The sequence below is a fragment of the Pseudobutyrivibrio ruminis genome, assembly GCF_015057245.1.
In the GTDB taxonomy this organism is placed as follows: Bacteria; Bacillota; Clostridia; order Lachnospirales; family Lachnospiraceae; genus Pseudobutyrivibrio; species Pseudobutyrivibrio ruminis_E.
In genome coordinates this window covers 1-57,671 of sequence record NZ_SVET01000015.1, presented here as the reverse complement: position 1 = coordinate 57,671, position 57,671 = coordinate 1, and the positions used below count along the sequence as shown (strand labels likewise).

Annotated in this window: 47 protein-coding genes (1 of these 47 running past the window's edge); 40 read left to right on the top strand and 7 right to left on the bottom strand. The window is 38.8% G+C overall.

Features of this window, described 5'->3' with window-relative positions:
* The 5 genes from E7274_RS11525 to E7274_RS11505 form a co-directional block, all read left to right on the top strand.
* Positions 1 to 398, top strand: the 3' end of a protein-coding gene (locus tag E7274_RS11525) for a sensor histidine kinase (protein WP_304176088.1). It extends 898 nt beyond the left edge of the window; only the last 398 of its 1,296 coding nucleotides appear in the window; the start codon falls outside the window, past its left edge; the stop codon is at positions 396 to 398.
* Entirely contained in the window at positions 395 to 1,105 is a 711-nt protein-coding gene (locus E7274_RS11520; protein ID WP_304176087.1) for a LytR/AlgR family response regulator transcription factor, read from the top strand. Before E7274_RS11525 ends, E7274_RS11520 begins: the two co-directional genes overlap by 4 nt.
* Before the next feature lie 124 nt (positions 1,106 to 1,229).
* Positions 1,230 to 3,638 (top strand): peptidoglycan-binding domain-containing protein, encoded by a 2,409-nt coding sequence (locus E7274_RS11515; RefSeq protein WP_304176085.1) that lies wholly within the window; start codon positions 1,230 to 1,232, stop codon positions 3,636 to 3,638.
* Positions 3,639 to 3,662: 24 nt separating this feature from the next.
* Positions 3,663 to 4,457, top strand: coding sequence for a hypothetical protein (locus E7274_RS11510; RefSeq protein WP_304176083.1), 795 nt, complete (start codon positions 3,663 to 3,665; stop codon positions 4,455 to 4,457).
* An 80-nt stretch (positions 4,458 to 4,537) separates the two neighbouring features.
* A complete protein-coding gene (locus E7274_RS11505) occupies positions 4,538 to 5,830 on the top strand; it encodes a hypothetical protein (protein WP_304176081.1) in 1,293 nt (430 codons plus the stop codon).
* A gap of 349 nt (positions 5,831 to 6,179) precedes the next feature.
* On the opposite strand, the gene E7274_RS11500 is transcribed toward E7274_RS11505, so the two are convergent.
* From E7274_RS11500 to E7274_RS11490, 3 genes are read right to left on the bottom strand one after another with little or no spacing between them, the layout of a single operon-like run.
* A complete protein-coding gene (locus E7274_RS11500; protein ID WP_304176079.1) occupies positions 6,180 to 7,679 on the bottom strand; it encodes a hypothetical protein in 1,500 nt (499 codons plus the stop codon).
* Entirely contained in the window at positions 7,679 to 9,142 is a 1,464-nt protein-coding gene (locus E7274_RS11495; RefSeq protein WP_304176077.1) for a flippase, read from the bottom strand. The genes E7274_RS11500 and E7274_RS11495 overlap by 1 nt, the downstream gene beginning before the upstream one ends.
* 56 nt (positions 9,143 to 9,198) lie before the next feature.
* Positions 9,199 to 10,131, bottom strand: coding sequence for a glycosyltransferase family 2 protein (locus E7274_RS11490; RefSeq protein ID WP_304176075.1), 933 nt, complete (start codon positions 10,129 to 10,131; stop codon positions 9,199 to 9,201).
* Between the two features lie 118 nt (positions 10,132 to 10,249).
* Here E7274_RS11490 and E7274_RS11485 point away from each other — a divergent pair, with 118 nt between their 5' ends.
* The 9 genes from E7274_RS11485 (at position 10,250) to E7274_RS11445 (ending at position 23,169) form a co-directional block, all read left to right on the top strand.
* Positions 10,250 to 11,233 (top strand): glycosyltransferase, encoded by a 984-nt coding sequence (locus E7274_RS11485; protein WP_304176073.1) that lies wholly within the window; start codon positions 10,250 to 10,252, stop codon positions 11,231 to 11,233.
* Positions 11,226 to 13,076 (top strand): glycosyltransferase family 2 protein, encoded by a 1,851-nt coding sequence (locus tag E7274_RS11480; RefSeq protein ID WP_304176071.1) that lies wholly within the window; start codon positions 11,226 to 11,228, stop codon positions 13,074 to 13,076. The genes E7274_RS11485 and E7274_RS11480 overlap by 8 nt, the downstream gene beginning before the upstream one ends.
* 2 nt (positions 13,077 to 13,078) lie before the next feature.
* Positions 13,079 to 14,059, top strand: a complete 981-nt coding sequence (locus tag E7274_RS11475; protein ID WP_304176070.1) for a glycosyltransferase family 2 protein — start codon at positions 13,079 to 13,081, stop codon at positions 14,057 to 14,059.
* Entirely contained in the window at positions 14,059 to 15,285 is a 1,227-nt protein-coding gene (locus E7274_RS11470) for a UDPGP type 1 family protein (protein ID WP_304176068.1), read from the top strand. The genes E7274_RS11475 and E7274_RS11470 overlap by 1 nt, the downstream gene beginning before the upstream one ends.
* 39 nt (positions 15,286 to 15,324) lie before the next feature.
* Complete coding sequence (locus E7274_RS11465; RefSeq protein WP_304176067.1) at positions 15,325 to 16,746, top strand: sugar transferase; 1,422 nt, start codon at positions 15,325 to 15,327, stop codon at positions 16,744 to 16,746.
* On the top strand, positions 16,746 to 18,092 hold the full coding sequence (locus tag E7274_RS11460) for a glycosyltransferase family 2 protein (RefSeq protein ID WP_304176065.1): 1,347 nt from the start codon (positions 16,746 to 16,748) through the stop codon (positions 18,090 to 18,092). The genes E7274_RS11465 and E7274_RS11460 overlap by 1 nt, the downstream gene beginning before the upstream one ends.
* 127 nt (positions 18,093 to 18,219) lie before the next feature.
* Positions 18,220 to 19,770, top strand: coding sequence for an LCP family protein (locus E7274_RS11455; RefSeq protein WP_304176063.1), 1,551 nt, complete (start codon positions 18,220 to 18,222; stop codon positions 19,768 to 19,770).
* Between the two features lie 129 nt (positions 19,771 to 19,899).
* Positions 19,900 to 21,732 (top strand): glutamine--fructose-6-phosphate transaminase (isomerizing), encoded by a 1,833-nt coding sequence (gene glmS, locus E7274_RS11450; protein ID WP_044935485.1) that lies wholly within the window; start codon positions 19,900 to 19,902, stop codon positions 21,730 to 21,732.
* A 63-nt stretch (positions 21,733 to 21,795) separates the two neighbouring features.
* A complete protein-coding gene (locus E7274_RS11445) occupies positions 21,796 to 23,169 on the top strand; it encodes a S1C family serine protease (protein WP_304176062.1) in 1,374 nt (457 codons plus the stop codon).
* Positions 23,170 to 23,357: 188 nt separating this feature from the next.
* Here the strand turns inward: E7274_RS11445 and E7274_RS11440 are convergent, their stop codons facing one another.
* Positions 23,358 to 24,938, bottom strand: a complete 1,581-nt coding sequence (locus E7274_RS11440) for a DUF5722 domain-containing protein (RefSeq protein ID WP_304176060.1) — start codon at positions 24,936 to 24,938, stop codon at positions 23,358 to 23,360.
* A 355-nt stretch (positions 24,939 to 25,293) separates the two neighbouring features.
* Between E7274_RS11440 and E7274_RS11435 the strand changes: the two genes are divergently transcribed.
* From E7274_RS11435 to E7274_RS11360, 16 genes are all read left to right on the top strand, one after another.
* A complete protein-coding gene (locus E7274_RS11435; protein WP_304176058.1) occupies positions 25,294 to 26,298 on the top strand; it encodes a LacI family DNA-binding transcriptional regulator in 1,005 nt (334 codons plus the stop codon).
* Positions 26,299 to 26,384: 86 nt separating this feature from the next.
* Positions 26,385 to 27,701: an ABC transporter substrate-binding protein gene (locus tag E7274_RS11430; RefSeq protein ID WP_304176056.1), complete on the top strand. Its 1,317-nt coding sequence runs from the start codon at positions 26,385 to 26,387 to the stop codon at positions 27,699 to 27,701.
* Between the two features lie 91 nt (positions 27,702 to 27,792).
* Entirely contained in the window at positions 27,793 to 28,644 is an 852-nt protein-coding gene (locus E7274_RS11425) for a carbohydrate ABC transporter permease (protein WP_304176054.1), read from the top strand.
* Positions 28,644 to 29,486, top strand: coding sequence for a carbohydrate ABC transporter permease (locus E7274_RS11420; protein ID WP_304176052.1), 843 nt, complete (start codon positions 28,644 to 28,646; stop codon positions 29,484 to 29,486). The genes E7274_RS11425 and E7274_RS11420 overlap by 1 nt, the downstream gene beginning before the upstream one ends.
* A 10-nt stretch (positions 29,487 to 29,496) precedes the next feature.
* Positions 29,497 to 31,023: a 4-alpha-glucanotransferase gene (gene malQ / locus E7274_RS11415; RefSeq protein ID WP_304176050.1), complete on the top strand. Its 1,527-nt coding sequence runs from the start codon at positions 29,497 to 29,499 to the stop codon at positions 31,021 to 31,023.
* Positions 31,024 to 31,130: 107 nt separating this feature from the next.
* Complete coding sequence (gene tig, locus E7274_RS11410; RefSeq protein WP_304176048.1) at positions 31,131 to 32,357, top strand: trigger factor; 1,227 nt, start codon at positions 31,131 to 31,133, stop codon at positions 32,355 to 32,357.
* A gap of 88 nt (positions 32,358 to 32,445) precedes the next feature.
* Positions 32,446 to 32,589, top strand: coding sequence for a six-cysteine ranthipeptide SCIFF (gene scfA / locus E7274_RS11405; protein ID WP_033151787.1), 144 nt, complete (start codon positions 32,446 to 32,448; stop codon positions 32,587 to 32,589).
* Between the two features lie 99 nt (positions 32,590 to 32,688).
* The gene (gene scfB, locus E7274_RS11400) at positions 32,689 to 34,071 is read left to right on the top strand and encodes a thioether cross-link-forming SCIFF peptide maturase (protein WP_304176097.1); all 1,383 of its coding nucleotides are present in this window, start codon (positions 32,689 to 32,691) and stop codon (positions 34,069 to 34,071) included.
* Between the two features lie 19 nt (positions 34,072 to 34,090).
* Positions 34,091 to 36,379, top strand: coding sequence for a protein translocase subunit SecD (secD, locus tag E7274_RS11395; protein WP_304176046.1), 2,289 nt, complete (start codon positions 34,091 to 34,093; stop codon positions 36,377 to 36,379).
* Between the two features lie 54 nt (positions 36,380 to 36,433).
* The gene (gene serS / locus E7274_RS11390) at positions 36,434 to 37,723 is read left to right on the top strand and encodes a serine--tRNA ligase (RefSeq protein WP_304176044.1); all 1,290 of its coding nucleotides are present in this window, start codon (positions 36,434 to 36,436) and stop codon (positions 37,721 to 37,723) included.
* Between the two features lie 320 nt (positions 37,724 to 38,043).
* On the top strand, positions 38,044 to 39,876 hold the full coding sequence (gene typA, locus E7274_RS11385; RefSeq protein WP_304176042.1) for a translational GTPase TypA: 1,833 nt from the start codon (positions 38,044 to 38,046) through the stop codon (positions 39,874 to 39,876).
* 7 nt (positions 39,877 to 39,883) lie between these two features.
* Entirely contained in the window at positions 39,884 to 40,363 is a 480-nt protein-coding gene (locus E7274_RS11380; RefSeq protein ID WP_044935514.1) for a cob(I)yrinic acid a,c-diamide adenosyltransferase, read from the top strand.
* Between the two features lie 51 nt (positions 40,364 to 40,414).
* Positions 40,415 to 41,197 carry a GGDEF domain-containing protein gene (locus tag E7274_RS11375; RefSeq protein WP_304176040.1) on the top strand — a complete coding sequence of 261 codons (783 nt, stop codon included), beginning with the start codon at positions 40,415 to 40,417 and terminating at the stop codon, positions 41,195 to 41,197.
* A gap of 9 nt (positions 41,198 to 41,206) precedes the next feature.
* A complete protein-coding gene (gene dapB / locus E7274_RS11370; protein ID WP_090394942.1) occupies positions 41,207 to 41,968 on the top strand; it encodes a 4-hydroxy-tetrahydrodipicolinate reductase in 762 nt (253 codons plus the stop codon).
* 24 nt (positions 41,969 to 41,992) lie between these two features.
* On the top strand, positions 41,993 to 42,649 hold the full coding sequence (locus E7274_RS11365) for an alpha/beta fold hydrolase (RefSeq protein WP_304176037.1): 657 nt from the start codon (positions 41,993 to 41,995) through the stop codon (positions 42,647 to 42,649).
* A 111-nt stretch (positions 42,650 to 42,760) separates the two neighbouring features.
* The gene (locus tag E7274_RS11360) at positions 42,761 to 44,383 is read left to right on the top strand and encodes a GGDEF domain-containing protein (RefSeq protein ID WP_304176036.1); all 1,623 of its coding nucleotides are present in this window, start codon (positions 42,761 to 42,763) and stop codon (positions 44,381 to 44,383) included.
* Positions 44,384 to 44,436: 53 nt separating this feature from the next.
* Here E7274_RS11360 and E7274_RS11355 read toward each other — a convergent pair whose 3' ends face one another.
* Positions 44,437 to 44,697, bottom strand: a complete 261-nt coding sequence (locus E7274_RS11355; protein ID WP_304176034.1) for a GNAT family acetyltransferase — start codon at positions 44,695 to 44,697, stop codon at positions 44,437 to 44,439.
* 89 nt (positions 44,698 to 44,786) lie between these two features.
* On the opposite strand from E7274_RS11355, the gene E7274_RS11350 reads away from it, so the two are divergent.
* The 8 genes from E7274_RS11350 (at position 44,787) to E7274_RS11315 (ending at position 53,586) form a co-directional block, all read left to right on the top strand.
* The gene (locus E7274_RS11350; protein ID WP_304176032.1) at positions 44,787 to 45,797 is read left to right on the top strand and encodes a phosphatidylinositol-specific phospholipase C; all 1,011 of its coding nucleotides are present in this window, start codon (positions 44,787 to 44,789) and stop codon (positions 45,795 to 45,797) included.
* 32 nt (positions 45,798 to 45,829) lie between these two features.
* Complete coding sequence (locus tag E7274_RS11345) at positions 45,830 to 46,078, top strand: hypothetical protein (RefSeq protein ID WP_304176030.1); 249 nt, start codon at positions 45,830 to 45,832, stop codon at positions 46,076 to 46,078.
* A gap of 2 nt (positions 46,079 to 46,080) precedes the next feature.
* Entirely contained in the window at positions 46,081 to 48,075 is a 1,995-nt protein-coding gene (locus tag E7274_RS11340; RefSeq protein ID WP_304176028.1) for a methyl-accepting chemotaxis protein, read from the top strand.
* Positions 48,076 to 48,088: 13 nt separating this feature from the next.
* A complete protein-coding gene (locus tag E7274_RS11335; protein ID WP_304176026.1) occupies positions 48,089 to 49,090 on the top strand; it encodes a substrate-binding domain-containing protein in 1,002 nt (333 codons plus the stop codon).
* A 135-nt stretch (positions 49,091 to 49,225) separates the two neighbouring features.
* The gene (locus E7274_RS11330) at positions 49,226 to 50,053 is read left to right on the top strand and encodes a DUF5067 domain-containing protein (protein WP_304176024.1); all 828 of its coding nucleotides are present in this window, start codon (positions 49,226 to 49,228) and stop codon (positions 50,051 to 50,053) included.
* Between the two features lie 11 nt (positions 50,054 to 50,064).
* Positions 50,065 to 50,718: a DUF5067 domain-containing protein gene (locus E7274_RS11325; protein WP_304176022.1), complete on the top strand. Its 654-nt coding sequence runs from the start codon at positions 50,065 to 50,067 to the stop codon at positions 50,716 to 50,718.
* A gap of 183 nt (positions 50,719 to 50,901) precedes the next feature.
* The gene (locus tag E7274_RS11320) at positions 50,902 to 51,804 is read left to right on the top strand and encodes an adenylylsulfate kinase (RefSeq protein ID WP_304176020.1); all 903 of its coding nucleotides are present in this window, start codon (positions 50,902 to 50,904) and stop codon (positions 51,802 to 51,804) included.
* Positions 51,805 to 51,903: 99 nt separating this feature from the next.
* Complete coding sequence (locus E7274_RS11315) at positions 51,904 to 53,586, top strand: alpha-amylase family glycosyl hydrolase (RefSeq protein ID WP_334298922.1); 1,683 nt, start codon at positions 51,904 to 51,906, stop codon at positions 53,584 to 53,586.
* A gap of 35 nt (positions 53,587 to 53,621) precedes the next feature.
* Here the strand turns inward: E7274_RS11315 and E7274_RS11310 are convergent, their stop codons facing one another.
* A complete protein-coding gene (locus tag E7274_RS11310) occupies positions 53,622 to 54,071 on the bottom strand; it encodes a CYTH domain-containing protein (protein ID WP_304176018.1) in 450 nt (149 codons plus the stop codon).
* A gap of 149 nt (positions 54,072 to 54,220) precedes the next feature.
* Between E7274_RS11310 and E7274_RS11305 the strand changes: the two genes are divergently transcribed.
* Positions 54,221 to 55,876 carry an ABC transporter substrate binding protein gene (locus tag E7274_RS11305; RefSeq protein ID WP_304176016.1) on the top strand — a complete coding sequence of 552 codons (1,656 nt, stop codon included), beginning with the start codon at positions 54,221 to 54,223 and terminating at the stop codon, positions 55,874 to 55,876.
* On the opposite strand, the gene E7274_RS11300 is transcribed toward E7274_RS11305, so the two are convergent.
* The gene (locus E7274_RS11300) at positions 55,866 to 57,011 is read right to left on the bottom strand and encodes a substrate-binding domain-containing protein (protein WP_304176014.1); all 1,146 of its coding nucleotides are present in this window, start codon (positions 57,009 to 57,011) and stop codon (positions 55,866 to 55,868) included. The genes E7274_RS11305 and E7274_RS11300 overlap by 11 nt on opposite strands.
* A gap of 193 nt (positions 57,012 to 57,204) precedes the next feature.
* Here E7274_RS11300 and efp point away from each other — a divergent pair.
* On the top strand, positions 57,205 to 57,671 hold a 467-nt coding region (efp, locus tag E7274_RS11295), incomplete at its 3' end, for an elongation factor P (protein WP_304176012.1).

Sequence of the window (57,671 nt, the reverse complement as noted above, 5' to 3'; positions counted from 1 at the left end):
TATGTGAAGCGGGGAATGTTGCATTTGAAATTTCAGGAAAACTGAAGCGTCCGCTTGAAATAGATTTGATGGATATTACTGCGCTTTTTGGTAATGCCCTACAAAATGCCTATGAAGCTGCGCTTAAGGTGAGTATAAAGCATGTTCAGATTGAAATGGTTGATCACGAGGAGGAAGTATTTTTTGCCATTGCCAATACGTGTGATGGAAAAAATCTTCCGGATTATCATGATTCAGTAACGAGCAAAGCAGACAAATATAATCATGGTTTTGGACTAAAAAGCATGATAAATGTTATAAACAAATATAAAGGTGAATGTTATTTTTCTATGGATAAAAAAGAAGATATTGAGGTATTTAGAATAGATTTTTCTATTCCAAGGGGAAGTCAGATATGAAAATTGCAATAGTGGATGATGAGCCTGTTTGGCTGGATAAAATCAGAGAGTATATTGAGGGATATTTTGCATTAATTGGTGAGTCAGATTATGAAATAAATGTCTTTTCAAGTGGAACGGATTTCATACAGTGTGTCAATGAGATTGATTTGCTTTTTCTAGATGTTGAATTAAGTGATGGTGAAAATGGTTTTGATATAGCTGAACAGCTTCAGTTGTTAGACAGTAATTGCAAGATTTGTTTTCTGACTTCACACATCGAATATGCCAGATTGGGTTATAGAGTAAGTGCGTACAGATATATTGACAAGTTACATTTAGATGAGATTGATGAAGCCATAGGTAACTATCTATCTTCAGTGGCGAAAGCTGAATATATTGAGTGCAGGGATGAAAATGATTTGGTTCAGACAATAAATATTGGCGAGGTACTTTATGTAGAAACTGTTCAACATAAGCTTTGTTTTAATTTTGCAGGAGGAAAAAACTACTTTAGTGATGGAAACCTGAAATCTCTCGCTGAAAAGTACGAAAAACTTGACTTGATTCAAATTCAGCGTTCCTATGTGGTGAACATGAAGTACATCAGGTGTCATGATAGTAGGAATGTAACTATGATAGATGGCACAAAGCTTCCAATCAGCAGAGATAGAGTGCAGGACTTTAAATTAAAATATTTTAACTGGAGGCGGAAAGCCAATATGTAATTTGTGTAGTTTAGGCAAATTTTGTGTAGTTCAGGCAAAAATCCATATTTTTTTGTTTCTTTGTGATATAACAGTTTGGTCGACAAGGGGTCGAAAGTTTTTATGTCAGGGAGGACAAAAAATTATGCCAGTTAAATGGAGAACATGGGAACATTTTACAAAAGAGCCAATTAATCCTCGTGCAAGTCATGTGATGACAAATAATAGTGAAGTTGTTACTGCCATTAAAGACTTAGAGGATGACAGTTCTAGGACAGAACCTAATTTTGGTGAGGCAGCAACTCTTGAACTGAGTGGTAATTATTTTAGAGAAAAATCTGCTACAAGTTCATCTATGTTATTGGAAAGTAAAGTTGCATCTAGAACACTTAAGGTAGGTAGCCGCGGAGATGATGTAAAAAGGCTACAGGAGAACCTGAATACATTAGGATATAACACAGGAAAGCCAGATGGAATCTTTGGAAATGGGACAAAGAACGCAGTTATAGCGTTTCAAAAAGCGAAGGGGCTTACTGCTGATGGTATTGTAGGTTCAGGTACACAAAACGCAATAACTAGGGCATTAAATGAAAAAAATGCAGCGGCAAATAGCAACATCCTTAAAGTTGGAAGTAAAGGAGCTAAAGTAGCTCAGCTGCAAAACAACCTTAATTCTTTAGGATATAATGCAGGAAAACCAGACGGCGAATTTGGAAATGGAACAAAAAATGCAGTTGTTTCATTCCAAAAAACATATGGTTTAAGCGCAGATGGTGTTGCAGGAAAAGCAACTCAGGATGCTATAGCTATAACAATTAGTAGAAAAAGTAAGGGGATTTTATCAAAAGGGCAGGTTAGTAATGATGTTAAAAGTTTACAGAACGACTTGAAGACACTAGGTTATCTTGCAGGCATAGCCGATGGTGCGTTTGGCGTTGGTACAGAGTCGGCTGTAAAAGCATTTCAGCAAAAGCATAATTTATCGGTGGATGGTCTTGTTGGCAGCAATACTAGAGCCCAGATTGCTGCTGCGGTTAATGCCAAAACACAACCTAAGGATAATGGCGTTTTAAAACTGGGGAGCAAGGGAAATAATGTTATTATTCTTCAAAACAACCTGAATTCTTTGGGATACAATGCAGGAAAAGCTGATGGACAATTTGGTAGTGGTACACAAGATGCAGTTATTAAATTTCAAAAGACTTATGGATTAACTGCTGATGGCCAAGCAGGAGAGAACACACAAGAGGCAATAAGAAAGGCATTGCACTATAAAAATAATGGAGTGCTTTCTAAAGGTCAAGTGAGCGATGATGTTAAGACGCTACAGAATAATTTAAAAACTTTAGGCTACTTATCAACTAATCCTGACGGAGCTTTTGGAGCTAATACTGAAGCTGCGGTTAAAGCTTTTCAGAAAAACCATGGTTTAAGTGTTGATGGATTAGCTGGAACTGATACAAGAAATAAAATAAATAGCGCTGTTAAAAATAAAACTCAACCAGTGCCTTCTTCTAATAATATTCTAAAAATAGGTAGTACCGGAGAACAAGTTAAGAAGCTTCAAAATGATTTGAAAAATATTGGGTATAGTATTACCGACACAATTGGTTCGTTTGGGGAATCTACTAGCAATGCAGTGAAGATTTTTCAATCAGCTATGGGATTAGATGTAGATGGAAAAGTCGGGACTAACACAAGAAATGCATTATCAAAATCAGTTGCGTATGCTAACCAAGGTAAAATAGCTAGAGGTCATTCTGGAACTAAGGTTGAAAATTTGCAAAATGAGCTAAAGAAAGCAGGTTTTCTTACAACAGCTATAAATAAGGTTTTTGATTCTTTTACTATGACAGCTTGTGCAAAAGGATTAAATGAACTTGAAAAACAGAATAATTCTCCATATGCCGGGGCTACAAAAGCAGTTAATGATATGCTGGCCGATGCTTTAAAGAATGTTGTAATTGAGGAGGATTATGTTCAAAAGAAAACAAATTCAGGGACTCTTAGTGAGAAAGGGTTTGAATTATTGTCCCATATAGAGAATGATACTATAAAAAATATTCAATATAATACGGATGGAACAGTTAAGTCGGTACCGGTTATAAAAGTTAAGGATGATAAAATAACTTTACCATATGGTATCGCTATTGACGCTTCAGAAAAGGCGAAATATGAAGAAAAGTATGGTATTTCATTTGAAGTAGGAACCCAAATAGACAATAAGATTGCATTAGAAATATATAACGACAAAAAAGGATATTATGAAAAATCAGTTAATAATCTACTTAAACGTAATAATTATAATGCGTCTCAGCAAGAATTTGATGCTTTATTTATAGCTACATACCTAAGACCTGCTATAACAAATGAAGGGACAGCGCTTGATAGTTTATTAAAAAAGCAAACGATTAGTAAAGATGAATGGTATAACGCGGTTATTAGTGAATTAAAAAAAGCTAATAATTGGGAAAGCAATAAAGATGGATGGATGAAACGTACAAAAGAAGAGGCAGAACTCTTTGCAGATGGTGACTATAACAAAGATTATTAAAGATAGCAAAGGAAGAACAGGTAGGTGAGTGCCATAAAAAAAATAATAATTCATCTTTTGTTATGTGCGACAGTATTGTGTGGAATTTTGATGTTTTTTGAGATAAGTAGTAATAATAAACAAAACTCAATTCAACATGAACAAAATGTAAACGATATTAAGGGGGAACCTGATAGTGTTTCTGGTAATTTTGAAGGTAAATGGAAATTAACAGACACTCATTCATCAATTTCATCTACAATTACAATTTATAATCAAGATGATAATGGATTTGATTTTGTTGTTGAAGCGAATTACTTTATGCATTCAGATGTTATAGAAGGGGAAGCAGTATTCGAATCTCCTTCTATAGCCAAATATGTGGACAAATATGATGATGAAAGTAGTATTTCTTTTATATTAAATGCAGATGTTATGTATATTGAAAAAGAAGGCTGTCCTATTAGTCCTGGTGTTGATATTGAAGGCGAATATACTTTAAATAAACCCCAGTATGTAAATCCGGATATATTGGAGACATTATTTTCAAAGGATGAGTTGAAATCTATTAAAGGAATGATGCCTGAAGAAAAGTACAGCGAATATTTTGTCTTTTGTTCAAGAAATGGATTATTTGATGAGCAAGAGATAACTATAATAGATGGCATAGAAGCAAAAAATATCTATGTGTTCGTTCCAACTGCAGGCATGGGGTACAATGTATTCATAACAAGTGAAGGGGTAGTTTATCTACAGTTATTTGATGAAGATAATTCGTTTTATACAAATGATGAGAATTGGAAATTAAACGAAATGCCAAGCATATGCAACGCTGAATAGAAAGCTGGAGTATACAATAGACTTGCGTATGAAGAAAAAGCGGAAGCATTAAGGTTATATAAAAACAATGAGAATTAAACATGAAGAAACGTACATATATTTTTATAATTATTATACTGACAATTATTGTATTGCTCTCATTGAAAATTAAGCTAATCATTGAAAGGCATAAGGTTTATAGCGCATATGCAGATTATATAGAGAGTCATTCTTTGTATGAAGGTTTCGAAAAGGGAGAGCTCGAAAACAATGAAACAAGACTTGTTTTTTCCTTAGAATATATAGATGAGGATAATATGCCAGAACTTGTTGTTGGGTGGACAAAAGCATTAAATGAAACACCTGATATCTGTATTTTAAAGTATGTGGATGGTAATGTGAAACAACTTGGGCCATTTGGTCATTATAATTGCATAGATTATATTCCGAATGAAAATATATTATGTGAATGTAATTCTTGGGCAGGTGAGACATCTTATAGGTACTTTAGAATAAACGATAAAGGCGAGAATGAAACACTATGTGAAGCCTATATGCCAATGAATGATGAGCAAGAGATTTATACTATAGAAGAAAAGTACTATGTGAGTGGAAATTCTGTTTCAAAAGAAAAATATAATGCTTACGTTGAAGAAATGTCTTCAAATGGTTTTGTTTCATGGAGTGGTGAACATAATAATTACAGCTTAGATGTTCTTAATAAGTATAATTTGAGTCAACTTAGAAAAGGGAAAATTGAAATCGCCAAAAATGTAAGAGCAGAATCCGAACGAGAAAAAAACTCTTCATGTTATGATTATTATGATATAGATGATTTTGTAATAGATTATTCAATTAAATCAATTGGAGGGTGCGAATATCCAGTATTATCCTCTGACAATGTACGGTATGCTTATGTATTAACAGCAATAAATCAAGATTATTTAGAAATGATAACGGAGGCAAAGAAATCCAACGATACTAATGCAATAACATGCGAAAGTATTGATATTGACGAAATAGACAACCTTGCGTATGTAACAATAAATGAAAGAATAGCTAAGTCATCAAAAACTTTCAGTTTCAATAAGACATACGTTATAGAAAAATACAATAAGGATTTTGCAAATTTGAATGATATTTTTTTATCTAACATTGATTTTTTGGCTAATGCAACAAATCAGATATGTGAGATAGACAATAATTTGGATTGTGAAACTGTCTATGAAGAACTATTCTTAGCTTCGGATAAAAGAAATATTAGTTGGAGTATAGTAAATGGAAAACTGAAAATAGATGTAGACTCAAATGTATTCTCGGATAGTTCTAAAAATATTAATTATAAGGTTAACATTATGGTGGAAGATTATTTAAGTAGTAATAACGAAGATTGACTTCTATATAAAAAGCTCTGGATAATTTATTTGAAAAGCAAGTTATTAGTAAATATAAATTTTATAACGCAGTTATTAGTGAATTAAAAAAGCTGATATTATTTCTGGAAACTTTGAAGGTAAATGGAATTTAACGAACTACCAAGTATAAGTGGCGCTGAAGAATAGGCGGTTCCTAAGTAAATAACGGTGTTAGGAACTCATTTTATTAACTCTTTAAGATGAGGACTACAACTCTAAAGAAAGCTGGTTTTATTAAACACAGCTTTCTTTTATTATGACAGCTTGTACTATTAAATGAGCTTGAAAGAATAGAATAATTCTATATATGCTAGCACTACAAAAAGATCTATGCTGCGTAGTGCAGCAGGAAGAATGGTAGGCTTCCGTAGTACATGAGGAAGGCAAAGGCCAGGGCCAGGGTGTAGATGAGCGTGTTGTACAGGAGGCGGCGTCGGTAGGTTGGGAAGTCGCCGGAAATTGTGGTGACGCCGGTGCTTGGTTCGAATCCGTTGTCTGCGTGCATGCCAAGGAATAGTAGGGCTACGGCCAGTCCAAAGATTGGCATGAATGGCATGTAGTAGCGTGATGCGAAGCCTCCAAGGTAGCCGCGGCTTTGGAATGAGCCGTAGGCGCTTTTAAACTGGTAGAGGAATGTTACTATTAGTGAAATCCATCCTGCGATAACTGGTAGGCTGAGCTTGCCAGCACATTTCTTTACGGCAGGTGTGAATACCAGTGCTGGGATTACCCAGAGGATTTCGTATGGTATGGCTGTGAGGCTGTATATGTAGGTTTTTGTGAAACGGTATACAGATTCGATGCCTGACCATGATAGGAAGAATCTCTCTATGTAGTACGATAAGTATTGGCTGAAGTTGTAGGTACGACGCTCTGACTCAGCAACGTAGTATATCGTATTTTCGAAGTATTCCTTTGAGGAGATAAGCTCCAATGAAGGATGTAATGTGCCATAGCGAGAGTAAATGATTCCGTAGTATGCGATGGCTACGGCGTATATAGGCAATGATATAAAGAAGGCCTTGCAAATAAGTGGTGCGAGGCTTTTTTCTTTTATCATGGTTGCGATAAGTACGATAAGTGCCATTACGATGCAAAGTATGGCTGCAGTAAGCTTTGTCAAAAGTGATGCAGTGATGCCAAGGGCAATTAAAACATAAGTTAGTATGTTGCGCTTGCCTTCACTGAATCTTATCAATCCAAGGATGCAAAGTGCTGCAGTTGTAAGTGTAAGTGCATCATTTGTTACGGCGCAAAGCTCATATGAAAGCATTGGTATTGATGATACAGTCATTGCGTAGACAAGATGAACCCATGGCATATCCTTTGATAATCTGGAGTAGCCGATGTAGAAGAATAACAAAAGTCCAATGATGCTGATGCCTAAGCTGAAGTATCTAAGCTGCATTTTTTGGATGGTAATAACTACATCTGATTCTGTAGGAGAAAAGCCACCAGCAAGACGCATGATGTGATAATAAAGAGGTGGGTGGCAAAGATAGTTAACAAGATCTTCCATGTATGCATAGTTTGGAGTTTCCGACCATTTCATTACAACACTGCTGAAGATGTGCATGTCTTCGAAATGAGGAATTATCTCACCTGTGCTTTCTAGGTAATAAACATATGCAATGTGAGCTGATTCATCTGGTGATGTGCCAGGCACATAGTTGGCGTAAAAGACGCCTGCGCTTGCAGTGAATACTAAACAAAACAGGTATATAAAAGCTATAAATGCCTTTCTGCCTTTTACGTTGATTGCAAAATAAAAGGCAGCGATAGCTAATATAAAAAACACTGCAATTAAAATGTAAGCTACTAATTTCATTATTTCTTAACTCCACTCAATTTACTTGAAATCTTATTAATAACTGATTTTGCATTCTCAATGAAGAATGAATCAGCAAGTATAAGCAAAAGAATAAAATATACTGCGGCTCCTGTGACAATCATGATAAATGTTGCGACGATTGTGTTTGGCAGGAGACGACTTTCTACTATAAGTAATAGTAACATCATAGCTGCGGAGAATAAATACTTTGGTATTGGCGCTATGATGCGCTTGATTTCCAGCTCTTTTCTAATGACAAAAAGCTGGATGATTGCGATTGATGCTTCGGCGATGACAGAAGCGATTGCAGCTCCATAGGAGCTAAGCTTTGGTATTAACATCAGGTTGAAGCAGAAGTTGATAACTGCTCCGTAAAGCACTGTCTTTGTGTATAAGTTTTCCCTTTTTGTAGGAACTAAATATTGGATGCCTGTTACATTGTTGATTGAGATGGCTACTGTGATAGCTGAAACAATCTTTAAAAGCACGATTACTTTTTCATAGCCTGGGCCGTAGAACCAAGGAATGAAATTGTCGGCAATTCCAAATAATCCAAACATAAGAGGCAAGCCTAAAAACCATGCAAATCTGTAGGCCTTGTACATTGCATTTCGGATGGCTTCCTTGTTGCCTTCTTCAAAATATCTGCCAATGCGAGGTACCATAACTGTAGACATTGATGTGACAAGTACCAGCACCATTTTTGTGATTCGCATAGCCTGTTCATAGTAGCCGTTTTCAGTGCTACCGCCATTGATGAGGCGAATCATAATCTTATCTAAATATTGATATATTTGAACTGCAATGGTTGGCAAGAATAATCCAAGAATCACATGAGTGTCAGCAAATGGTGTAAGCTCCGATTTTGAAACCTTTGTGAGATACTTTGGAAGGTATGCCCAAAGTGAAACGTGTCCGGCCATGGTGATGATTGCAGTGGCTGCAGTGTAAAGAGCCAGGTCGTTTTCATCTTTGATAAGGGTAAAAACCATTGCCAGGTTTATTAATCTAAAGATAGCATTACGTCCAACAATTTTGCCAAACTCCTCAAGACCTTGGAAGAACCATGATGTATCACAGGCAACATTGATTATTTCGATGAACTGAATGATGTAAATAATCATCCACTCAGGGCGAAGGGCAAAAACAAAAATGCCGTAGATTAAAAGAAATATGGCAGTGGAAGTACATCTGAAAATTACTGTGTTCCAAAATACCACAGAACGTCTGTGGGCATCAGCCTGCACATATGAAATCTCACGCTGACCATAAGTAGATGTGCCCAAGGTGGCAAAAATAATGAAAAATGCAGCAATAGCAGTTACATAAGAAAATACACCGATGCCATCTACGCCCAGCACTCTGGAAATGTAAGGGGCAGTCAGAAGTGGTGTGATAATAACCAGTAACTGATATGCTACATTATATATATAATTCTTTTTTACGTTTTTTTCTTTCATTAAAATATATTCCTAAAGGTATTTACGATTTCTGTTTTTCTGATGAAAACAAAAATCTATAGTTTTCCAAGTAATAAAATTAGTCGAAGCATAACTTCTCCTGAAAAACTTCTACGAAGATGCTTGTGATAAAAAGTCTTTTTGAAGATTTTTTTTGAATTAAAAACATCCAAAAACCTTTTTGTCTCAGTATCAACCTGACTGTAAAACAATTCAGAAAAGCATTTTAACATCTGCCTTGTTCTAGGACAGAAATCACCATTTAAAACCTTATCCACACGCCATTTAATCTTTTTGATGATGCCAAGATTTGTGGATGATACTGCGTCGCTGTGGCGTCTATATTTGGCTAAAGGCTTTTCACTGTAAATGATTTGTCCATTTAACCCAAGAGCAATCAAAGTGACCCACTTATCATGATAATAAATATCTTTGGAATAATTGTTATCAAATGAAAGCTCAGCAAGCTTTCTGTTTATCATCATTGTGAAACCAGGAAAGACTCCTTCAAAGAAAAGATTCTCGAAGGTGACTCCTGTCATAGGATTAGTTTCGTTGAAAGTGCCGGTCACATTCAACACATCATCACAAATATAGTAATTAGAAGCAAAAAGAATAGGTTTATCTGAGTTTGCCTTTTCAAAATAAGACAAAGCTACTTCCAATTTATCCTCTTCCCAATAATCATCCTGATCGCAAAAAGCAAAATAGGAAGCATCACTATTTGTAAGAGCATATTTGGCGATGGTGCTAAAGCTTTCGCCAAAGCCTAAATTTTTATTTGTATCTTCTGAAACATCGTTGATGATAACAATTCTTGAATCGGTAGAAGCTAAATTATGAATGATGTTTAAAGTGTCATCACTAGAACCGTCATCTCGAATATATAAAACAAAGTCTGAAAAAGTCTGTTTCAGTATGCTTTGTATTTGTTCGGTAATATATTTTTGTCCATTGTATGTGGACAATAAAACTGAAATGGTTGCCATAAAAGCGCGCCTTTCACATGTAATTAAATATAAACTATTCTAAAACAATACCCTAGGCAATGCAAGGAATGTGCAAGTGTGGTATACTTATACAAACTGTGTTGTCAGGAATTATAATATGGAACAATTTAGTCAACTGGATTCCCTCATCAAAGGGAAGAAGGTTCTTTATATAACAACTAAAAATTTAGATTACATCAGAGTTTCCCAAGAGATTAATTATCTATCGCATTTGGCATCTCAAGTGGAGATAATCGGAAGCAAATCTTCTAGCTATCCAAAGCGTCTTGCATTTGTGTTTGCTAGCTTGTTCAAGCAATCCATGAAAGACATTGATATTGTATTTGTGGGATTTGCTCCTCAGCTGGTTATGCCAATTTTTTCTTGGAAGTTTAGAGCAAAGACTGTCATCATCGACTTCTTTATTTCTGTTTATGACACTATGGTGCTTGATAGAAAGAAGTTCAAGGATGGCGGTTTTCTTTCAAAGTTCTGCCATCGCCTGGATGAAGGCACACTTAAAAAGGCAGATTATATAGTGTGCGACACAAAGGCTCACGGTGATTTTTTTGCAGATGAGCTTGGGGCTTGTCAGGAAAAGCTTAGGGTTCTATATCTTGAGGCTGATGCAAGCATCTATTATCCAAGGGATAAAAAGCCATCGGCTTCACAGAAAAAGGTTTTGTATTTTGGATCTATTTTAAATCTTCAGGGAGTGGATGTGATTTTAGATGCATTAAAGCATTTCAAGGATGATACAGATATTTCATTTGAAATAATAGGTCCAGTGCCAGCGGCTATGGACAAACCAATCCAGAATAATATATCTTATATAAACTGGCTCAGCCAGCAGGAGTTGGCAGAGCATATTGCTCAGGCAGATTTATGCCTGGCAGGCCATTTTTCAGGAACTATCGATAAGGCAAAAAGGACAATTCCTGGAAAGGCATACATATATCAGGCAATGGGCAGGCCAATGATTCTTGGAGATGGCCCAGCCAACCACGAGCTGTTCACTGCGGACAGCATCCATATTTTTGTTAAAATGGGAGATTCTACAGCATTAGCTGAAGCAATAAAAGATTTTTTCGATTATGAGTGAAATAAAAGAATACAAGCAACCTACTAATAAAATAGAAAAAGGATTACTTTATCTACAGCATTATGGCTTTAAAAAGACTGTTGCAAAGACAGTCAGAAAGCTTATGAAACACGATCAGGAGCACTACAGCTACAGACAGTTCCTGAAAGAAAATCCAATTACCAAAGAAGAATTAGACAAGCAAAAGCATACTGTTTTTAAATACAATCCAGTTATCAGTATCGTAATTCCGTTATATAACACAAAGGAAGAATTCCTTATTGAATTAATTCAGTCCTTTACAGCTCAGACATATCCACATTGGCAGCTTTGCCTTGGGGATGGCAGTCCAGAAGAAGGGTTAAAGGATATCATTCTAAAGGCTACAGATGGCATTTGGGATGAAAGAATTATCTATAAAAAACTAAGTGACAATACAGGTATTGCAGGCAATACAAACGCAGCAATGGAGCTTGCTACTGGAGACTATATCGGATTTACGGACCACGATGATTTAATCACTCCAGATGCAATGTACTATATTGCAAAAGCTTTAAATGAAGATAACACAATCGAAGCTATTTATTCTGACGAAGATAAAATCGACATGGAGGGCAAGGAATATTTCCTTCCTCATTTCAAGTCGGATTTCAATATTGATTTGCTTTGCTCTCACAACTACATCACACATCTTTTTGTAGTTAGAGCAGACATCGTAAAAGAGAGCGGCGGAATTCTCTCTGAGTTTGACGGCGCACAGGACCACGATTTCGACCTTAGAGTTTTGGAGAAATGTACCAATATATATCACATCCCTAGGGTCCTTTACCATTGGAGATGTCATCCGGATTCTACGGCAGATCATCCAGAGGCAAAAATGTACGCCTATGAAAATGGTCGTCGAGCAGTGGAAAATCACTACAAGCGCTTGGGCATTCCAGCTCGCGTAGAGCTTGATACACACCTTGGATATTACCGTACAATCTATCAGTGGCCAGATTCACCACTTCTTTCTATTGTGATTCCAAACATGAATCACGTAGATGATTTAAAGGCTTGCATCGATAGCATTGTGGAAAAAAACGATTATCCAAATGTGGAGTTTGTAATTGTAGAAAACAATTCCACAGAAGAATCAATAAGAAACTACTATACACAGCTTGTAAATAGATCTGATATAAAAGCAAAGGTTGTTGATTTCACAAAGGACCATCCAGACACAATGGGAGTCTTCAACTATTCAGCCCTTATGAATTATGGAGTTTCCCATTCTGATGGTGAGTACATCCTGATGCTCAACAACGACACTCGCATGATTAATGCTGACAGTATTTCCGAGATGATGGGATTTGTTCGCAGAAGTGATGTAGGTGCTGTAGGCGCAAGACTTTACTTTGGAAACAATACTGTGCAGCACGCAGGTCTTGTGCTTGGCCTTGGTGGAGTTGCCAACTCACAGTTCTTAGGAAGCGGCAGGGAGCAGGTTGGATATTTCTACAGAAGCACCTGCGTCCAGGATTTATCAGCCCTTACAGGAGCGTGCTTGCTTACTAGCAAGTCAGATTTTGAGTCAGTTGGAGGATTTGATGAAAGCCTTGCAGTTGCCTTTAACGACGTAGATTTTTGTCTTAAACTTCGTGCCAAGAATTTACTGTGCGTTTACACTCCATTTTCAGAGTGGTATCATTTAGAGTCGGTGAGCCGAGGACTGGACCTTGAGGATGAGGGAAAAAAGGCTCGTATGGAATCGGAGACAGAGTACTTTATGTCAAAGTGGCAGTCAGTACTTGATAAGGGAGATCCATACTACAACCCAAATCTATCACTCACCAAATTCGACTATTCATTTAGAAGTAAGGAGTAGCTATGAAATTAATCATTCAGATTCCATGCTACAACGAGGCAGAGACGCTTGAAATAGCCTTAAATGATTTGCCTAAGCATATTGATGGAATCGATGAAATAGAATATTTAATTATAAATGACGGAAGCGCAGACAACACTGTTGAGGTCGCAAAAAAGTGGGGCGTACATCACATTGTAAATCTCCGTCGTAACAAAGGTCTTGCTTATGGATTTATGGCAGGTATTGATGCTTGCCTTCGCCATGGGGCAGACATTATCGTAAATACGGATGCAGACAATCAATATGTTGCAGACGATATAGAACTTTTAGTTAGACCTATTTTAGAGGGAAGCTCAGATATTGTTATTGGTGCAAGACCAATCGATGAGACGGAGCATTTCTCACCACTGAAAAAGAAGTTACAACACTTCGGAAGCTGGGTAGTTCAAAAGGCCAGCAACACAGATATCCCTGATGCTCCCAGTGGATTTAGAGCATATTCAAGGGATGCAGCCATGAGGCTCAACGTTACAAACGATTATACATATACACTTGAGACTATTGTGCAAGCGGGGCGCAATAAAATCGCTCAGACCAGTGTTCCAATTCGTACTAATGACGAGCTTAGGCCATCAAGACTGTTCAACAGCATGATGGGCTATGTTAAAAAGTCCATGGTTACAATTCTTAGGGCTTATTTAATGTATCAGCCTTTGAAGACATTCAGTCTTTTGGCTATAATACCATTTATTGTTGGATTAGGGGTTATCATCAGATATTTGGTATATGTCTCAATGGGTAATTCAGCGGGACATGTTCAGTCACTTATACTTGGCTGTACACTTTTAATCATGGGATTCATTTCCCTAATGATTGCGCTCATTGGTGATCTTCTTGCAAAGAATCGTAAGATTTTGGAGGATATTGAGTACCATACAAGAAAGATGGATTACGATGGGGTGAATAATAAAGATGGATATAAAAAGGAGAATAATTTATAATGTTAAATAAGGAAAAAGCACTCGAATTACTGAGGGAGAATAATCAGGAACACATAATGAAATTCTTTGACCAGCTTCCTGAGGAAAACAAGACAGAGTTTCTTAATCAGATTGAAAATATTAATTGGCCAGACTTCAAGCTTATCGGCTCAAACGAAGCTGCATCAAGAGGAGAGTTTAGCGTTCCTCCAGCAGTAAGTATTTCTGAAATTGCAAAGAAGCACGATGAGTTCGAAGCAATCGGATTAGAGGCAATCAAAAAAGGCGAAGTGGCAGCAGTTCTTCTTGCAGGAGGAATGGGCACTCGTCTTGGATTTGATTTACCAAAGGGATGCTTCAATGTTGGCGAAACAAAAGAGCTCTACATTTTCCAGTGCCTTATCAACAACCTTATGGATGTTGTTAATCAGGCAGGTTGTTTTGTCCCTCTTTATATTATGACAAGTGAAAAGAATGATCAGGCTACACGCGAATTCTTCGCAGAGCACGATTATTTTGGATACAATCCTGAGTACGTTAAATACTTCATTCAGGATATGGCTTGTGCTGTTGATTACAATGGCAAGCTCCTTCTTGAGGAGAAGGGACGTCTTGCTACATCACCAAATGGAAATGGTGGTTGGTATGCATCAATGGTAAAAGCAGGCCTTGATAAAGAAATGAAGGCAAAGGGTGTTAAGTGGATTAACATCTTTGCAGTAGATAATGTGTGTCAGCGAATTGCAGATCCAGTATTTGTTGGAGCTACAATTGCAGGCGGATACGAAGCAGGCTCAAAGGTTGTTCGTAAGGTAGATCCACAGGAAAAAATGGGTCTTCTTTGTCTTGAGGACGGTAAGCCATCAATCGTTGAGTACTACGAAATGTCAGACGAGATGGCAGAGGCAAGAGCTGAGGACGGAAGCCTTCTTTATAAATACGGCGTTATCCTCAACTACCTATTCTCACTTGAGAAGCTTGATGAAATCGTTAACAACAACATGCTTGTACACGTTGTTGAGAAAAAGATTCCACACATCGATGCTGATGGAAATCACGTTTCACCAGAAGAACCAAACGGCTACAAGTTCGAGCTTTTAGTTCTTGATATGGTTCATATGATGGATTCAAACCTTGCATTTGAGGTAGACAGAGTACACGAATTTGCACCAATCAAAAATCTTCACGGTGTAGATTCAGTAGACAGCGCAAAAGAATTGCTTAAGAAAAATGGAGTTATACTCTAACTAAAGGTGGCTTAGCTGCCTAGGTTAAAGGAGAAAGACTTGTACAAAAAAAAGAAGCGTTCCTGGGTAAAACATTTGGATTTTATAATCCTTGATATGCTCGCTGCGGAGCTGGCACTATTTATTGGTGTTTATATTAAGTTCCACAGCGTAATCTTTTTGGATCGTTTTGAATGGTACAATCTGTATCAAAGCTTGGCAAAAATTTTGCCATTCATTGATTTGACAGGTGTACTTTTTACCGAGACTTACACAGGAATATTAAGAAGAACAAAATATCAAGAGATTACTTCCACTGTATGGCATAGCTTGATAAACTTCCTTGGCGTATTGCTTTACATGTATGCCAACCAGACATCATACTACTACTCTCGATTTGCTTTAGGTGCTTTCGGTGTAGCAATGATTGTTGTTACATACATCGTCAGAGTTTTCTGGAAGAGAATTATTCGCAGAAGAAAGCTGTTGGATGTTAATAAATCATCTATGGTAGTTGTTGCAGAGTCGACCACAGTGGATCATTGTCTTTCAGAAATTGCTCACAGTCCATATACAGAGTTTAAGGTTGAGGGCGTTGTAGTTGTAGATAAAGATATGACAGGTCAGGAGATTCAGGGAATCCCAGTAGTTGCAAATGCGGATAGCCTTTTTGAATACCTCAGGACAAATGTTGTAGATGAAGTTTTCCTCGATGGAAACACTAGAGCTAGCGAGGAAAGCTTGGCAGGACGTTTGGTTGAGCAGGGACTTACAGTTCACATGTCCTTGATTCACACAAACAACCTTATGCCAAACCGTATTATGGAGACATATGGCGACTATGTTGTACTTACAACTAGTATGCATATTGCCAACAATAGACAGGCATTCTTAAAGAGATTGATGGATATTTGCGGTGCAATCGTAGGATTGGTTTTAGCATTTATTGCTTTTGTTATTTTTGCACCAGTTATTAAGCTTCAGTCTCCAGGACCAGTATTTTTCACTCAGACACGAATCGGAAAAAATGGTCGTAGATTCAAATTCTACAAATTCAGAACCATGTTCATTGATGCTGAAGAGCGCAAAAAAGAGCTTATGTCGCAGAACGAGATGAAGGGAAATATGTTCAAGATGGAAAATGACCCACGTGTCACACCAATCGGACATTTCCTTAGAAAGTATTCTATCGATGAATTACCTCAGTTCTGGAACGTTCTAATCGGAGAGATGTCTCTTGTTGGAACAAGACCACCACTTGAAGAGGAATACGAAAACTATGCTCTCCATCACAAGGCTAGATTGTCAATCAAGCCAGGTCTTACAGGAATGTGGCAGGTTAGCGGACGTAGCGACATAAAGGATTTTGAGCAGGTAGTTGCTCTTGATACAGAATATATATCTAATTGGTCTCTTGGATTAGATATCAAGATAATATTTAAGACTATAGCTGTTGTTTTTGGCGGAAAGGGCTCGAAATAGTGGCGGATACATATTTTTCTTTGGTCATCTGGACTATAGATACAGATATGGATTATTTCAAAGATTGTCTAGAGTCTATTGATGAGCAGGAGTACCGTAATTTTGAACTTTATATACTAGATAATAATCCTTCCAATGCCATCGAAGTTACCATTAAGGAGTTCTTCCCTGACATTGTAGATAAGGTACATTATCGTCGACTGAAAAAGAAATCTGGAGGTGCCTATGCGTATAACATAGGCGCCCATTTTGCAGAAGGGGATTATCTAGTTTATTTAGGACAGCACGATAGATTAAGTCTTAAGACTTTATCATTTTTAAATGAAAAGATTTCACAGCTGGACAATGATAGTATCGTATATACGGATAACGATGAAATCGTTGGACAGGATAGAAGAAACCCTCATTTTAAAAGTGATTTCAACAAAGAACTATTATTGCAGACCAACTACATTGGTGAGTTTGTTGCAATTGCAAGGAATGTATATAACCGATTGGGAGAATTCAATGAAAAGGCTCAGACTGCCTATATCTATGAATATCTTCTTCGGGCAGCATTCAAAAAAGAATCTATAGAGCATATTCCATCCCTTTTATATCATAAGCGTACATCCGACAAGCTTCTTACTAAGGAGCAAAGAGCCGAAGCTAATTTTTATTGCAAGGAGCACATGGCACTTGCTATTTCTTATCTTCGCCAAACAGGAGTTATTGCAGAGGGACGTATCGACGCATCTCTAAAGAAATGGCATTTGGATTACGATGAAACATCTTTTAGGCGCTTCTCCAAAGATTACATGTTCTTTAAAGAGGAAGATGTAAAGCTTTACACGAGAAATAATGCTAAGAAAATGTATGCATATCTTAATCAGCCTGACGTGGCTGTAGTAGGTGCTCGCTTTATAGACAGAGGCTTCACTTACGACAATGTTGGATATGTGTTTGATACAGATGGGGCCTGGTATCCAGCATTTCATGGCCAGCGTATTTTCAGAGATACCTATGAAAACCTGGCTAGTATGCCAAGGGATGTAGCGATGGTAGATGCAGGCTGTTGCATGATTGATGCAAAGGTGTATCGAATGCTTCACGGCTTCGACACCAGACTTTCCGGTCAGGATGCAATGTTTGATTTCTGTCTCAGGGCAAAAGCCAGAGGATTTAGAACAATAGTCATTCCAAAAGTTATTGCTAGAAAAAAGAACAGAGTGACAATAACATCCACCGATTCTCATGAAATATTGATGGAAAAACATGGTGAAATTATTAAGAATGGTGACACATTTTACAATAGGAATTTACCTGTTGGTATGGAAAATTACATACTGCCGGGAACACAAGAGTAAAAATGATTAATTTTTGCCCCGTTTTTTATAGAATGTGACAGAAATATTTCAGGTTTCTTGACAATTTATTAAGCCATAGAGTAGACTAGCATAGTTAAATTAATACTAAGATGGGAGTACTAATCCGATGAGTAATTTCGAAGATTACGATTTAAGAAGAAGTTCTGGTGCAACTAGAAGCGCAAGACCTACAAACAGAACTTCTGCCAATAGAGCATCTGGTAGACCAGCAACAGGAAGACCAGTATCTAGATCATACGGTAGAGATGCTGATATTTCTCCAGATCTTTCATTGGACGATGAAATCGATTTATATGATTATGACTTACAGAGCGAATCAATGAGCGCTCGCAGACCTAGTGGTAGCCGTAGCGCAAGTGGAAGCAGACCACGTAGCTCAGCAAGTTCACACAGAACTTCTGCAGCAGCTGCTCATTCATCTTCTGCTAAAAGAAAAAAGAAGCCTTCTTCTTCTCACTCAAGCAGCAGACCAACTAGAAACACATCTTCATCTAGAGGAAGAAATGTTCCTAGTGGACGCAAGGGTTCAGGAAGAAACGGCAAGAAAAAGAAGACAAGAAGAACAATTATTGTTGTTGAAATCGTAGTATTGTTACTTCTTTTACTTATCTTCTTCTTCTGGAACAAATTCGGCAAGGTTAACTGGGACAACATCAACATGGATGAAATCGAAGTTAACAACCTTGATACAGAGACAGAAGAGCTGTTAAGTAACTACACTACACTTGCATTGTTCGGTGTTGATAACCGTTCTAATGGTAACCTTGATAGTGGTAACTCAGATACAATCATTCTTGTTTCTATCAATAATGATACAAAAGAAGTTAAGATGGTTTCTGTACAGCGTGATACATATCTCCAGATTACAGAGGGCACATACAGAAAATGTAACTATGCATACAACCATGGTGGTGTTGAGACTGCTATCAGCATGCTTAATACTAACCTCGATCTTAAGATTTCTGGTTACGTATCAGTTGACTTCTACGCACTTGCTACTATCGTCGATGACTTAGGCGGTTTGGAGCTTGAAATCACTCAGAAGATGATTGACACAGACAACCCAGAGACACATCAGAACGCTCTTGCTGGTTACATTGCAGAGGTTGAGAACGTACTTAATTACTATCCAAACGAAGAGGATGGATGGAAGTATTCAGACTGCTACTTCGACAGCCCAGGAACATACACACTTAACGGTGCACAGGTTGTTGGTTACTGCCGTAACAGATACGCAGTAGATAACGATTACGGTCGTGCTGAGAATCAGCGTGCTGTTATCAAGCAGATTATTGAAAAAGCAAAGAAAGCTAATGTGGCTACATTAAATGATATTGCAAATGATGTATTCCCTAGCATTTCAACAAGCTTATCACTTTCACAGGTGCTTTCAATGGCAGCATCAGTTGGTGATTATGAGATTGCTGATTCAACAGGATTCCCATTTGCACTTAAGGACACTACAATAAGCAAGACTACTGGTTCAGTATTGGTACCATGTACACTTTCATCAAATGTTTCGCAGTTACATGAGTTCTTGTATGACCAGACTGATTACGATCCTACTGACGATATGGTTGATGTTATTAGCGACCACATTGTTAATGAAACAGGATTCACGGAAGATAGTGCGACAATCACACAAACAACGGATTAATATATCGATAAAGTTCATTCACAGGGACTGGCCTTATGGCTGGTCCCTGTTTTACTTTTAGAGCAAATAGTAGTAAAATCAAAGGGCTTGTATGTTATTAATAAAGCGTATTATGAAAGGAATAAATATATGTGTGGAATAGTAGGATATGTTGGTAAGTCGCAGGCAGCACCAATCCTTTTGGATGGACTTAGCAAGCTTGAGTACAGAGGATATGACTCAGCTGGTATGGCTGTTTATGATGGCACCAAAATCGAATATGAAAAGGCAAAGGGACGTCTTCGTCTTCTTAGCGAGAAAACTCACGACGGTGAGACAATGCAGGGTACAATCGGTATTGGTCACACACGTTGGGCTACTCATGGTGAACCAAGCGAGACAAACGCTCATCCACATCTCAATGAGGAAGAGACAATCGCAGTAGTTCACAATGGTATTATTGAAAACTATGCAAAGCTTAAGGAAAAGCTTATCAAGCGTGGATACAACTTTAAGTCTGAGACAGATACAGAGGTTGTTGCTCACTTACTTGATTATTACTATAAGCAGGGCAATGATCCCCTTACATGCGTAACAAAGGTTATGCACCGTGTAGAGGGCGCATATGCTCTTGGAATTATTTTTGCTGATTATCCAGATCAGATTTATTCAGTAAGAAAGGACAGCCCACTTATTGTTGGTCTTGGAAAGGATGGCAACTTAATTGCATCTGATGTACCAGCTGTTCTTAAATACACAAGAAACGTTTACTTCATCGAGAATGAAGAAATTGCACGCCTTACAGAGGATTCAATTGAGTTCTTTGATGTAGATGGACAGCCAATCGAGAAGGAATCTAAGACAATCGATTGGGATGTTGATGCAGCAGAAAAGGGTGGTTATGACCACTTCATGATTAAGGAGATTCACGAAGAGCCAAAGACAGTTCGTGATACACTTAATCCTAGAATTAAAAATGACACTGTTGATATCGAAGAGCTTGGCATGAGCGATGATGAAATCAAATCTATTTCACGTATTCGCATCGTTGCATGCGGTAGTGCATATCACACAGGCGTTACAGCTAAATATGTTTTCGAGGAAATGGCACGTATCCCTGTTGAGGTTGATATAGCTTCAGAGTTTAGATACAGAAATCCAATTCTTCAGGAGAACGAGCTTGTTATTGCTATCAGCCAGTCTGGTGAGACAGCAGATACAAAGGAAGCAGTTCGTATGGCTCGTGCAATGGGCAACATGACACTTGCTATTGTAAACGTAGTAGGTTCTTCAATTGCTCGTGAGGCTGAAAAGGTTATGTACACATGGGCTGGTCCTGAGATTTCAGTTGCTACAACAAAGGCATACTCAGCACAGCTTATAGCGTTATACTTACTTGCTATGAAGTTTGCTGATGTTAGAGGTCTTCTTTCAGCAGATGAAATGAAGTCACTTATCACAGACTTAAAGAAGCTTCCAGAGCAGATAGAAATGCTTCTTGGAAATAAAGAACGTATCCAGAAATTTGCCAACAGATTTGTTGCTGCAAAGGATGTATTCTTTATTGGTCGTGGAATCGATTATGCTATTGCAATGGAAGGTTCTCTTAAGCTTAAGGAGATTTCATATATTCATTCAGAAGCATATGCAGCTGGCGAATTAAAGCATGGAACAATCTCTCTTATTGAAGAGGGCACATTAGTAGGAGCAGTTGCAACTCAGGAAAACGTTTATGCAAAGACTGTTTCAAATATCGTAGAATGCAAGACACGTGGTGCTTTCATTCTTGCTGTTACAACAGTTGGACATGAAGACATTGAAGAAGTGGCAGATTATGTAATGTATGTTCCACAGACAAACAGATACTTTACTAACTCATTGGCGATTATTCCACTTCAGTTGTTTGGGTACTATGTATCTGTGGGCAAGGGCTTTGACGTTGATCATCCAAGAAACCTTGCAAAGTCAGTTACTGTTGAATAAACCGTCACCTGACTATCACATTACTGGGTTATTCTTACTAAAAGTTTAAATGGAGGCGAGTTTATGAGTGATTTATACAATGGAGGCTCAAACAATGGGCCAGAAAACAACAACGGTTCATATTCCTACAAGAAGGACGAGATAAACCAAGGTGAGTCCTATTATCAATGGTCACCTTACGACAATGGTAATAAGAACAAAAAGCAGAAGAAGTCTACAGGCTTCGGCGCAAAGCTAGGACGTGCAGCTGCAATTGCATTAGTATTTGGTTTGATTGCAGGTACAGCGTTCCAGTCAGTGGTATATGTTTCAAATAGATTCTTACCAATGTCTGCATCATCAGAGACTACAATCGAATCTACTGAGACAGAAGACTCATCTGAAAGTGCAAGTGGTACAGCTCTTTCTACAACATCAAATAATGTATCTACAACAGTTACTTCAGATGTATCAGAAATTGCAGAAAACGTACTTCCAGCAATCGTACAGGTTACAAATGTAGGTCTTACAGAATACCAAACATTCTTCGGAACAATGCAGCAGGAAACAACATCAGCTGGTTCCGGAATCATCATTTCACAGGATGATGACTACATCTACATTGCAACAAACAACCACGTAGTTTCAGGTGCTGAAACACTTACAATTACTTTCAACGACGGTGAAGCTGTTGAAGGAACAATCAAAGGAACTGACTCATCATGTGACCTTGCTGTTGTAGCAGTTGCAGTAGCAGATATTCCTTCAGATACTCTTTCAGTAATCAAGGTTGCTACTCTTGGCGATTCAGATTCAACAGTAGTAGGTGAGGCAGCTATCGTAATCGGTAACGCACTTGGTTATGGTACATCAGTAACAACTGGTATCATTTCTGCTAAGGACCGTGAGGTTTCAATCACAGACGAAGACGGAAATGTTGTTACAAACAGCCTTATCCAGACAGATGCAGCTGTTAACCCAGGTAACTCAGGTGGTGCATTACTTAACGCCACAGGCGAAGTTATCGGTATCGTATCAGCTAAGCTTGCAGATGAATCTGTAGAAGGTATGGGATATGCAATTCCTATCTCTTATGCATGGGATATTATCCAGCAGATGATTGATAACGATGTTGTTTCAGAGCTTGATGCTTCTTACCTCGGAATCGCTGGTAAGGATATTACATCAGAAATGTCTGAGCAGTACGATGTTCCAGTTGGTGTATACGTAGCTCAGGTAGTTGCAGGTTCAGGTGCTGAAGAAGCTGGTATCGAAGTTGATGACGTAATCACATCATTCAACGGACGTACAGTTACATCTGTAAACACCCTCAACAACATCATGAAGTACCTTCCAGCCGGCACAACCGTAGAGGTCACTGTCGCTAAGGCTTCCAACAACTACGAAGAAGAAACCGTAGAAGTAACCCTCACCCACAAGGTTGATGCGGTACAATAAGCTAATGCTTATCTTGGTCACAAGATAAGTATTACTGGAGACGCCTTTGCCGAAGGCAAATATCAAATGGCGTCGACTTACCCGTAATAATAATTTAAGGCTAGCCAGATAATTCTGGCTAGCCTTTTTTATATGAGCCATGCAGTAGGCTTGTAGCCGTAACGGCATGGCTCTCTTAGTGTAGTGGTTTATCGTGGTGTGATACGTGTGTTGAGGTCCACCCCTGCGATTGCGCTGGCCTGTGCTACTACATTAGGGTCTGCACAGTTCTGGTAGAATGTGTAAGACATCTTCTTGGAACCGTCTACGTTGCAGAGTCCGTTGGCAAGGCCTTGTGCGATTTCGCCTGGATCATCCTTCTCACGTGAAAGAATCATTCCATCAATATGACTGTTGTTCATAGCAACAAGGTATGCGTATACAACAGCTGCTGCCTGAAGGTCCTCACCTGAAAGTGATGTGTAGCCCTGCTCAGAAAGCTTTACAGTTCTAACTGCACCTGTAGGTGAAAGCATATCGCTCTGGCACATAAAGTCTGTTACTACATCGATATTCTGAAGTGAAATGTATGGAGAGCTCTGGCTGTGTGTTAAGCTGCTAGAAGCTGCCCATGGAGTTGCACTTGTAAGTGGTGTCATGTAAGCGTGAGTTGCAAGTCTCCAATCAACATTTCCCTCTGCCTTAATCATTGAGTTGAACTGAGTTAAGAAAGACTTACCAGCATAGTAATTTGCTGCGCCGGCTCTAGCCCACTGCTGATCTGTACAAACGTATACGTTAGCTGTTGCGTTTTCAGATTTGATTCCGTTGTACATAACGCGGAATGCATTTGTATACTGCTGTGTGAAGGCTTCTAATGAACCGCAGTTCATGTAGTTCCAATCGCCCCAAGCATTTACTTCGTTACCAATGATATAGTTATCAACCTGACCAAATCCGTGGCCTGAGTATCTGTTGCCAAGGAATGCTGCTGCAGCACTGAGGATATCTACACCTTCAGTAGTTGAAGCGTTCAAACCATAGTAATTGTGAAGTCCTAATCCATCATAAGAATAAGGATTAATAAATTCTGTCTGAGCTGCCTGGTCAACAACAATAATTAATGTAACCTGGCATCCCATTCCGTTGTATTTTCTAATAGCGTTATCATATCCAGAAAGTCTAGCTGTCTCAAAGTGATAAATCTTTCCGTTATAACTATATGAACCACCACCATTTGAAATCCATGAAAGTGGAAGAGTTAACTGAACCTGCTGGCAACCAAGGTCTCTTGGCTGGTTCTTATTAAATGTTGCAACATCAAGTGCTGGAAGAATACCCTTCTTTCCATAATCCATTCTTGCACATGCATATGTAGCGCATCCTTCAGGATTTGTAATATACATGCTGTTTGAAACAGGTGAAAGAGCTCCACCCTTCATAACACAAACAGTAAACTTCTTGAAAAGCATTGTGCTTGCAGTTCCCTTTCCAAGTGGAACAGAGAATGTTGCTCCAGAAGCTGCTGTAGCCTGTGCTACATCTACACCTGCTGGTGCTGTCTGGTTCGCATCAGATGCAACAAGGTGATATAAACCATCCTCAGATGATGATGCACCTGAAGTTGTAACCACAACATCTGTGCCCTGAATCAAAGCTGCAGCGATTGTAACACCGCTAGCTGCTGACTTTGTTTTAGCCTCTGCGTTAAGGCTAGGTACTGCTAGAAATGCACTAAGCGAAAAAACTAATGCGAATGCAATGCTAGCAATTCTTTTAGAAATCTTCATATATCATAGCTCCTTTCAGCCGATGAATCTTCTCCGGTAGCCGGAGTCACTTAAAAATATATCATGATTATTATCAAAAATCATAGAAAATATAAAATATACAAAAAAATAACATAGAAAATACATAAATAGAAAACAAAAGTATTTCACAAAATTATCACAGCTGATTTGTGAGAATGGACGAAAAGCCTTTAGAGATATTGACGGGACGGGGATAAAGAGCTAATATCAACATGTGCTGGAAACGTTACCAGTAACGGTTCCAGAAAACTGATAATAGCTCTTAGCAGGAAGGATTAGGCCCCGGAATGTTAAATAAAAAGGCTATTAAGTTTCAATAAAGGAAGGAAAAATCATGACAATTAAAGACATTGCACGTTTATCAGGTGTAAGTGTCAGTACCGTTTCAAGGGTGCTTAACGACCATCCTGACGTAAGTGCGGAAGCTAAGGAAAAGGTATTAGCTGTTGTGCAAGAGTACAACTATATACCTAACACTAGCGCAAGGGAGCTTGGTAGGACTTCATCAGACAATATAGGTGTTGTGGTGAGAGGATTGTCCAACCCATTCTATACAAAGATTATTACTGAAATTGGAAGTGGCATAGAAAAGGCTGGATACACTATGGTGATGCAGCAAATCGCAGCAGGCGAGGATGAGATTATGACCGCAGCCAAAATGGAAAGGGATAAGAAGCTCCAGGGTCTGATTTTTCTTGGAGGAAATTTGGATTATACAAAGGAACGGATGACTAGCATCAATGTCCCTTATGTATGTTGTACATTCAATAATCAGTATGGAACATTAGATAAATCTGATTATTCGAGTGTATGTATAGATGATAACCAGGCTGCATATGATGCAGTGGAATATTTGGTTAATGAAGGCCACAAAAAGATAGTTGTTTTGCTATCTGGCGTGGATGATGGCTCTGTTAGCCAGGTGAGATTTGCCGGCTATAAAAGAGCGTTAAAGGATTTTGGAATACAACTAGATGAAAATCTGATAATAGAAATCAATAGTTTCAATATTGCGGATGCCTATGCAGGCGTGAAAGATTGGTTAAAAAAGAATAGAGAATTCACAGCAGTATTTGCCATCTCAGATAATATGGCAATGGGGGCAATGAAAGCTTTAAGGGAAGCTGGTAAAAAGATGCCAGATGATGTTGCAGTTATTGCGATTGATGGAATAGAAGCTTCTGAATACATGAATCCTGTGTTATCAACTCTATGTCAGCCAATGGAAAAAATGGGCAGTGAAGCAGTGAAATTGTTGGTAGATATCATTAATGGAAAACGCACGTACAGACATGTGATTCTTCCAACTACTTTAAGAGAAGGTGAGACTCTTAAGTAGGTAATTCTCTTGGTTTTTACAAAGGAGGTATAAAGTCCTTTGTTGAAACATAGAAATTATCATACACAAAAAGGAGAGTGTAAGAAATGAAGATGAAGAAAGTATTGGCATTAGGGTTAATCGCAATGATGTCGACAGCTGCATTTGCAGGCTGCGGTTCAAGCGAAAGCAGTGATGGTGGTTCTGCAAGCACAGGCGATAGTGCTAGTGCAAGCGGACAGGTTTATTATCTTAACTTCAAGCCAGAGGCAGATGAGGCTTGGCAGGAAATCGCTGCACAGTACACAGAGGAGACAGGTGTTCCTGTAACAGTAATTACAGCAGCTTCTGGTACATACGAGGAGACATTGTCATCTGAGATTATTAAAGACGAAGCTCCTACATTATTCCAGGTAAACGGTCCAGTAGGTCTCGCTAACTGGAAGGATTATTGCTATGACCTTAAGGGCACATCTCTCTATGATGAGTTAACAAGTGATTCATTCGCACTTTACGATGGAGATGCTGTTGCAGGTATTGCATACGTAATCGAGTCTTATGGACTTATCGTAAACACAGAATTACTTGAGCAGGCTGGATATACACTTGATGATATCGCAAGCTTCGATGACTTAAAGACAGTTGCAGAGGATATCACTGCTCGTTCAAGTGAGCTTGGATTCTCAGCATTTACATCAGCAGGTATGGATGGTTCTTCTGATTGGAGATTCAAGACACACCTTGCAAACCTTCCTATTTACTTCGAGTATCAGGACAAGGGCATTGATTCTACAGATGCTATCGAGGGAACATACCTTGATAACTACAAGGCTATATGGGATCTTTACATCAACAATGCAACATGTGATCCTTCTGAGTTAGCTGGTAAGACTGGTGATGATGCAGAAAACGAATTCGCAGAAGGCCAGGCAGTATTCTATCAGAATGGTTCATGGGAATATAAGAACCTTACAGACAAGGGTATGACAGATGATCAGCTTGCAATGATTCCAATTTACATTGGCGCAGGCGATGAGGCTAATCAGGGACTCTGCACAGGTACAGAAAACTACTGGTGTGTAAACTCTGAAGCATCAGAAGAAGATATTCAGGCAACAATTGATTTCCTTACATGGATGGTTACATCTGAGGCAGGTACACAGATGCTTTCTGAGAACATCGGTGTAATTCCTTTCAAGAATGCAGCAGATACAACTAACCTTTTCGTACTTAACGATAGAGCATACACAGAAGCAGGTAAGACACCAGTTTCTTGGAACTTCACAACTATGCCTTCAGAAGAATGGAAGAATGGCGTAGGTAGTGCTCTTACAGCATATGCAGCAGGCACAGGTTCATGGGACGATGTTGTTTCAGCATTCGTTGATGGCTGGGCATCAGAATACGCTGCAGCTAATAACTAAAGAAAGACTCTTTTTAGAGTATTTTTTCTTCTTTTATTCTTAGGAGGGCGAGGCCTAACGCCCTCCAAATTTTTTGGGATTGGAGATTGCTATGGAGAAAGCTATAAGAAAATACTGGCCCATATTTGTACTACCTACTTTAGCGGCTTTTTGCGTCGGTTTTATATATCCATTTGTACAAGGTTTGTATTTATCATTCTGTAAATTTACAACTATTAAAAAAGCAACATTTATTGGAGTAGACAATTACGCGTATGCAATACTAGATAGTGAGTTTTGGCATTCATTCTGGTTTACAGCGCTTTTTACTGTGGTATCCACAGTGTTAATAAATGTAATAGCATTTGCTATTGCTCTGGCACTTACAAACAAAATTAAAGGATCTAACTTTTTTAGAACAGTTTTCTTTATGCCAAACCTTATCGGTGGTATTGTTCTTGGATATATTTGGCAGATTCTTATAAACTGTGTCCTTTCACTTTTGGAAAAGCCACTTCTTGCACTTAATGCAACATATGGATTTATCGGCTTGACAATTCTTATGTGCTGGCAGCAGATTGGTTATATGATGATTATCTACATTGCAGGCTTACAATCTATTCCTGATGATTATATTGAAGCTGCAAAGATTGATGGTGCTACAACAAATCAGATTCTTTTCAGAGTAAAGATTCCAAATGTAATGCCTTCAATTACAATTTGTACTTTCCTTACAATCACTAATGGATTCAAGCTATTTGATCAGAACCTGGCATTGACTGGTGGTGAACCTGCTCATGCATCTGAAATGCTTGCACTTAATATCTACAACACCTTCTATAGCCGTACAGGCCCACAGTGGAAGGGCTATGGCCAGGCAAAGGCTGTTATCTTCTGTATTATGGTAATTATTATCTCCATGATTCAGTTAAAGTTTACTAAATCAAAGGAGGTGCAGCAGTAATGAAAGCAAAAGAGAAAATTGCCAAGACTATTGTATTTATTGTTTTGTGTATTTTGGCTGTACTTTGGATTTATCCAGTATTTATGATATTAATTAACTCGCTTAAGGGTGATACATTTATCAGCACTAACACGGTATTTCAATTGCCAGATGCGAAGAGCTTTATAGGTCTTGAAAACTATAAGGATGCTCTTGCTTCAAAGGGATTTGCAGCAGCTTTTGGATACAGCTTAGTTATCACTGTCACATCTGATGTGCTTATTTTGGTTGGTACATCAATGTGCGCTTGGTACATAACTCGAGTTCACGGAATGCTCTCAAAAGTATGCTATGCTCTTTTCGTGTTCTCAATGGTAGTACCATTCCAAATGCTTATGTTCACACTTTCATCTACAGCTGATAGATTGGATTTGGATACACCATTCAATATATGTATAATATATTTAGGTTTTGGCGCTGGACTTGCAGTGTTTATGTTTACAGGATTTATGAAGTCTATTCCTCTGGAAATAGAGGAAGCAGCAATGATTGACGGCTGTAATCCAATCCAGACATTTTTCCAAATTGTTTTACCTATATTGAAGCCTACACTTATTTCAGTAGCAATTCTTGAGACAATGTGGCTTTGGAACGATTACTTATTACCATATCTTGTTCTAGACCGCAAGAAATACATGACTATTCCAATTCTTATTCAGTATTTCCGCGGTAGCTATGGACATGTTGAAATGGGACCAATGATGGCATGCATCATGATGACAGTTTTACCAATCATCATCATGTACATTTGCCTTCAGAAATATATTATCAAAGGCGTAATTGCGGGAGCTGTAAAAGGCTAGGAGAGAGAATATGAAAAGAAGTAGCGGTATTTTACTGCCTATATCTTCATTGCCATCTGCATATGGCATTGGCACATTTGGTAAGGCAGCATATGAGTTTGCAGATTTTTTGAAAGCTTCAGGTCAGAAGTATTGGCAGGTTTTACCACTAGGACCAACCAGCTATGGTGACAGTCCTTATCAGAGCTTTTCTACTTTTGCCGGAAACCCTTATTTTATAGATCTTGAAATGCTGATAGAGGAAAAGCTTCTTACAAAAAAGGAAGTAGAGGCTGAAAACTGGGGAACAAATCCTAGATACGTGGATTATGGACAAATCTACAGCAGCAGATTCAAGATTCTTGAAAAGGCAAAGGAAAGAGGCTACAAGGATGCACTAGGTGAGATTTCTCACTTTAAGAAGAACAATCCATGGGTGGAAAACTATGCCCTGTTTATGTCTATTAAAAAACATTTTGGACAGCTTAGTTGGCAGGAGTGGCCAGAGGAAGATATTCGTCTTCACAAGCCAGAGGCAGTAGAGAAATACAAAAAGCAATTAGAACAAGACATTGAATTCTTTGTATATATTCAATATTTATTCTTCAAGCAGTGGGCCAAGCTTAAAAAGTATATCAATGATTTAGGAATAGAAATCATTGGAGATTTACCAATATATGTAGCGCTTGACTCATGTGATGTTTGGGCTGAGCCTGAATTCTTTAGCTTGGACGAGGAAAACTATCCTGTTGAGGTGGCCGGTGTTCCACCAGATTACTTTAGCGAAGATGGACAGCTTTGGGGTAATCCATGCTATAACTGGAAAGCATTAAAGAAGGATGGATACCGTTGGTGGATCCGTAGAATTGAAGGTGCAGCAAAGCTCTACGATGTTTTGCGTATTGATCACTTCAGAGGCTTTGATGAATATTGGGCTGTTCCAGCAGGACAGAAGACTGCAAAGAAGGGCAAATGGAAGAAAGGCCCTGGAATGGATTTGGTAGGCCTTCTATCTGAAAAATTCCCAAATATCGAATTCATTGCCGAAGACTTGGGAGAACCATCTCCAACTGTTGTGGAGCTTCTACATGACAGCAAGTGGCCAGGCATGAAAGTCCTTGAGTTTGCATTTGATTCTGGAGAACCTAACAACTATCAGCCACACACATACGACAAAAACTGCGTATGTTACACAGGCACCCATGACAATGCAACCGTAATGGAATGGTACCAGGAGGCCAACAAAAAAGACAAAGAGTATGCTAGCAAGTATCTTGGCATCTCCAAATCAGAGGGCTTCAACTGGGGCATGATTCGTGGTGGCATGAGTTCTGTGGCCATACTCTTCGTAGCTCAGATGCAAGACTTCCTTGGCCTTGGCAAATACAATCGTATCAATATCCCAGGCACAGACTCAGGCAACTGGCAGTGGCGCCTCATCGATGGCGAAATCACAGACGACCTTGCAGAAAAAATCTACAAAATGTCTGTCATGTACGACCGCACCAAGAAAAAAGAAACCCCTAAAAAGCCTGCAAAATCAAAGGCTAAAAAATAATAGACTAATTAAAACAGCCCTGCAAATGCGGGGCTGTAGTTTTTTGATTTCGAGGGGTATATGTGGTACAATAGCGCAAGATTCGCATATTTGACGGAGGTTTTGTGATGAAAAATAGAGTTTTAGCATTAGCTTTAGCTACAGTGATGGCTACTTTTATGGTGGCTTGCGGAAGTTCATCTGATGAAGCTACAGAGGAGACTACACAGGTAGCAGAGATAGAGTACAATGTTGACGACTACGTTACACTTGGGGATTACAAGGGGATTGAAGTTACAATCGAAGGTGAGTATGAGTATACTGACGAAGGATTTGCGCAGTATGTAGCAGATACTATTGAGTCTGCGGCTGTTTATGCTGAGGATGATAGCCAGACAGAGGTTCAGGAAGATTCCATTGTAAATGTTGATTATGTTGGTTCACAGGACGGAGTGCCTTTTGATGGTGGTTCGGCAGAGGATCAGATGATAGATGTGGCAGGCAATTGTATGGCTGGCGGTACTACAGGATTTATTGATGGATTTACAGCAGGTCTTGTAGGACACAGTGTTGGCGATGAAGTTGCATATGATGTTACTTTCCCTGAGTCATATGGCAATACAGATTTAGCTGGCCAGACAGTAGTGTTTACATTCCAGATTAATTACATTGCTAAGGCTATTGAGTCAGAGGATGATTTAACAGATGATGTAGTATCAGCTAATTTCGGATACGATACAGTTGATGAATATATCGCTGCTCTTAAGGAAGAATATACAGCTTCATTAGAGGACAATCTTGAGAATGATACAGAGACAGCAGTATTAAATGCTCTCATTAACAACTGCACTGTTTCAGAAGTTCCAGAGGGACTTCTTCAGGCAAGAGTAGATCTTATCCTTTCTATTCAGAGTAAGCAGTATGAAGCATACGGCACAACAATGGAAGCATACCTTACATCTATGGGATATGATTATGAAGAAGTAATCAATACTCTCACAGAAAATGTTAAGGAATCAACTAAGACAGAGCTTATCCTTGAAGCAATCGCTAATAAGGAAGGTATAGAGGTTGATGAAGAGGGTTACACAGAGTTCATCACACCAATTTATCAGAATATGGGTTACACAGACCTTGATACATTCTATGCTGATTTCACTGTAGATGGATATGGCGGACAGAAATATTTTGAGCTTGCATATCGTACAGAAAAGGCAACAGATTTCTGTGTAGAGAATGCTGTAGTTAATTCTACAAACGTTCTTAATGCAGATGCTGATACAGAGGAAGATTCAGAAGTTGTAACAGACGAAGAATTGGAATCTGAGGTAGAAGTAGAAGCTGATGAACAGTAGGAAATACTTTCTATTTTTACCTAGCTGTAGTATAATTTACTCTAGCTTTTTGGCTCTTAGGAGCAATTAATATAAAAGGAGAAATAAGATGGAACACATTAAGACACTTAACACAAAGAGATTACAGAACACAGTTAAAGAAGGCGGATGTGGCGAGTGCCAGACATCATGCCAGTCAGCTTGCAAGACATCTTGCACAGTTGGTAACCAGAGCTGTGAGCACAAGAACTAATCTTACAAAGATTATTTATATTTAACGCGAAGGCCGGTCCTATCTAATGCAAATTAGGGGAACGGTCTATTGTGCGTTTATGAAAGGACTTTATTTTTAGTGATACACCAGTTTAAAAACAACGGTTATAACGTTGTCATAGATATTAACAGTGGCGCGATTCACGTAGTTGATGATGTCACATACGATTACCTTGCTCTCTGGCAGGAGCATGGCGCAGAGGTCGCTTTTACAAAGATGAAAGAGAGCCATTCAGAAGTTTCAGAGGAGGAGCTTAATGCTATCAAATCCGAAATTCAGCAGCTTATTGACGATGGCTCATTATTTACAGAGGATAACTACGAGCCTCACATTGCGGATTTTACAGCACGCCCTACAGTGGTGAAGGCTCTTTGCTTACATATAACACACGATTGCAACTTGGCATGTAAATACTGCTTCGCAGAGGAAGGCGAATACCACACAGGTAAGCGCGAGCTCATGAGCTACGAAGTTGGTAAGCAAGCACTTGATTTCTTAGTTGCTAATTCAGGCAGCCGTCGAAACCTCGAGGTTGATTTCTTCGGTGGCGAGCCACTTATGAACTGGCAGGTTGTAAAGGATCTTGTTAAGTATGGTCGTTCGATTGAAAAGGAAAAAGGAAAGAACTTCCGATTCACTCTTACAACAAACGGCGTTCTTTTAAATGATGAGATTCAGGAATTTGCAAATAAGGAGATGGCCAATGTAGTACTTAGCTGCGACGGTCGTCCAGAAATTCATAATCTTATGCGTCCATTCAGAAAAGGCGCACCAAGCTACGAAATCGTTATGCCAAAGTTTAAAAAGTTGGCAGAATCCAGAAATCAGGACAAGTACTACATCAGAGGTACATTCACTAGAAACAATCTTGATTTCTCAAAGGATGTTATCCATTTGGCAAACGAAGGCTTCAAGCAGATTTCAGTTGAGCCGGTAGTCGCTCAGGATACAGATGATTATGCTATCCGTGAGGAAGACTTACCAAAGCTCTTTGAAGAATACGATAATCTTGCTGCAGAGATGATGAGACGTCAGGGCACAGATGAGGATTTCAATTTCTTCCACTTCATGATTGATTTGGAAGGTGGCCCATGTGTTTACAAGCGTCTTTCAGGATGTGGTTCAGGAACTGAGTACATGGCAGTTACACCTACTGGTGAGCTTTATCCATGTCATCAGTTTGTTGGAAACACAGACTTCTGTCTTGGCGATGTATATAACGGAGTTAAAAAGACTGATGTTGTTAATCAGTTCAAGCACTGCAATGTATACGCTAAGGAAGAATGTAAGAATTGCTTCGCAAGATTTTACTGTAGTGGCGGTTGTGCAGCTAATGCATACAACTTTACTGGCAGCATTTTGGGGAACTATCACGTTGGCTGCGAGTTACAGAAAAAACGTATTGAATGTGCTATTGCATTAAAGGTTCACGCAAGCGAGCTAGAGGCTGAGGCACAATAAATAGAATAGGAGAATAAAAATGAGACGTTTAAAAAAGGGACAGGGTATTGCCTGGCTTGTTGCGTTCGTAGTAATCCTTGGTTTACTTGGTTACTATGCAGCACTTGTTCTTACAGGCACAATCAATAAGACTGACGACAGCCTTAAGTTAGGACTTGATCTTGACGGTGGTGTCAGCATTACATACGAAGCAGTTGGAGATACACCTACTGACGAGCAGATGGAGGATACAATCCTTAAGCTTCAGCAGCGTATCGAAAACGACTTGGGCGAAGAAAGCTCAACAACAGAAGCTAATGTTTATCGTGTAGGCGATAAGCGTATCACAGTTGAAATTCCAGGTGTTTCTGATGCTAATGCTCTTTTGGAAGAGCTTGGTACACCAGGTACACTTTACTTCATTACACAGTACGATATTGAGGGAAATCCAAACTACACAATCAACGGTTATGATGCAGATGGCAACATCGATGGCACACTTAACTATGACATCGATACATTGATTGATAATGGCTCAGTTATTGCAACTGGTACAAATGTTACTAGCGCACAGGCAGCTACTCAGACAAACCAGACAACAAACGCTACAGAGTATGTTGTTCAGCTTCGTTTCGACGATGAGGGAACAACAGCATTCTCAGCAGCAACAACAGCAGCTTCATTAACAGGCGATTCAATTGCAATCTACTATGATGGTAAGTTTGTTTCAGTTCCTACAGTAAAGAGTGCAATTTCAGATGGTAATTGCGTCATCGAGGGAATGGATTCATACGAGCAGGCTCAGAAGCTTGCTTCATACATCCGTATCGGTGGTCTTGATATCGAGCTTACAGAGCTTGAGTCTCAGGTAGTAGGTGCTCAGCTTGGTTCTGACGCTCTTAGAACATCACTCATCGCTGCAGGCGTAGGTCTTGTAATCGTTATGTTATTCCTTATTGCTATGTACTTAGTACCAGGTGTTGTTGCTTCACTTGCACTTGCTCTTTACACAGCAATGCTTATCGGAATCTTAAAGGCATTTGATATTACACTTACATTGCCAGGTATCGCTGGTATGATTCTTTCAATCGGTATGGCGGTTGATGCCAATGTTATTTGTTTCGCTCGTATCCGCGAGGAGATTAAGAACGGACGTCCTGTTATCTCAGCAATTGAGACAGGATTCTCAAAGGCTCTTTCAGCTATCCTTGATGGAAACATCACAACACTTATTGCAGCAGCAGTTCTTGGAATCCTCGGTTCAGGTACTGTAAAGGGATTCGCAATTACACTTGCACTCGGTGTTGTTTTATCAATGTTTACAGCACTTGTTATTACACGTATCCTTATGAACTCTTTCTATGCACTTGGCGTTCGTTCTCCAAAGGCATACGGTAAGGCTAAGGAACCTACAAAGTTCGATTTCGTTGGAAAGAAAGCAATCTTTATGGGTATTTCAGTAGCAATCATTGCAGCTGGCTTTGTAACAATTGGCGTATTTAAAGCAAAGGATGGTGCAGGACTTAACTACTCGCTTGAATTCCTTGGTGGTACATCAACAACAGTTGATTTCAACGAAACATATACACTTGAGCAGTTAGATAACATCGTTGTTCCAGATATCGCTTCTGCACTTGATATTAGCGAGGGCAGTATCCAGACAACAACAGTTGATGGAACCAACCAGGCAATTTTCAAGACACGTACACTTACACTTGATGAGCGTACAGCTTTAAATGAAATGTTCGAGTCAAAGTACTCAGTTGCAGAGGATTCAATTACTTCACAGAGTATTGGTTCTACAATCTCAGGAGAGATGCGCAGCCAGTCAACAATTGCAGTTATCGTTGCAGTACTTTGCATGCTTGTATATATTTGGTTCAGATTTAAAGACATCAGATTTGCATCATCTGCAATAATAGCGCTTATCCACGATGTACTTGTTGTATTGTCACTTTACGCATTTGCACGTATATCAGTTGGTTCAGCATTTATTGCATGTATGCTTACAGTTATCGGTTATTCAGTTAACGATACAATCGTTGTGTTTGACCGTATCAGAGAAAACCACAAGGCAATCAGAACAGAAACAGCGGAGAACCTTAAGGAACTTGCTAATAGCTCATTGTCACAGACATTGTCTCGTAGTATTTCAACATCAATCACAACAGCAATCATGGTACTTATGCTTCTCATCCTTGGTGTTTCATCAATCAGAGAGTTCGCATTACCACTTCTTGCTGGTGTAATTGCTGGTACATATTCATCTATCTTTATCGCAACACAGCTTTGGTACATATTTAGAGTTAGTGGTAAGAAGTCGAATTAATTATCACTCATCAAATAGTTATTAAAGTATTTAGTATAGATTAGGAGATATAATATGATCGACATTAAATTTTTACGTGAAAATCCAGACGCAGTTAAAGAGAATATTAAAAAGAAGTTCCAGGAGCACAAGCTTGGTCTTGTTGATGAAGTAATTGAGCTTGACGACAAGAGACGTGCTGCTCAGCAGGAGGCAGATGACCTCCGTGCTGAGATGAACAAAGCATCAAAGCAGATTGGTGCATTAATGGGACAAGGCAAAAAGGATGAGGCTGAGGCTGCAAAGAAAGAAGTTGCAGAGCTTAAGCAGCGTATCAAAGACCTTGAGCCAGTTGAGAAGGAACTTTCAGACAAGGTTGAAGAAATTATGATGAAGATTCCTAACATCATTGATCCTTCAGTTCCAATTGGTCCAGATGATTCTTGCAACGTTGAAATCGAAAGATTTGGTGAGCCAGTGGTTCCAGATTTTGAAATCCCATATCACACAGATATCATGGAGAGATTCAATGGTATCGACATGGATGCAGCTGGTAAGGTTGCTGGTAATGGTTTCTACTACTTAATGGGAGATATTGCTCGTCTTCACTCAGCAGTTATCTCATATGCTCGTGATTTCATGATTGACAGAGGATTTACATATTGCATCCCACCTTTCATGATTCGTTCAAACGTTGTTACAGGCGTTATGTCATTCGAAGAGATGGACGCTATGATGTACAAAATCGAAGGCGAAGACCTTTACCTCATCGGAACATCAGAGCATTCAATGATTGGTAAGTTCATCGATACACTTAATGATGAAGCAAACTTGCCATATACACTTACAAGCTACAGCCCATGCTTCCGTAAGGAAAAGGGTGCTCATGGTATTGAAGAGCGTGGTGTATACCGTATTCACCAGTTCGAGAAGCAGGAGATGATTGTTGTTTGTAAGCCAGAGGATTCAAAGATGTACTATGACAAGCTTTGGCAGAACACAGTTGATTTATTCCGTAGCTTAGATATTCCTGTACGTACACTTGAGTGCTGTTCAGGAGATTTAGCTGATCTTAAGGTTAAGTCTTGCGACGTTGAGGCATGGTCACCACGTCAGAAGAAGTACTTCGAAGTTGGTTCATGCTCAAATCTTGGCGATGCACAGGCACGTCGTCTTAAGATTCGTGTTAAGGCTGAGGATGGTACAAAGTACTTTGCTCATACACTTAACAACACAGTAGTTGCTCCACCACGTATGCTTATCGCATTCTTGGAGAACAACCTTCGCGAGGACGGCAGCGTAGCTATCCCTAAGGCACTCCAGCCTTACATGGGTGGCAAAGAAGTCCTCGTACCCGAAAAATAATCTTAGCAATAAATATGCGGCATCCTAGTTTTTCATGCTCCCGGAGGCCAGATGTAAGCTTCGCTTACTAGACCATCATTTTCCTTCATTACACTCGGAAAATAATGGTCATATCCTCCTCGCGCTTGCCAAGACTGAGATGCCGCTGTATTATGTAAAGGTTGATAGGTATGGATGTTAAATGAGTCGGTAGACATCAAGCTATTATGTTTCCTAAGTGAGACGTGCTGTCGAACGTGGAAATATAATGCTTGTAGGCGTAACCGACGGATTTGGGGTTTTTACTGTAACTATAGGTTTGCAGTAGAAAAGGAAGTTTTATGGCAATTCAGAGTAGAGAAGATATTAGAAATATTGCGATTATCGCACACGTAGATCATGGTAAAACTACACTTGTAGATGAGCTTTTAAAGCAGTCTGGTGTATTTCGTGAGAATCAGGAAGTAGCTGAGCGTGTCATGGATTCAAATGACATTGAGCGTGAGCGTGGTATCACAATTCTTTCAAAAAACACAGCAGTATATTATAAAGGCACAAAGATTAACATTATAGATACACCAGGTCATGCTGACTTCGGTGGTGAGGTTGAGCGTGTTCTTAAGATGGTAAACGGTGTTGTTCTTGTAGTAGATGCATTTGAAGGTGCAATGCCACAGACAAAGTTCGTTCTTATGAAGGCACTTGATCTTGATTTACCAGTTATTGTATGTATCAACAAAATCGATAGACCAGAGGCTCGTCCTGATGAGGTTATCGATGAAGTCCTTGAGCTTTTCATGGATCTTGATGCGTCTGATGAGCAGCTTGATTGCCCATTCATTTATGCGTCAGCAAAGGAAGGTTTCGCTATCAGAAGTCTTGATGAAGAGCATAAGGATATGACAGCTCTCTTCGAGACAATCGTTGATTACATTCCAGCTCCAACTGGTGATCCAGAGGCTCCTACACAAGTTCTTATTTCTACAATCGATTACAACGAGTACGTTGGTAGAATTGGTATCGGTAAGGTAGAAAATGGTTCAATCAAGGTAAACCAGGATGCAGTAGTAGTTAATGCTCATGATCCTGAGAAAAACAATAAGGTTCGTATTTCAAAGCTATTTGAGTATGATGGACTTGACAAAGTAGATGTAGATTCAGCTGAGATTGGTTCAATCGTAGCTATCTCAGGTATTTCAGATATTCACATCGGAGATACTATTTGTGCAGTAGATGCACCAAATCCTATTCCATTCCAGAAGATTTCTGAGCCTACTATTTCAATGAACTTCATTGTAAATGATAGCCCACTTGCTGGTCAGGAAGGGAAGTACGTTACATCACGTCACATCAGAGAGCGCCTTATGAAGGAGCTTAACACAGACGTTTCGCTTCGTGTTGAAGACACAGATTCACCTGATTCACTTAAGGTATCAGGACGTGGTGAGCTCCATCTTTCAGTTCTTATTGAGAACATGCGCCGTGAAGGTTTCGAGTTTGCTGTATCAAAGGCAGAGGTTCTTTACAAGACAGATGAAAAGGGACACAAGCTTGAGCCAATGGAGCGTGCATATGTAGATGTACCAGATGAGTTTACTGGTGCAGTTATCGAAAAGCTTTCTCAGAGAAAGGGTGAGCTTCAGAACATGACACCTATCACAGGTGGTTATACACGTATTGAGTTTAAGATTCCTGCACGTGGTCTTATTGGCTATCGTGGAGAGTTCATGACAGATACAAAAGGAAATGGTATAATCAATACAATTTTCGACGGTTATGAGATTTACAAGGGTGACATTGCTTATCGTAAGCAGGGTTCACTTATTGCATTCGAGACAGGCGAGTCTGTTACATACGGACTTTTCTCAGCTCAGGAGCGTGGTACACTTTTCATTGGACCAGGCGAAAAAGTATATTCAGGTATGGTAATTGGACAGAGCTCACGTGCTGAAGATATCGAGCTTAACGTATGTAAGAAGAAGCATCTTACAAATACTCGTTCATCATCAGCAGATGAGGCACTTACTCTTGTACCACCTAGAGTTCTTAGTCTTGAGCAGGCTCTTGATTTCATCGATGTAGATGAGCTTTTGGAAGTTACTCCAGAGTCTTTACGTATCAGAAAGAGAATCCTTGATCCTCTTATGAGAAAGAGAGCTAGCATTAGAAAGTAGGAGATTTATGGAAAAGGGAACTATACAGGCTTACTACGGAAGCGGTCAGGGCAAATCAGCGGCAGCGCTTGGATATGCTCTGCGCTTTGCTTCGGAAGGTAGAAGTACAATCATAATCCAGTTCTTAAAATCAGAAAACGATTCAGACTATCTTGAAAAGCTTGAACCAGAAATCAAGCTTTTCAGATTTGAGCGTTCAAAGGAAGGTTTTCAAAATCTTACAGACGAGCAAAAGCAGGAAGAAAAAATCAACATTCTCAATGGCTTGAATTATGCAAAAAAGGTTCTTGGCACAGGAGAATGTGATTTACTCATTCTTGATGAAATCCTCGGCGTTGTTGACGAGGGCATCGTTTCAGAACAGGATATAATGGAAGTATTAGAAGGCAAGTCAGTTTTCACTAATGTGATATTGACAGGTCTTAACATGACGCCTGGATTGTTTGAAATAGCAGACAGTGTATTAAACATTAAGCCAGAGAAATAATCTCTGGCTACTGTTATATTCTCAATTGTAGGGTTTTTACGAGGAGAAGCTATGGTTAGAGGGTGGATAATCGGAAATAGCAGCGGACTGTTTTTTGGCATGTTTTCATGTATTGCTTTGATTGTGTTCATTTTTACAATGAGAGCTTTTGATCACAAGGTCAAATTCAGGTTTATCTATGGAGCAACAGCTCTATTAATTGCCATGTTTGGAACAATAATTTATTCAACATCAGGTTATATAATAGTTACTGTTCTTTCTTATATTCTGCCATTTTTGGCTATTGGAATCCTATTTTTGTATATGTATATGTATGCAACTAGATATAACATAGATTCTGTATCCAGGTGCTACAAACGCAGATGTTTTTATGCAGACGCAGAAAGACATTCAAAGAATAAAATGGCCATTATATCAATGGATTTAAATGACCTAAAGTATATCAATGACAATTTTGGACATAAGGCAGGAGATATAGCTCTGCTCACTTTTGCAGAGGTATGCCGTTCTGTTAAATCAAGCAAATTCATTCTTTATCGTACAGGCGGTGATGAATTTATGATGCTTGGAATAAAAGCCACAAAGGATGAGGCTGAAACGCTTATACATGATATAAGATTAAAGCTTCAGGAAACACCATACACCTGCTCCTTTGGAATAAATATGTATAATCCATCCGATGATTTTGATGATGTTGTAGTTAAAGCTGATCAGGCCATGTACGAGGACAAACGAATGTACAAGGAAATGAAAATCAAAGCTAATCCTTCAAAAGAGGAGGAATACGACGAATCACTTAGGATGTTTACTAGTAATATAAGTTTTTTAGATTGAGGTGACAAAATGACAAAAGTAGTTATGCACGGCTGCAACGGCCACATGGGAAGAGTTATTACTGATTTGTGTAAAGCTGACAGCGAAGTATCAATTGTTGCTGGTGTAGATAAATTCAAGGGAATTGAAAATGAATACCCAGTATTTGATTCTATTTCAGATGTAGATGTAGACTTTGATGTGATTATTGATTTTTCAAATGCTGCAGCTGTAGATGACCTTTTGACATATTGCGAATCAAATGGCAAGCCAGTTGTTCTTTGCACAACAGGACTTACAGATGATATGATTAATCATGTTGATTCAGCTAGCAAGAAGGTAGCAGTTCTTCGTTCAGCTAACATGTCACTTGGAATCAATACATTATTTGATCTTTGTAAAAAGGCAACTCAGGTATTTGCAGATGCAGGATATGATATCGAAATCGTAGAGAAGCATCACAATCAAAAATTAGATGCTCCAAGTGGAACAGCACTTGCACTTGCAGATGCTTGCAATGAAGCATTAGATGAAAAGTATGAGTACTGCTATGGACGAGCAGATAGAAGAGAAAAGAGACCTAAGAACGAAATTGGTATTTCTGCAGTTAGAGGTGGAAATATTGTTGGTGAGCATGAGGTTATTTTTGCAGGACTTGATGAAGTTATTACTATCAAGCATACAGCATATTCTAAGAGCGTATTTGCTAAGGGAGCTGTTGAGGCAGCAAAATTCTTAGCAGGAAAGCCAGCAGGGCTTTACGATATGAAGCAGGTTATTGCTGAGAAATAAGAGGAAAGATATAGAGGGCGAATTATGTATATTCAACTCAATTCACAGGTAATATGCTATGAGAAGACCGGCGAGGGTACGCCGGTTATTCTTATACACGGAAATAACGGAAATCTTCATGATTTTGATGCTTTAGCAGAGACTATGAGCATGTATCATACAGTTTACGCTATGGATTCAAGAGGCCATGGAGAGAGTGCAACTCCAAAGGAATATCATTATAGAGATATGGCAGAGGATGTAATCAATCTTATTACAGCTTTAGATATAGAAAAGCCATACTTAATCGGATATTCGGATGGTGGCATAATTGCTCTTTTAGTCGCTATAAAAGCAAGCAAATTACTTTCAGGTATTGTATGCTGTGGTGCAAATCTTTCACCGTCAGGAATACATCACCGAGTGCTTCGCGAAATGAAAAAGGATTATAAGAGAACAAATGACCCTAAAATTCTTATGATGCTTGAGGAACCTGATATTTCTCCATCGGATCTGCGTCGCATATCGGTGCCAGCAATGATATTTGCGGGAGAGGATGATTGCATCAAGGAGAAAGAGTCTGAAAAAATAGCTGCCAACATTCCTGAGGCAGAATTACACATCTTACCAGATGAAAATCATGACAGTTATATAGTGGGGACAAACCGCTTATTTAAGTACATTTCAGGCTTTTTGAGGTAGAAGTATTCCTTGTGTTTGTGTACTATCCATGGTAAAATTGTTATAAAATTATGAAAAAGAAGATATGCGTTATAAAATATAACGCACCGCTAGGCAAGTACAGGGGTAGTTATGGCACAGGAAAATAAGGGTAAAAAAATAGGGTTATTAGGGAAAATAAACATAGCTATAGTTGTAGCAGCGGCTATAGTTCTTGCATTATGTTATTTTACAACAACAAACTCAGTAGATAATGTTATAACAGAAGAAATTGAGCCGTATTCCGTGGCTCTATTATCTGATGGTTCAAAGGAATATTTCTTTAAGCTAGTAGATTATGATTATCATTATTCAGGTATAGCGTTCTATACAGCCCACCAGGAAGTTACGGCTTATAATATGGGCCGAGAAATTTATTCTTTCAATAAGACTGGTGGCTTCTGGACATCAAGTCCTGGTTCTACATACAATTTTGTTGAAATCAATGAAAAGATGGTTCAAATCGCAGTTATTATAAAGCCATCTTATGATATTGTTGCAGATCAAAAACTCACCTTTTACATCGGAAGTTCATATGGCATGTACGATGACATAATGACAGCATCAATGCCTAGATTTTTTGCAAGTATGCTGGTAGTTTTTCTTAGCATACTATTGTTCATATACTATGCGGTTATGCATGAAAAACAAAATCTTAGCAGAGACCTATTATACCTTGGATATTTTTCATTCTTCTGCGGTGTTTGGTCAATAAACGAGACAGACGTATCATCACTTATAATGAATAATAAGATTGTAGATTCATTAATACCATACTTTTGCTTGATGCTTGCAGTACCATCCATGATTATGTTCTTTGATTCATACTTGGAAATAAAAGCAGCTATATTCCACAAAATAATCATTGGGTACTCAGTAGTGCAGACCGTAGTGTTATCAGTGCTTCATTTCACTAAAATTGCAGAGTACAGAGAAACACTTGTATTTACACAAGTCCTTTTAATGGTTGCAGCAGTATACCTCATCACAGGAATGGTTGGGCAGATCATTCGTAGAAACTTTTCACGTAGACTTGAGATATGTGCAGCGGGATTATCTTTATTTGTGTTCGCACTATTTGTAGATGTAGCTCAATACTACAGAGCTCTTGGAGATGCTGATAAAGTAGGCAGATATGTATTCTTAATCTTCGTATTTATGCTTGCTTGGGACATGATTAAAGAAGCCAATGAGATTTTAGAAAAAGGACGTCGAGCAAAGCAGCTTGAATTATTTGCACTTACCGACAGCATGACGGGCCTTTACAACAGAAATGCATTTGAAAGACAGACTAAGGTAGAAGCAGAAAAAGGCGGTAGCCTAGAGGGACTTGTAGCAGTCGTAGCTGATGCCAACGGATTAAAACATTGCAACGATACTTATGGACATGAAGCCGGCGATGAATACATCTCAATCGTAGCCGAGTTATTCAACAGTGTTTACGGTAAATACGGCAACTGTTATAGAACTGGTGGTGATGAGTTCTGCTGTATAATTCCAGCAGGACGCCACATAAATATGGAACGCCTGAAAAAGCTTTTCATGGCAAAAGTATACACAGCCAACCTTGAAGGTGATCACGTCTTCGATATCGGCGTAGCCGTTGGAGATGCAAAATATGACGCCAAATTAGACAGAGACTTCCGTGCTCTACTAAAACGCGCCGATGCTCACATGTACGAAAATAAACGTGAGCTCAAGGCCGCCATATCCTAACCGTCTGAATTCCACCGCCGTATGTAGTGCGTGGTACAAGCAAGCCGTGGGGGTTACTCTATGGGGGTGGAATTCATCCAGTCTACCAGCTCTTGGAGGCCGTCCTCGGTAAATGGGGCGGTGTTTGAGAGCTTTTTTTCGTCGGGAGTGTTTTCGGAGCTGAATGGGCCAGGCCAGATGGTTGCTTGGAATTTGTCATCAGCACCTTCTTCACTTAATTTTTGAATTTTGTAGCATTTGTTGCCATCGCTTCCTGTGAATGAGGGAGCTTTTTTGTAATATCCTATTGAAAGGAGTCTCTTTCGTTCTATCATAAGCTATATTTTAAAGAAACTATAAGACTTTGTCACTAATAAATGGTAAAATGAGCATAAGAAAAAATGGAGATAGGGGGATGTACCATATGGGAAAAGGACGAATCTTTAGAATTGTGTGCGGTATAATGATTGCTATTATAGTAGTCATTCTTGTGGTACTTTTTGTAAGTGATGATGACACTTATTCAAGCGTAAGTATTGATGAATCCGTTCCTTATGCCGATACAACTAGTTGGATGGGCAACCTGTCTGACGACCTTTACTTATCAGAAATTACTATTCCTGGAACACATGATAGCTGTGCAAGAAATGTCATGCTGGGATATGTGATGAGATGCCAGGATACAGATGTTTCAGAACAGTTGGAGAATGGCTATAGATATTTAGATTTTCGCGTTGCCTTAGACGAAAAGACGAATAAAGTAAAGATGGTACATAATTTTGCCAGCTGTCATGAAGATGGCAATCTATTTTCGGATTATCTATATTTTGATGATGTGTGCGCTGACGTATATAGCTTTTTGCAGCAGTATCCTACAGAGACAGTCATTGTAAATATTAAGATAGAAGACGATGACCATTCGGTAAGCGATATCCAAAATTTATTAACTGAACAGATAAGTGCTAATAAAGATTATTGGTACACTGAGGATGAGATACCTTTGCTGAGTGATGCAAGAGGGCGTATTGTGCTTGCTACAAGATTCTCTGATGCAGCTGCAACAGATATGATGGGACTTAATATGCAGTGGGCAGAGCAGAATAATAATACACCTATCGATATTCCATATGAGCTTTATGTGTATAACAATTTCAGAGTGTGGATACAGGACAGATATAAATACAACGTTGAGGATAAGTATGAAGCAATCGTAGATGGACTTGAAAACTGCGAGGCAGACGAGAATACATTGTTCCTGAACTTTGTTAGCACAAGTGGAGATGGAAAGATTGGACATCCACGTGGATATGCCAATACATTAAATGAACTTTTAATGGAATACCAGTTAAAAGATGATACTAGCTATGGAATTATTATTGTAGATTTTGGAAATAAGGATTTAGCAAGACATATATATTATACAAACCAGTTTTAAATACTATAGAAAATAATATAGGAGGAAAGTACATGGAAAAGCTAGAGAATGAAGAGGTAAATCCAATACTATTGGAGTTCCTTGACACGGATTCCTTCGAGGATAAATACAAGCTTTTGGTTGCAACACCAACAATGGATTTTGACGATCTTCTTATCGACAACATGGCATCATCCATTGATGTTGTAATCGATGATGGGGACATCGAATCAAGACTACAGGACTTAAAAGTTTGTGTACGTACTAGAGCTAAATACGAGACAGAAAGATTTAGGAGATAGAAATGGCAAATACAAAAAACAAAGCAAGGCAAAAAAAGATTAAAAACAAATTAATATTTTTGCTTTTACCAGTGGTAATAGTCACTATTCTCGTTTTAGTTGGAATAGCAACTGTTCTTTCTAGAAATAGTATGACAGACATGGCCACTGCTCAATTGGATTCATCAATTTCTAATCAGGCAGATAATATCGAATCCTGGCTTGACGAAAATCTTGAAAATTTCTCAACAGTAAAACAGGTAATCGAACAGACCCAGCCAGATGAAGAGGGATTGCAGAGAATTCTTGATTCCTTCTATGGATATAATAAGTATTGCACAGAAGGTCCATACGTTGCTACAGCAGATGGGCGCTTCTATGCTTCAAGTGGTTCCGGTTTAAGAGTGACAAATCCTACAGAAGAAACATTCTTCAAGCAGGGTATCACTAGTGTAAACATGAACTATGGCACTGCTTATATAAATGATGAGGGCACATCTGTAATAAGTGCATCGGGTATCTTAAATGATGGCAGTGGTGAGCTTAAGGTAATCGCTGCTGATTTATCTCTTGATCAAATCAGTATTATTGTAAACTCAGGAGTGAAGATGGATTCTGCTGCATCATTCCTTATCGATGCATCAGACAACACCATTCTTGCACACAGAGATCCAGAACGTATATCTACTACTCTTACAACTTCGGATAGTGACAAGCTAATGGCATCAATCGCAGAAAAGCTTGAGACTAGAGATTACGACACAGTTGCATTAAACGGATACGAAGTTGCATTTAGCGAGATTCAGGGAACAGACTGGGTGCTTGTTTCATATATTGCAGATTCAGTCATCCTTAAGGATGTAATGATGCTGACAAATCTCCTTATTATAGTAGGCATCATCGCAGTAATCATTATTGTTATTATGATTAATCTGCTGGTTTCGAAAGTTATTGCCCCACTTGGACATATCACAAAGAACATTACAGATATGTCAGCTGGCGACTTCACAATTGAGGTTAAGCAGGAGAGCGATGATGAAATCGGCTTGATGGGAAGCAAGGTTAGCGAATTTGTGGAATCGATGCGTACCATGCTTTCTACAATTAATGAGGAGTCTGAAAAGCTTAAAGAGCAGTCGGATAACTCTGATAAAGTATCAAAAGATATGTTTGAGGCATCTCGTTCACAGGCAGATGCTATGCAGAACTTAAATAGTACTGTTGATCAGTTGGCAGTGGCAGTTAATGAAATCGCTGAAAACGCCACAACTCTTGCCATGGTTGTTTCTGACACCAGGGAGAATTCTAATCAGGCCAACGCTAGCATGAAGGAAACAGTTGAAATCAGCAAGAAGGGCCGAGATGATATGGAACAGCTTTCGGTTGCTATGCAGGGAATCAAAAATAGCAACGATGAGCTTGTTAATAAGATTAATGATGTTGGCAAAGCATCAGAGGAAATCACAAAGATTGTTGGCTTGATTGCAGAAATTGCAGACGAGACAAATCTTCTTTCGCTCAATGCTTCAATTGAAGCTGCAAGAGCTGGAGAGGCTGGTAAGGGATTTGCAGTAGTAGCAAGTGAAATCGGAAAGCTTGCACAGAATTCAGCAGCAAGTGCAGATAATATATCAAGACTTATAAATGATGTTCAGAAGGCTATAAATTCTGTAGTTGAACAGGCAGAGGCTAGCGCTGAAAATATCGACGCAAACAGCCAACTTATCGATACAGCTGTTGATACATTTGATCAGATTTACCAGAATATTGAAAAGTCAAATGAATTGCTTGATTTAATGATTCAGGATGTCCAAAAGGTTGATGATGTTGCAGGCAACGTTGCAGCTATTTCAGAGGAGCAGGCAGCTAGTGCTGATGAAATCCTTGAAACAAGCCATCACATGGTTGAGCAGGCAAATAGTATCACTGCTAGCAGCCAGGATGTGGCAGACAATTCCCATGAGCTTGCAAGTACATCAGATACACTTTCAGCTTATGTTCAGCAATTCAAGATATAGAGGGGGCTACGCCATGAGATTAAATATTAAAAAACTATTATGTATGACGATGATAGGTGTGCTGGCTATAGCTTCTATGGTGGGATGCGGAAGCGGTAGTTCGGCTTCAGGAAAAGTTTCAGCAAAGGGGACAAATATTTATTTTTCAATCCCTGATGTAGATGACACTTTCAGAGCTGCGCTTAGCGATGCTATAAATGAGGCGGCAGCTGAATCAGGAGCAACAGTAACAACTGAGTATTGTGGCAACAGTACAGATGACCAGCTTCACATGATTGAAGCAGCAGCGGCATCTGGAAAGTACAACGCTATCATTTGCCGAATTGTAGATATTTCTACTGCTCTGCAGATGGAAATTGCAGCAGGAGATTTACCTATTGTATTTGTAAATAATGAGCCTAGTTCAGAGTATTTAAAGGCAGATAAATATATTTATGCAGGATCTTTTGAACAGGATGCTGGAGCATTCCAGGCTGAATACGTATGGAATAAGCTAGGCAATCCATCATCCATGAATATTGTGATTCTTGAGGGCGAGAAGGGCCACGCAGGAGCTATTGGTAGAACAAATGCTATCAAGTATTTTTACCGTGATAATGGAGTAGATGCAAACATAGTATTTATGGACTATGCAAACTGGTCAGATACAGAAGCATATGAAAAACTGGATGTGTTTAAGCTTACAAATCAGAGCTTTGATGCAATCTTCTGTAACAATGACACAATGGCGCTTGGCGCAGTTAAGTGGCTTAAGGATAATGGATATGATCCTTCAAAGTACCTTGTAGCAGGAGTAGACGCAACTGCAGATGGATGCGCTTCAATCAAGGCGGGCGATATGTATATGACAGTATTACAGGATGCTCAGGGCCAGGGAGTTGCAGCGGTAAATGCATGTGCAGTATTGTCCAAAGGCCAGTCAATTTCATCAATTGAAGGGGCTACAGATGATTTGAAATACGTGCTGGTTCCATTTGTTCCAGTTGACGCTTCAAATGTTTCAGAAGTTCAATAATAGACTGAATAAAGTCGTTGTGTAATATTACTCAACGACTTTTTTTATTTTGTCTTAATTTATTGAAATAAGTTCAAAGATGATATAAAATTAACTAGCTATAAAATTAGAAAAAAAGCGTTTAGGAGGATGATTATGAAAAAAGTAACGCTATTAGCTGCCACAGTTGTTATGGCAGGCTCACTATTCACAGCATGTGGTAAAGGCTCTACCCCACAGTACGAGGCAACAGTTGACGAGGTTTTTACATGTGGCACTTACGACGGAACAGCATTGGTTGTAAATCTTGATGCTACAAACAACACAGATTCATACTTAGACAACTATACAGTTGCATATAATCTTGTAGCTACTCTTGATGGCACAACACTTAGCACATCTTATTTAGGATCTGACAACCCATATGCTATCGCCGATGGAAAGATTAAGAGTGGAGAATCAGGAATGGTTCAGGCTACTTTTGATATCTCTGGTATTGAATATGATGAGGATTCTGAACTTCAGCTTGAATTAACATCATACACAATCAAGGATTACAAAACTGTAGGCGTTCTTGATGAGACTATTTCAATGGCTGATGTTGAGGCTAAGGTTTCTGAAAGCGAATTCGATGTTTCTATCGACAATGTAACAGTTACAGATGATGGCGATGGAAATAACATTGTAGTTATCGATTACACATTTACAAACAACTCTGACGAAGCTATAAGCTTTAGCTCAGCAGTTGAGGAAGAATTATTCCAGGATGGTGTTGAACTTCAGTCTGGCTACCTTCCATACAACCATCCAATGTATGACGAAGATTCTTATTCAGCAAGCTCAACAGATATTAAGTCTGGTGCTAGCATTAAGGTTCGCAGAGTTTATGAGCTTACTAGCGATTCAAATGTTGAAATCAAGCTTACAGATTGGCAGAGCTTTGATCAGGCTGTAATCTTGGAAAAGGAAATCCAGGTTAAATAAGGGAGGCCGATATGAAAAAGAGATTATTAGCAGCTCTTCTTGTTTCTTTTGCACTTGTATTTGGCGTAACAGGATGTGGCAAATCTTCTGCTATCAAGGATAAGGTTGAACAGTCAGCAGATTCTGAAGACGAAGAGGATGATGAGGACGATGACAAGGATTCAAAGAAGAAGTCAGAGGATGACGAGGATGATGACGATGTTATCGTAGCAGGCACAATCGACACATCAAGTAAGTTCGCATTCAATGTAGATACAGCATTACTTGGAACAGATGAGTATTATGATGATGTAGTTATTGTTTACCTTGTAGGTGAGTTTACAAACAACTCTGATGAGGTAATGGATTTTGCGAGTGTAGTTAATGTTGAAGTAAAGCAGGATGGTATTTCTCTTGATAGAGCATACATTTCTGGTACATCAAAGCTTAACTATGCAGAAATTAAACCAGGTGAGTCTATTCCAATTATCTTAGGATATGAGTTGAATAGTGCAGATTACGATGTTGATATTGTATGTACAGATTACACTCACTACGCAGATGAGGTTCTTTTCGAAGGCTCATATTCAATCGACGATTTGATTGATAACACAAATGAATATATTGATGAGTACGATGATTACATCAGCGATGAAGGTATTGATGAATTCGAAGATTCTCTTTAATCATTAGCTTTTAATTAGGCTGTCACACAATGAAAGTGTGGCAGCTTTTTTGTTTGTGCATTCAGACAGATTTTTCGGTAAATTAAATAAAATTGGGGTAAAGCGGTTTAACGTTAAATATATTTTGGTATACTTATTGCGTGTTGTTTATGTCATATCTATAGTGAGCAGGAGGATATTATTATGGCTATTGATCTTAAACAATACGAGGCACTTCCACATGGCGATATGCCAGGTGACAAGGTAGAAATAGGTGAGGAGCATGTTAGAAAGGCAACTCTTATTATGGAGAAGCTTGAGGGCATGCTAGATGAGGTTATCGCAAAGGATGGCAGAGCTGTCATAGCAGTTTGCGGTGGCTCAGGAGTAGGAAAGTCTGAGACAGCGTCTCTCATTTCTTATTTCTTAAATGAGAAGGGCATTGGTGCTTATACAATGTCAGGAGACAACTATCCTAGAAGAATTCCTATGTACAACGATGCTGAGAGACTTCGCATCTTTAGAACTAGCGGTGTAAGAGGCCTTGTAAAGGCTAATGAAGCAACACCTGAACACTTCGACAAGCTTAGAGCTTGGCAACAGGAGGAGACAGATGCTTCAGCTGACCATGTTTCAACTGATCCATGGATGAAGGCTTATCTTGATGCTGGTAGAGAAGGACTCACAGGCTATCTTGGAACTACAAACGAAATTGATTTCGATGAAGTAACTGGTATTGTTAAGGCTTTCAAATCCGGCCAGGATAAGATCTACCTTAAGAGAATGGGTAGAACCGATTCTGAACTTTGGTATGATGAAGTTGATTTTACAAACAAAAAAGTTCTAGTTATTGAATGGACACATGGTAATAGTGATAACTATGAAGGCGTGGATATTCCAATCCTTCTCAACAGCACACCAGAAGAGACACTGGCTCACCGCAGAGCTAGAAATCGTGATGGCAAGACTGATAGTGCATTCACTATGCTTGTGTTGGAACTCGAGCAGAACCTTTTAAAGTCACAGGCTCACAAGGCAAAAATTATTCTTTCTAAATCAGGTGAGTTACTTTCGTATAGCGAATACCAAGCGCTAATGGGTAACTAATAATGTAGTAATGTAATATTTAAAATTTAGATGGGTCTGTAGATAACAAGCTATTATAATTCTCAAGTGAAGCTTTTTATGCGGAACGGAGAATTCATAATGCTTGTTATCGTAACAGACAGACTAGGAGGATTAATTGTGAGTAATGGACCAATGTTAAATGCTTACCCAGATTCTATGGGAGGCACATTAGATGATATTGTAAAGGTTCTTAGTAAGGATGAATTGAAGGACGTATTCGAGTCATTCTACATCCTTCCAAGTATTTTTAATACAGACTTAGACAGAGGTTTCTCAGTAATTGATTATGGAATCAATGAGGAGCTTGGTAGTAAGGAAGCCATTGAGGCTATCAAGGATATGGGCATCGACCTTAAGCTTGATTTCATCCTTAACCACGCATCTGTATTATCAAAGGAGTTCCAGGATATCATCAAAAATGGTGAGAATTCTAAGTACAAGGATTTCTTCATTGACTGGAACAAATTCTGGGAAGGTTGCGGTACTCTCACAAAAGAGGGTTACATTCAGCCAGATGAAAAATATATCAAGGATATGTTTTTCCGCAAGCCAGGTTTACCAATTCTTATGGTAAGATTCCCAGATGGCAGAAACGTACCATATTGGAACACATTCTATCAGGAGGTTCGCTACAAGAATCTTGAAGCTGAAGACCTTATGGAAAAGATGGATATCCAGTATGTGGCTGCTACACGTTTGGCACAGTGTGTTAATTCCCAAATCAGCCAGGGAACAAGCGTAGCAGAATTGAAGCTTGGAAAATACGAACAGTATCGTGATGAGGTTGTTGATTTACTTGAGAGCAGCCGTAGATACTTAGGACAGATGGACTTGAATATCAAGTCTCCACTTGTTTGGGAATTCTATGAAAACACTCTTAAGACACTTTCATCATACGGTGCTAAAATCGTCAGACTTGATGCATTCGCATATGCTCCTAAGGAGCCAGGCGAGAAGAATTTCTTGAATGATCCTGGTACTTGGGATTTACTACAGAAGGTTAGAGAGCTTGCAGACAAAAACGGAGTAACATTACTTCCAGAAATTCACGCAAGCTACGGCGAGAAGATTTATGAGTTAGTAGCAGGCAAAGGCTACATGACATACGATTTCTTCTTACCAGGACTTCTTATATACGCAATCGAGAATCACAATCCAGAAGTTCTTATCAACTGGGCAAAAGAGCTTGTTGAAAAGGATATCAGAGTTGTAAACATGCTTGGTTGCCACGATGGTATACCACTTCTTGATTTGAAGGGACTCCTTCCAGAAGATGAAATCCAGAAGATGATAGATGTACTTGTTTCTAGAGGAGGATTTGTAAAGGATCTTCACGGAGCAAAGAATATGTACTATCAGGTAAATGCCACATACTACAGTGCATTAGGTGAAGACGATAAGAAAATGCTCTTTGCCAGAGCAATTCAGATGTTTATGCCAGGTAAGCCACAGGTATGGTACTTAGATTTGTTCGCAGGTAAAAATGATCACGAAGCTGTTGCTCGTGCAGGCGCAGGTGGTCACAAAGAAATCAACAGAACAAATCTTACAATGGAGCAAATTGAGGAAGGACTTAAAAAGGACGTTGTTAAAAAGCAGATAGAGCTTTTGCAGCTTCGTAAGTCACATCCTGCATTTGGTTTTGATAGTAAACTTTCAATCAATACCAATGGTTCAGTTGTTTCCTTTACATGGACAAAGGATAATGACACCATTACTCTAGAGGCAGATTTCGAAAGCCTAGAGTACCAAATTAAATAAAAGGAAGCCAACTTGTTACGTTGACAAGTTGGCTTTTATTTTAGCGGATTTCCGAAGATCATATTGGAGTTGTGGTAGCGGCGGTCATTGGTGACATCCTCACCAAACCATTCTGGTGGGGTGAAGCTTTCGGCTGCCTCTATTGTAGGAAATTCTACTTCTGCCATGATTAAGCCTTCCATATGTCCGGCGAAGACATCAAGCTCAATAGTGTATGGCTCTAGTGGGATGAGATAGCGGCGCTTAGTGATTGCAAACCCGTCAATTTTTTCTAAAAGGTGTTCATAGGCTTCTTTTGTAAGAGCTGCTTCGATTTCTTCATGGGCAAGCATACCGCTCCCTTTGTAGGTAAGAATATAATCGTTATCTTTGCGACGGATTCGAACTACAGGGTGAGTGGATAAATAGCCTTGCTGAATATCTACATAATTGTATTCTGATAAATCTGGTAAATTCTTAATCAAAAATTTTTTCTCGATTTCCATTTGACTGACTCCTCAAATAAACTAATATAAATATAAGGATATTTTACCGTTTGCAGCAAAATTATTCATTAAAATTTCAAAAAAATCAATTATGATGTATTTGTCGAATATTACAAAGCTGTTACTTGTTAAGCATGTGGGGGCATTAAATGAGAAGGTGGCTACGTAGTTTTGCGATAATTTGTTTATTCTTAATCATATTTTTTAATAGTCGTTCTATAACAGAAGCAGAAAACGCTAGTGATGAAAATTATAGGGTACTTTGTCTTCTGTCTTATAACTATGCCTATGATATAGTTCCTGATGAAACAGATGGCATCGAAGCAGGATTGCTTTCTGAGGAATATGATTTAAATATATCATTGACATATGAATCTATGGATACAAAAAATTTCTTTACTTCCAGTGATATTCAGGAATTTTATGATTATTTAGCATACAAAATGGGCAAAACTGAAAAGTATGATCTTTTAATCGTGGCTGATGATACAGCGCTTAGATTTGCTCTCAATTATAGAGACACCTTGTTTAAGGACATGCCGATTGTATTTATGGGAATAAATAGTATTTCAGAGGCTGAATCTGCAGCAGTACTGGAAAATGTTACAGGCGTTGCTGAAATACCAGATTTCGAGTCAAACTACGAGCTGATGAAAAAGCTATTTCCTGAGAGAGATACAATTGTTGCTATTGTAGATGGCACTAATACTGGCCAAGGTGAGTACGTTCAGTTTATGAACTTTATTTCCAAGTATCCGGACCAGAAGTATAAGATATTAAATACTTCCAGATATTCTAAAAATGGTGTGAGAGAATATCTTGGAAATCTTGATGAAAATGATATTATCCTGTATTTGGATTTTGTTGAAGATGGAGATGGTAATATTTATTCACTGGAGGCGGCAACAAAGCTTATATCTCAGTCAGTTAATAATGTACCGATTTTCAGAACATCATCTGCAGATATAGAAAATGGAGTTTTGGGAGGTGTTTCTTATTCCTTTTATGAAGCTGGAAAAGAAGCTGGAGACATGGCGGCAAGAATACTTATGGGCACTCCACCTAAGGATATAAGCATGGTTTCAGATACAGTTACCATAACATATTTTGAGCAATCTGCCTTAGATAAGTATGGTATTAAAATAAAAAATCTTCCTGAAGGAACATACGTAATTAATGAACATGAAACCTTTGGCAAATGGTATAGGAAAAATGTGCTTATTACTAATCTTGTGGGATTGGTTTGTATATTATTAATAACTATAATTGTAATACTTTCTATTACAAATAGAAGGCGCGAGAAGACCATAAATACAGACCCGCTAACAGGAATTGCCAACAGATTATATATAGGCAAACTTGTAAGGCCATTGGCAGCACATAAGGAAAGGCACGCGCTGATTATTGTAGATGTAGATTATTTTAAGCAGATAAATGATACAAAAGGTCATCAGGTTGGAGATGAGGTGCTTATAGATATTGCGAGATTACTTCAGAAGGTATCAAAAGAATATGGTGCTACAGCTGCCAGAATAGGTGGCGATGAGTTTGTAATACTTGTCAAAGAGCCTTATACAGATAAGTGCGAAGAGATTGCTGGAAAAGTTAGGGAGGCCTTAAAAAATGGTATAAGGGTAAAGAAAGATATTATTACCCCTACATTATCAATGGGGGGAGCTATATATCCTATAGACACAGAAAATCCAGGTAGACTTATGACAATGGCGGATCAAGCATTATATCGCGTAAAAAAGGATGGACGCAATGGTTTTAGAATGTATAGTCCAGATCTTTTTAATAATTAGTGATTGAATCAATATTATCTTTTGTAACAACCTGCGGGGTTAAAAGATATGAATTAACTGAGTATTCATTTGTTCCATAGGATGTAGTGTCAAATGTAACTTGGAAATCGAATTGGCTTCCTTCACATAAATTGTTATTAGGAGAATAACCATTAGTGAAAGCTTCTACAATATAGCAAGTAACCAAAACTTCATTCTGCAGATTTTTATAGATTGACATACTTTGAAGACCATTTGTGATATTTTCAATATTAGCAGTATCACAGTCTTGGCCGGTTATTATTACAGAATTATCCTTGTTATATGAAGTTTCGATTGCACTTGTTACGCCAAGAGCTAAAGAGTCATTTGAAACAAGAACGGCATCTAGTTGTGTATTCTTAGAATAGTAGCTTGATATAAGAATATCCATTCTTGTTTTAGCGAGTGAAGTAGACCAAGATGAAATAGAACAGCTATAATAGTCTGATTGGCCAGATGGGATAGTAAGAGCACCGCTTTCAATATATGGAGTTAGTGCATCCATTGCTCCATTGTAAAAATAAAGAGCATTATTGTCGGCTGGATCGCCAGCAAAAATCTCTAAATTATAGGAACCAGTAGCGTTGTCTAAATCTAAAGCATCGATAATATATTCTGCTTGGAGGGCGCCAACCATATAATTATCATAGCTTACATAAGCTAAAAGATATGGTGCGTCGAAAATCAATCTGTCATAGGCAATAACGGGAATATTGTTTTCATTAGCTCTTTCCATGCATGTGCCTAGAGAGTCGGAATCAACAGGAGCAATTATTAATAAATCCACACCGTCGTCAATCATTTGGTTGATATCATTAATTTGAGTGTCAATTAAATTGTCGCCATATGATATTTCCACTTCATAGCCAGCTTTTTCAAAGTTTTGCTTCAGAAGATTGCCGTCATTAACCCAACGTTCGAGTTCTATAGCAGGCATGCAAATGCCAATTTTTTTGATATTTTCTCCGGAATATGTGACTGAATAATCTTGTGAATGAGTTTCAGCAGTGACTGTGTTTTTTGTGGACGAATTGGCAGAATTTAAGCCGCAGCCACAAAGACAAAATGCTAAAGAATATATAAGAATTTTACTAAGAAATTTGTTTAATTTCATAAGATACTCCTATCTCAAAAACAATCCCAAAAATCTTATATATTATATGTTATCAGTATCTTAAAGAATAGTAAACCCAATTACATATTGAAAAAACAGTGAAATTGGAGTAAAATTACCATTACGAGTGCTAATATATCCGGGCGATGTGGTAGGGCTCGGTATAGGTATAGCTTTTAAGGAGGAATTTATAATGATTACAGCCGGTGATTTTAGAAACGGTATGACTATCGAAATGGATAATCAGGTTTATCAGGTAATTGAATTTCAGCATGTAAAGCCAGGTAAGGGTGCAGCTTTCGTTCGTACTAAGCTTAAGAACATAAAGAACGGTGGTGTTACAGAAACATCTTTCCGTCCAACAGAGAAGTTCCCAGCAGCACGTATCGATCGTAAGGATATGCAGTATCTCTACAACGATGGTGATCTTTACAACTTCATGGATGTTGAGACATACGATCAGGTAGCTCTTACATCAGATCAGATTGGTGACGCTCTTAAGTTCGTTAAGGAAAATGAAATCGTAAAGATGCTTTCACACAACGGTTCAATCTTCTCAGTTGAGCCACCTATGTTTGTTGAGCTTCAGATTACAGATACAGAGCCAGGTTTCAAGGGCGATACAGCTACAGGTGCTACAAAGCCTGCTACAGTTGAGAC

Coding starts and splice junctions, on each gene's coding strand:
- E7274_RS11355 (WP_304176034.1), bottom strand. CDS start 44,697: ATGATAGAACGAAAGAGACTCCTTTCAATAGGATATTACAAAAAAGCT.
- E7274_RS11500 (WP_304176079.1), bottom strand. CDS start 7,679: ATGAAATTAGTAGCTTACATTTTAATTGCAGTGTTTTTTATATTAGCT.
- tig (WP_304176048.1), top strand. CDS start 31,131: ATGAAAAATAGAGTTTTAGCATTAGCTTTAGCTACAGTGATGGCTACT.
- typA (WP_304176042.1), top strand. CDS start 38,044: ATGGCAATTCAGAGTAGAGAAGATATTAGAAATATTGCGATTATCGCA.
- E7274_RS11470 (WP_304176068.1), top strand. CDS start 14,059: ATGTTAAATAAGGAAAAAGCACTCGAATTACTGAGGGAGAATAATCAG.
- E7274_RS11520 (WP_304176087.1), top strand. CDS start 395: ATGAAAATTGCAATAGTGGATGATGAGCCTGTTTGGCTGGATAAAATC.
- serS (WP_304176044.1), top strand. CDS start 36,434: ATGATCGACATTAAATTTTTACGTGAAAATCCAGACGCAGTTAAAGAG.
- E7274_RS11430 (WP_304176056.1), top strand. CDS start 26,385: ATGAAGATGAAGAAAGTATTGGCATTAGGGTTAATCGCAATGATGTCG.
- E7274_RS11435 (WP_304176058.1), top strand. CDS start 25,294: ATGACAATTAAAGACATTGCACGTTTATCAGGTGTAAGTGTCAGTACC.
- E7274_RS11445 (WP_304176062.1), top strand. CDS start 21,796: ATGAGTGATTTATACAATGGAGGCTCAAACAATGGGCCAGAAAACAAC.
- E7274_RS11490 (WP_304176075.1), bottom strand. CDS start 10,131: ATGGCAACCATTTCAGTTTTATTGTCCACATACAATGGACAAAAATAT.
- E7274_RS11495 (WP_304176077.1), bottom strand. CDS start 9,142: ATGAAAGAAAAAAACGTAAAAAAGAATTATATATATAATGTAGCATAT.
- E7274_RS11300 (WP_304176014.1), bottom strand. CDS start 57,011: ATGAAATTAAACAAATTTCTTAGTAAAATTCTTATATATTCTTTAGCA.
- dapB (WP_090394942.1), top strand. CDS start 41,207: ATGACAAAAGTAGTTATGCACGGCTGCAACGGCCACATGGGAAGAGTT.
- E7274_RS11325 (WP_304176022.1), top strand. CDS start 50,065: ATGAAAAAGAGATTATTAGCAGCTCTTCTTGTTTCTTTTGCACTTGTA.
- E7274_RS11320 (WP_304176020.1), top strand. CDS start 50,902: ATGGCTATTGATCTTAAACAATACGAGGCACTTCCACATGGCGATATG.
- glmS (WP_044935485.1), top strand. CDS start 19,900: ATGTGTGGAATAGTAGGATATGTTGGTAAGTCGCAGGCAGCACCAATC.
- E7274_RS11335 (WP_304176026.1), top strand. CDS start 48,089: ATGAGATTAAATATTAAAAAACTATTATGTATGACGATGATAGGTGTG.
- E7274_RS11345 (WP_304176030.1), top strand. CDS start 45,830: ATGGAAAAGCTAGAGAATGAAGAGGTAAATCCAATACTATTGGAGTTC.
- E7274_RS11485 (WP_304176073.1), top strand. CDS start 10,250: ATGGAACAATTTAGTCAACTGGATTCCCTCATCAAAGGGAAGAAGGTT.
- E7274_RS11440 (WP_304176060.1), bottom strand. CDS start 24,938: ATGAAGATTTCTAAAAGAATTGCTAGCATTGCATTCGCATTAGTTTTT.
- E7274_RS11350 (WP_304176032.1), top strand. CDS start 44,787: ATGGGAAAAGGACGAATCTTTAGAATTGTGTGCGGTATAATGATTGCT.
- malQ (WP_304176050.1), top strand. CDS start 29,497: ATGAAAAGAAGTAGCGGTATTTTACTGCCTATATCTTCATTGCCATCT.
- secD (WP_304176046.1), top strand. CDS start 34,091: ATGAGACGTTTAAAAAAGGGACAGGGTATTGCCTGGCTTGTTGCGTTC.
- E7274_RS11360 (WP_304176036.1), top strand. CDS start 42,761: ATGGCACAGGAAAATAAGGGTAAAAAAATAGGGTTATTAGGGAAAATA.
- E7274_RS11380 (WP_044935514.1), top strand. CDS start 39,884: ATGGAAAAGGGAACTATACAGGCTTACTACGGAAGCGGTCAGGGCAAA.
- E7274_RS11375 (WP_304176040.1), top strand. CDS start 40,415: ATGGTTAGAGGGTGGATAATCGGAAATAGCAGCGGACTGTTTTTTGGC.
- E7274_RS11310 (WP_304176018.1), bottom strand. CDS start 54,071: ATGGAAATCGAGAAAAAATTTTTGATTAAGAATTTACCAGATTTATCA.
- E7274_RS11305 (WP_304176016.1), top strand. CDS start 54,221: ATGAGAAGGTGGCTACGTAGTTTTGCGATAATTTGTTTATTCTTAATC.
- E7274_RS11420 (WP_304176052.1), top strand. CDS start 28,644: ATGAAAGCAAAAGAGAAAATTGCCAAGACTATTGTATTTATTGTTTTG.
- E7274_RS11480 (WP_304176071.1), top strand. CDS start 11,226: ATGAGTGAAATAAAAGAATACAAGCAACCTACTAATAAAATAGAAAAA.
- scfA (WP_033151787.1), top strand. CDS start 32,446: ATGGAACACATTAAGACACTTAACACAAAGAGATTACAGAACACAGTT.
- E7274_RS11340 (WP_304176028.1), top strand. CDS start 46,081: ATGGCAAATACAAAAAACAAAGCAAGGCAAAAAAAGATTAAAAACAAA.
- E7274_RS11475 (WP_304176070.1), top strand. CDS start 13,079: ATGAAATTAATCATTCAGATTCCATGCTACAACGAGGCAGAGACGCTT.
- E7274_RS11330 (WP_304176024.1), top strand. CDS start 49,226: ATGAAAAAAGTAACGCTATTAGCTGCCACAGTTGTTATGGCAGGCTCA.
- E7274_RS11515 (WP_304176085.1), top strand. CDS start 1,230: ATGCCAGTTAAATGGAGAACATGGGAACATTTTACAAAAGAGCCAATT.
- E7274_RS11505 (WP_304176081.1), top strand. CDS start 4,538: ATGAAGAAACGTACATATATTTTTATAATTATTATACTGACAATTATT.
- E7274_RS11425 (WP_304176054.1), top strand. CDS start 27,793: ATGGAGAAAGCTATAAGAAAATACTGGCCCATATTTGTACTACCTACT.
- E7274_RS11365 (WP_304176037.1), top strand. CDS start 41,993: ATGTATATTCAACTCAATTCACAGGTAATATGCTATGAGAAGACCGGC.
- E7274_RS11455 (WP_304176063.1), top strand. CDS start 18,220: ATGAGTAATTTCGAAGATTACGATTTAAGAAGAAGTTCTGGTGCAACT.
- E7274_RS11315 (WP_334298922.1), top strand. CDS start 51,904: ATGCTTGTTATCGTAACAGACAGACTAGGAGGATTAATTGTGAGTAAT.